Source organism: Pseudobutyrivibrio ruminis HUN009, from assembly GCF_000703005.1.
In the GTDB taxonomy this organism is placed as follows: domain Bacteria; phylum Bacillota; class Clostridia; order Lachnospirales; family Lachnospiraceae; genus Pseudobutyrivibrio; species Pseudobutyrivibrio ruminis_A.
Genome location: NZ_JNLH01000001.1, coordinates 2,102,400 through 2,160,070, shown reverse-complemented (window position 1 = coordinate 2,160,070; position 57,671 = coordinate 2,102,400). Strand labels below are relative to the sequence as shown.

63 protein-coding genes (2 of these 63 cut by a window edge) are annotated in these 57,671 nt (G+C 36.3%); 60 read left to right on the top strand and 3 right to left on the bottom strand.

Translation table 11 applies throughout. The features are described from left to right. The 14 genes from BO15_RS0109775 to recG all read left to right on the top strand — a co-directional run. Positions 1 to 136, top strand: the 3' portion of a protein-coding gene (locus BO15_RS0109775) for a DUF896 domain-containing protein (RefSeq protein ID WP_330372025.1). The gene continues 86 nt to the left of window position 1, outside the view; 136 of the gene's 222 nt are visible here — the last part of the coding sequence; its start codon lies off the left edge, out of view; the stop codon is at positions 134 to 136. After that, positions 117 to 710, top strand: a complete 594-nt coding sequence (locus BO15_RS13290) for a 5-formyltetrahydrofolate cyclo-ligase (RefSeq protein WP_052169879.1) — start codon at positions 117 to 119, stop codon at positions 708 to 710. The genes BO15_RS0109775 and BO15_RS13290 overlap by 20 nt, the downstream gene beginning before the upstream one ends. Further along, on the top strand, positions 707 to 1,951 hold the full coding sequence (locus BO15_RS0109765; protein ID WP_033154148.1) for a glutamate-5-semialdehyde dehydrogenase: 1,245 nt from the start codon (positions 707 to 709) through the stop codon (positions 1,949 to 1,951). Before BO15_RS13290 ends, BO15_RS0109765 begins: the two co-directional genes overlap by 4 nt. A gap of 12 nt (positions 1,952 to 1,963) precedes the next feature. Next, complete coding sequence (gene miaB, locus BO15_RS0109760; protein ID WP_033154147.1) at positions 1,964 to 3,394, top strand: tRNA (N6-isopentenyl adenosine(37)-C2)-methylthiotransferase MiaB; 1,431 nt, start codon at positions 1,964 to 1,966, stop codon at positions 3,392 to 3,394. Then, entirely contained in the window at positions 3,391 to 3,999 is a 609-nt protein-coding gene (gene ruvA, locus BO15_RS0109755) for a Holliday junction branch migration protein RuvA (RefSeq protein WP_033154146.1), read from the top strand. Before miaB ends, ruvA begins: the two co-directional genes overlap by 4 nt. A gap of 12 nt (positions 4,000 to 4,011) precedes the next feature. Continuing rightward, the gene (ruvB, locus tag BO15_RS0109750) at positions 4,012 to 5,025 is read left to right on the top strand and encodes a Holliday junction branch migration DNA helicase RuvB (RefSeq protein ID WP_033154145.1); all 1,014 of its coding nucleotides are present in this window, start codon (positions 4,012 to 4,014) and stop codon (positions 5,023 to 5,025) included. Between the two features lie 67 nt (positions 5,026 to 5,092). Beyond that, positions 5,093 to 5,518 (top strand): cell division protein ZapA, encoded by a 426-nt coding sequence (locus tag BO15_RS0109745; RefSeq protein ID WP_033154144.1) that lies wholly within the window; start codon positions 5,093 to 5,095, stop codon positions 5,516 to 5,518. A gap of 43 nt (positions 5,519 to 5,561) precedes the next feature. Then, positions 5,562 to 7,670 carry a peptidase U32 family protein gene (locus BO15_RS0109740; protein WP_033154143.1) on the top strand — a complete coding sequence of 703 codons (2,109 nt, stop codon included), beginning with the start codon at positions 5,562 to 5,564 and terminating at the stop codon, positions 7,668 to 7,670. A 53-nt stretch (positions 7,671 to 7,723) separates the two neighbouring features. Beyond that, the gene (locus BO15_RS0109735) at positions 7,724 to 9,001 is read left to right on the top strand and encodes an FtsW/RodA/SpoVE family cell cycle protein (RefSeq protein WP_167541223.1); all 1,278 of its coding nucleotides are present in this window, start codon (positions 7,724 to 7,726) and stop codon (positions 8,999 to 9,001) included. Continuing rightward, positions 8,994 to 10,424, top strand: a complete 1,431-nt coding sequence (locus tag BO15_RS0109730; protein WP_033154142.1) for a peptidoglycan D,D-transpeptidase FtsI family protein — start codon at positions 8,994 to 8,996, stop codon at positions 10,422 to 10,424. The genes BO15_RS0109735 and BO15_RS0109730 overlap by 8 nt, the downstream gene beginning before the upstream one ends. 135 nt (positions 10,425 to 10,559) lie before the next feature. Continuing rightward, the gene (gene rpmB / locus BO15_RS0109725; protein WP_015549663.1) at positions 10,560 to 10,745 is read left to right on the top strand and encodes a 50S ribosomal protein L28; all 186 of its coding nucleotides are present in this window, start codon (positions 10,560 to 10,562) and stop codon (positions 10,743 to 10,745) included. 140 nt (positions 10,746 to 10,885) lie between these two features. Continuing rightward, the gene (locus BO15_RS0109720; protein WP_033154141.1) at positions 10,886 to 11,245 is read left to right on the top strand and encodes an Asp23/Gls24 family envelope stress response protein; all 360 of its coding nucleotides are present in this window, start codon (positions 10,886 to 10,888) and stop codon (positions 11,243 to 11,245) included. A gap of 13 nt (positions 11,246 to 11,258) precedes the next feature. After that, positions 11,259 to 12,794, top strand: a complete 1,536-nt coding sequence (locus tag BO15_RS0109715; protein ID WP_033154140.1) for a DAK2 domain-containing protein — start codon at positions 11,259 to 11,261, stop codon at positions 12,792 to 12,794. 4 nt (positions 12,795 to 12,798) lie between these two features. Next, positions 12,799 to 14,847, top strand: coding sequence for an ATP-dependent DNA helicase RecG (gene recG, locus BO15_RS0109710; protein WP_033154139.1), 2,049 nt, complete (start codon positions 12,799 to 12,801; stop codon positions 14,845 to 14,847). Here the strand turns inward: recG and BO15_RS0109705 are convergent. Continuing rightward, positions 14,815 to 16,566 carry an Rqc2 family fibronectin-binding protein gene (locus tag BO15_RS0109705; RefSeq protein ID WP_033154138.1) on the bottom strand — a complete coding sequence of 584 codons (1,752 nt, stop codon included), beginning with the start codon at positions 16,564 to 16,566 and terminating at the stop codon, positions 14,815 to 14,817. The genes recG and BO15_RS0109705 overlap by 33 nt on opposite strands. 140 nt (positions 16,567 to 16,706) lie before the next feature. On the opposite strand from BO15_RS0109705, the gene BO15_RS0109700 reads away from it, so the two are divergent. The 21 genes from BO15_RS0109700 to BO15_RS13285 all read left to right on the top strand — a co-directional run bounded on the left by BO15_RS0109700 (position 16,707) and on the right by BO15_RS13285 (position 34,753). After that, positions 16,707 to 17,585, top strand: coding sequence for a YicC/YloC family endoribonuclease (locus BO15_RS0109700; protein ID WP_033154137.1), 879 nt, complete (start codon positions 16,707 to 16,709; stop codon positions 17,583 to 17,585). 1 nt (position 17,586) lies between these two features. After that, positions 17,587 to 17,847, top strand: a complete 261-nt coding sequence (locus BO15_RS0109695) for an extracellular matrix/biofilm biosynthesis regulator RemA family protein (RefSeq protein ID WP_033154136.1) — start codon at positions 17,587 to 17,589, stop codon at positions 17,845 to 17,847. Beyond that, positions 17,843 to 18,478, top strand: a complete 636-nt coding sequence (gene gmk, locus BO15_RS0109690; protein WP_033154833.1) for a guanylate kinase — start codon at positions 17,843 to 17,845, stop codon at positions 18,476 to 18,478. The genes BO15_RS0109695 and gmk overlap by 5 nt, the downstream gene beginning before the upstream one ends. Before the next feature lie 2 nt (positions 18,479 to 18,480). Then, entirely contained in the window at positions 18,481 to 18,723 is a 243-nt protein-coding gene (rpoZ, locus tag BO15_RS0109685; protein WP_033154135.1) for a DNA-directed RNA polymerase subunit omega, read from the top strand. Positions 18,724 to 18,726: 3 nt separating this feature from the next. Then, entirely contained in the window at positions 18,727 to 20,055 is a 1,329-nt protein-coding gene (rimO, locus tag BO15_RS0109680; RefSeq protein WP_033154134.1) for a 30S ribosomal protein S12 methylthiotransferase RimO, read from the top strand. Between the two features lie 11 nt (positions 20,056 to 20,066). Continuing rightward, entirely contained in the window at positions 20,067 to 20,609 is a 543-nt protein-coding gene (gene pgsA / locus BO15_RS0109675; RefSeq protein WP_033154832.1) for a CDP-diacylglycerol--glycerol-3-phosphate 3-phosphatidyltransferase, read from the top strand. A gap of 2 nt (positions 20,610 to 20,611) precedes the next feature. Beyond that, entirely contained in the window at positions 20,612 to 21,091 is a 480-nt protein-coding gene (locus BO15_RS0109670) for a CinA family protein (RefSeq protein WP_052169877.1), read from the top strand. Between the two features lie 14 nt (positions 21,092 to 21,105). After that, positions 21,106 to 21,657: a 16S rRNA (guanine(966)-N(2))-methyltransferase RsmD gene (gene rsmD / locus BO15_RS0109665; RefSeq protein ID WP_033154830.1), complete on the top strand. Its 552-nt coding sequence runs from the start codon at positions 21,106 to 21,108 to the stop codon at positions 21,655 to 21,657. A gap of 1 nt (position 21,658) precedes the next feature. Beyond that, entirely contained in the window at positions 21,659 to 22,147 is a 489-nt protein-coding gene (gene coaD, locus BO15_RS0109660; protein ID WP_033154133.1) for a pantetheine-phosphate adenylyltransferase, read from the top strand. Between the two features lie 5 nt (positions 22,148 to 22,152). Beyond that, positions 22,153 to 22,866, top strand: coding sequence for an ATPase (locus BO15_RS0109655; protein ID WP_033154132.1), 714 nt, complete (start codon positions 22,153 to 22,155; stop codon positions 22,864 to 22,866). A gap of 68 nt (positions 22,867 to 22,934) precedes the next feature. Further along, on the top strand, positions 22,935 to 24,881 hold the full coding sequence (locus BO15_RS0109650; protein WP_033154131.1) for a YgiQ family radical SAM protein: 1,947 nt from the start codon (positions 22,935 to 22,937) through the stop codon (positions 24,879 to 24,881). After that, positions 24,850 to 25,785: an RluA family pseudouridine synthase gene (locus BO15_RS0109645; protein ID WP_033154130.1), complete on the top strand. Its 936-nt coding sequence runs from the start codon at positions 24,850 to 24,852 to the stop codon at positions 25,783 to 25,785. The genes BO15_RS0109650 and BO15_RS0109645 overlap by 32 nt, the downstream gene beginning before the upstream one ends. Continuing rightward, complete coding sequence (locus BO15_RS0109640) at positions 25,772 to 26,302, top strand: Holliday junction resolvase RecU (protein ID WP_033154129.1); 531 nt, start codon at positions 25,772 to 25,774, stop codon at positions 26,300 to 26,302. Before BO15_RS0109645 ends, BO15_RS0109640 begins: the two co-directional genes overlap by 14 nt. A 107-nt stretch (positions 26,303 to 26,409) precedes the next feature. After that, entirely contained in the window at positions 26,410 to 27,399 is a 990-nt protein-coding gene (gene hisZ, locus BO15_RS0109635) for an ATP phosphoribosyltransferase regulatory subunit (protein WP_033154128.1), read from the top strand. Further along, positions 27,396 to 28,055 carry an ATP phosphoribosyltransferase gene (gene hisG, locus BO15_RS0109630; RefSeq protein ID WP_033154127.1) on the top strand — a complete coding sequence of 220 codons (660 nt, stop codon included), beginning with the start codon at positions 27,396 to 27,398 and terminating at the stop codon, positions 28,053 to 28,055. The genes hisZ and hisG overlap by 4 nt, the downstream gene beginning before the upstream one ends. Beyond that, positions 28,042 to 29,328: a histidinol dehydrogenase gene (gene hisD, locus BO15_RS0109625; RefSeq protein ID WP_033154126.1), complete on the top strand. Its 1,287-nt coding sequence runs from the start codon at positions 28,042 to 28,044 to the stop codon at positions 29,326 to 29,328. Before hisG ends, hisD begins: the two co-directional genes overlap by 14 nt. Positions 29,329 to 29,403: 75 nt before the next feature. Beyond that, positions 29,404 to 29,997, top strand: coding sequence for an imidazoleglycerol-phosphate dehydratase HisB (gene hisB / locus BO15_RS0109620; protein WP_033154125.1), 594 nt, complete (start codon positions 29,404 to 29,406; stop codon positions 29,995 to 29,997). Positions 29,998 to 30,019: 22 nt separating this feature from the next. Further along, a complete protein-coding gene (hisIE, locus tag BO15_RS0109615; protein ID WP_033154124.1) occupies positions 30,020 to 31,300 on the top strand; it encodes a bifunctional phosphoribosyl-AMP cyclohydrolase/phosphoribosyl-ATP diphosphatase HisIE in 1,281 nt (426 codons plus the stop codon). 7 nt (positions 31,301 to 31,307) lie between these two features. Continuing rightward, complete coding sequence (locus BO15_RS0109610; RefSeq protein WP_033154123.1) at positions 31,308 to 33,173, top strand: TIGR03960 family B12-binding radical SAM protein; 1,866 nt, start codon at positions 31,308 to 31,310, stop codon at positions 33,171 to 33,173. Continuing rightward, on the top strand, positions 33,163 to 33,879 hold the full coding sequence (locus tag BO15_RS0109605) for a TIGR03936 family radical SAM-associated protein (protein WP_033154122.1): 717 nt from the start codon (positions 33,163 to 33,165) through the stop codon (positions 33,877 to 33,879). The genes BO15_RS0109610 and BO15_RS0109605 overlap by 11 nt, the downstream gene beginning before the upstream one ends. After that, positions 33,869 to 34,753, top strand: a complete 885-nt coding sequence (locus tag BO15_RS13285; RefSeq protein WP_052169876.1) for a ribonuclease E/G — start codon at positions 33,869 to 33,871, stop codon at positions 34,751 to 34,753. Before BO15_RS0109605 ends, BO15_RS13285 begins: the two co-directional genes overlap by 11 nt. 14 nt (positions 34,754 to 34,767) lie before the next feature. Here BO15_RS13285 and BO15_RS13280 read toward each other — a convergent pair whose 3' ends face one another. Then, positions 34,768 to 35,847, bottom strand: a complete 1,080-nt coding sequence (locus BO15_RS13280; RefSeq protein WP_052169875.1) for a GGDEF domain-containing protein — start codon at positions 35,845 to 35,847, stop codon at positions 34,768 to 34,770. 232 nt (positions 35,848 to 36,079) lie between these two features. Here BO15_RS13280 and BO15_RS0109590 point away from each other — a divergent pair, with 232 nt between their 5' ends. The 8 genes from BO15_RS0109590 (at position 36,080) to rsfS (ending at position 40,727) form a co-directional block, all read left to right on the top strand. Next, positions 36,080 to 36,448 (top strand): hypothetical protein, encoded by a 369-nt coding sequence (locus BO15_RS0109590; RefSeq protein WP_033154121.1) that lies wholly within the window; start codon positions 36,080 to 36,082, stop codon positions 36,446 to 36,448. A gap of 138 nt (positions 36,449 to 36,586) precedes the next feature. Then, complete coding sequence (gene rplU, locus BO15_RS0109585) at positions 36,587 to 36,895, top strand: 50S ribosomal protein L21 (protein WP_028236391.1); 309 nt, start codon at positions 36,587 to 36,589, stop codon at positions 36,893 to 36,895. Between the two features lie 2 nt (positions 36,896 to 36,897). Continuing rightward, positions 36,898 to 37,224 carry a ribosomal-processing cysteine protease Prp gene (locus tag BO15_RS0109580; protein WP_033154120.1) on the top strand — a complete coding sequence of 109 codons (327 nt, stop codon included), beginning with the start codon at positions 36,898 to 36,900 and terminating at the stop codon, positions 37,222 to 37,224. A 3-nt stretch (positions 37,225 to 37,227) separates the two neighbouring features. Next, positions 37,228 to 37,512: a 50S ribosomal protein L27 gene (gene rpmA, locus BO15_RS0109575; protein ID WP_015549701.1), complete on the top strand. Its 285-nt coding sequence runs from the start codon at positions 37,228 to 37,230 to the stop codon at positions 37,510 to 37,512. 68 nt (positions 37,513 to 37,580) lie between these two features. Further along, complete coding sequence (obgE, locus tag BO15_RS0109570; RefSeq protein ID WP_033154119.1) at positions 37,581 to 38,867, top strand: GTPase ObgE; 1,287 nt, start codon at positions 37,581 to 37,583, stop codon at positions 38,865 to 38,867. A gap of 12 nt (positions 38,868 to 38,879) precedes the next feature. Continuing rightward, the gene (gene yhbY / locus BO15_RS0109565) at positions 38,880 to 39,167 is read left to right on the top strand and encodes a ribosome assembly RNA-binding protein YhbY (protein ID WP_033154118.1); all 288 of its coding nucleotides are present in this window, start codon (positions 38,880 to 38,882) and stop codon (positions 39,165 to 39,167) included. 10 nt (positions 39,168 to 39,177) lie between these two features. Then, positions 39,178 to 40,365 carry a nicotinate-nucleotide adenylyltransferase gene (nadD, locus tag BO15_RS13520; protein ID WP_081828625.1) on the top strand — a complete coding sequence of 396 codons (1,188 nt, stop codon included), beginning with the start codon at positions 39,178 to 39,180 and terminating at the stop codon, positions 40,363 to 40,365. Between the two features lie 14 nt (positions 40,366 to 40,379). Further along, entirely contained in the window at positions 40,380 to 40,727 is a 348-nt protein-coding gene (gene rsfS / locus BO15_RS0109555; RefSeq protein WP_033154117.1) for a ribosome silencing factor, read from the top strand. 50 nt (positions 40,728 to 40,777) lie between these two features. Here the strand turns inward: rsfS and lexA are convergent, their stop codons facing one another. Further along, a complete protein-coding gene (lexA, locus tag BO15_RS0109550) occupies positions 40,778 to 41,392 on the bottom strand; it encodes a transcriptional repressor LexA (protein WP_033154116.1) in 615 nt (204 codons plus the stop codon). 170 nt (positions 41,393 to 41,562) lie between these two features. Between lexA and BO15_RS0109545 the strand changes: the two genes are divergently transcribed. The 17 genes from BO15_RS0109545 to BO15_RS0109470 all read left to right on the top strand — a co-directional run. Next, positions 41,563 to 41,892 carry a LysM peptidoglycan-binding domain-containing protein gene (locus BO15_RS0109545; protein WP_052169874.1) on the top strand — a complete coding sequence of 110 codons (330 nt, stop codon included), beginning with the start codon at positions 41,563 to 41,565 and terminating at the stop codon, positions 41,890 to 41,892. Between the two features lie 67 nt (positions 41,893 to 41,959). Next, positions 41,960 to 42,706 carry a lysophospholipid acyltransferase family protein gene (locus tag BO15_RS0109540; protein WP_052169873.1) on the top strand — a complete coding sequence of 249 codons (747 nt, stop codon included), beginning with the start codon at positions 41,960 to 41,962 and terminating at the stop codon, positions 42,704 to 42,706. Positions 42,707 to 42,826: 120 nt separating this feature from the next. Beyond that, positions 42,827 to 43,927 carry a GGDEF domain-containing protein gene (locus BO15_RS0109535; RefSeq protein WP_033154115.1) on the top strand — a complete coding sequence of 367 codons (1,101 nt, stop codon included), beginning with the start codon at positions 42,827 to 42,829 and terminating at the stop codon, positions 43,925 to 43,927. Between the two features lie 29 nt (positions 43,928 to 43,956). Then, positions 43,957 to 44,694 carry an alpha/beta hydrolase gene (locus BO15_RS0109530; RefSeq protein WP_033154114.1) on the top strand — a complete coding sequence of 246 codons (738 nt, stop codon included), beginning with the start codon at positions 43,957 to 43,959 and terminating at the stop codon, positions 44,692 to 44,694. A gap of 101 nt (positions 44,695 to 44,795) precedes the next feature. Next, a complete protein-coding gene (locus tag BO15_RS13275; protein WP_052169872.1) occupies positions 44,796 to 45,806 on the top strand; it encodes a LytS/YhcK type 5TM receptor domain-containing protein in 1,011 nt (336 codons plus the stop codon). Positions 45,807 to 45,926: 120 nt separating this feature from the next. Beyond that, the gene (locus BO15_RS0109520; protein ID WP_033154113.1) at positions 45,927 to 47,387 is read left to right on the top strand and encodes a carbon starvation protein A; all 1,461 of its coding nucleotides are present in this window, start codon (positions 45,927 to 45,929) and stop codon (positions 47,385 to 47,387) included. A 326-nt stretch (positions 47,388 to 47,713) separates the two neighbouring features. Next, entirely contained in the window at positions 47,714 to 48,238 is a 525-nt protein-coding gene (locus BO15_RS0109515; protein ID WP_033154112.1) for a 2'-5' RNA ligase family protein, read from the top strand. Positions 48,239 to 48,308: 70 nt separating this feature from the next. Continuing rightward, a complete protein-coding gene (locus BO15_RS0109510; RefSeq protein ID WP_033154111.1) occupies positions 48,309 to 49,661 on the top strand; it encodes a zinc ribbon domain-containing protein in 1,353 nt (450 codons plus the stop codon). 351 nt (positions 49,662 to 50,012) lie between these two features. Next, the gene (locus tag BO15_RS13645) at positions 50,013 to 50,165 is read left to right on the top strand and encodes a hypothetical protein (RefSeq protein ID WP_157752338.1); all 153 of its coding nucleotides are present in this window, start codon (positions 50,013 to 50,015) and stop codon (positions 50,163 to 50,165) included. Positions 50,166 to 50,365: 200 nt separating this feature from the next. Further along, positions 50,366 to 50,581 (top strand): hypothetical protein, encoded by a 216-nt coding sequence (locus BO15_RS0109505; protein ID WP_033154823.1) that lies wholly within the window; start codon positions 50,366 to 50,368, stop codon positions 50,579 to 50,581. Positions 50,582 to 50,595: 14 nt separating this feature from the next. Next, a complete protein-coding gene (locus BO15_RS0109500) occupies positions 50,596 to 50,964 on the top strand; it encodes a zinc ribbon domain-containing protein (RefSeq protein ID WP_033154110.1) in 369 nt (122 codons plus the stop codon). Between the two features lie 257 nt (positions 50,965 to 51,221). Continuing rightward, positions 51,222 to 52,580 carry a sugar ABC transporter substrate-binding protein gene (locus BO15_RS0109495; protein WP_033154109.1) on the top strand — a complete coding sequence of 453 codons (1,359 nt, stop codon included), beginning with the start codon at positions 51,222 to 51,224 and terminating at the stop codon, positions 52,578 to 52,580. A 113-nt stretch (positions 52,581 to 52,693) separates the two neighbouring features. After that, positions 52,694 to 53,590: a carbohydrate ABC transporter permease gene (locus BO15_RS0109490; protein ID WP_033154108.1), complete on the top strand. Its 897-nt coding sequence runs from the start codon at positions 52,694 to 52,696 to the stop codon at positions 53,588 to 53,590. A 12-nt stretch (positions 53,591 to 53,602) separates the two neighbouring features. Next, entirely contained in the window at positions 53,603 to 54,448 is an 846-nt protein-coding gene (locus tag BO15_RS0109485) for a carbohydrate ABC transporter permease (RefSeq protein ID WP_033154107.1), read from the top strand. Positions 54,449 to 54,542: 94 nt separating this feature from the next. Further along, on the top strand, positions 54,543 to 55,529 hold the full coding sequence (locus BO15_RS0109480; protein ID WP_033154106.1) for a LacI family DNA-binding transcriptional regulator: 987 nt from the start codon (positions 54,543 to 54,545) through the stop codon (positions 55,527 to 55,529). Positions 55,530 to 55,570: 41 nt separating this feature from the next. Then, on the top strand, positions 55,571 to 57,043 hold the full coding sequence (locus BO15_RS0109475) for a glycoside hydrolase family 32 protein (protein WP_033154105.1): 1,473 nt from the start codon (positions 55,571 to 55,573) through the stop codon (positions 57,041 to 57,043). A 263-nt stretch (positions 57,044 to 57,306) separates the two neighbouring features. Continuing rightward, positions 57,307 to 57,671, top strand: partial view of a helix-turn-helix transcriptional regulator gene (locus tag BO15_RS0109470; protein WP_033154104.1) — the beginning only. The gene runs 619 nt beyond the window's last position; 365 of the gene's 984 nt are visible here — the first part of the coding sequence; its start codon is at positions 57,307 to 57,309; its stop codon lies beyond the right edge, outside the window.

The following is a 57,671-nucleotide window of genomic DNA, read 5'->3' as shown; positions in this document are numbered from 1 at the left end:
GCAGGCTAAGCTTAGAAGAGCATATATTGATGCAATCAGAGGCAACATCAGAACCCAGCTTAACAATATTGATATAGTAGATGAAAATGGTAAGGTAGAAAACCTTGGCGAAAAATATGGAAGTAAGTCAAACTAATAATGATATTAGATTAACTTATAAATGCATTAGAGATGGTATTTCAATTTCAGAAAGAAATCGACTGTCATCCCTTATTAGTAAAAATGTTTTGGCTCTTTTAGAATCTGATTTTAAAGGAGCTAATATTTTTTTATGCTATTATCCATTTGGAAGCGAAGTTGATTTAAAACAGTTATATTCCATTTTATTACAGCAGGGAAAGCATCTATATTTCCCAAAATGTGATAAAAAGAATCATCAGTTGTATTTCTATGAAATAGTCGATTTAGAAATGGATTTTTCTATTGGTTCATACAATATTATGGAACCGAAATCTGACATAAATTTACTTACTGATTTCAATCAGTCAATTATTTCTATAACCCCAGGGTTGATATTCGATAAAAAGCTTAATAGAATTGGTTATGGAGGCGGCTTTTATGATAGATTTTTCGAAAAGCATCCAGAAATAACAAGCATTGCGCCTTGCTTTTCAAAGCAGCTGGCGGAGACTATTCAAATCGAATCCCATGATATACCGATGGATTATATTGTTACTGAAAACTTGGTTTTGAAAGGAAGTAGATCATGACATTAATTGAGCAGGCAACAAAAGCAAAGGCAGCAAAGTATAAAGTAGCTTTATTATCTACCGAGGCAAAAAACAAAGGGATATTAGCGGTTGCTGATGCCCTTGTTAATAATAGTGCAGATATTATTAGTGCTAATCAAATCGATATGGCTAACGGTGAGAAAAAGGGATTATCTCAGGGATTATTAGATCGATTAAAGTTAGATGAATCTCGAATTAGTGGAATGGCAGAGGGATTGCGTCAGGTTGTAGAGCTTGAGGATCCAATCGGAAAAATCACCGAAGAATGGGATAGACCTAACGGGCTTCATATAGCAAAAAGACTTGTTCCAATTGGTGTTGTTGGTGTCATTTACGAGGCACGACCAAATGTTACTGCAGACGTATTTGGTCTTTGTTTTAAAACTGGCAATGCAACTATATTAAAAGGCGGCTCTGATGCTCTTGAATCAAACAAGGCTATCGTAAAGATTATCAGGGACACTCTTGAGAAGGAAAATCTTCCAGTTGATGCTATTACATTAATCGAAGATACTACAAGAGAGTCTACCAACCAGCTTATGCGCATGAATGGATATGTAGATGTTCTTATTCCTCGTGGCGGAGCAGGCTTAATTAAATCAGTTGTAGAAAATGCTTCTGTTCCTGTAATTGAAACAGGCTCTGGAAACTGTCATATCTACGTTGATTATGATGCCGATATCGACATGGCTATATCTGTTATTGAAAATGCCAAAACACAGAGAATAGGCGTATGTAACGCCTGTGAATCTCTTGTTATACATAAAGATATAGCAGCCAAGCTACTTACTGCATTAAATGAAAAGCTTAAAGAACATGGTGTGAAAATTTTTGCTGATGCAGCCTCAAAGCAGTATCTTGAGGGCTCACTTGATGCAACAGAAGAAGATTTTGGTAAAGAATATTTAGATTATATTATTTCTGTCAAGACTGTTTCCTCTGTTGAAGAAGCTATTGAACACATTAATAAATACAACACAGGACATTCTGAATCGATTATTACCAATGACGAAGCAAATGCTAACGCATTTTTAGATGGCATTGATGCATCCTGTGTATATGTTAATGCTTCTACTAGATTTACAGATGGATTTGAATTTGGATTTGGAGCAGAAATAGGAATTAGCACTCAAAAACTTCATGCGAGAGGCCCTATGGGACTTTTAGCATTAACAAGTTATAAATATACAATCCGTGGTAACGGACAAATTAGAAAATAGTTAGGAATTAAAATGAGTATTACAGATTTATTAAACAATGCTCCAACAGAGGAGCCAGAACGTCAATATTATTTCATTAAGGAAGCTGCAAAAATTGTAGCTGAAAGAGAAGCAGAGCTAGGAAGAAAGCTTACTTGCTGCGTAGTTACATTTGGTTGCCAGATGAACGCGAGAGATTCTGAGAAGCTTCTTGGTGTTCTTAAAGAAATTGGTTATGAAGAAACAACAGATGAGAATGCTGATTTTGTAATTTACAATACATGTACTGTTAGAGAAAATGCAAATAACAAGGTGTATGGTCATCTTGGCATTCTTCACGGTTACAAGAAAAAGAATAAAAATATGATGATTGGTCTCTGTGGTTGTATGATGCAGGAGCCTACTGTTATCGAGCATTTACAAAACAACTACAAATTTGTAGATTTAATTTTCGGAACACACAACCTTTACAAGTTTGCGGAGTTATTTACAACAGCGTTACTTAATAAAAAAGGTATGATTATTGATATCTGGAAGGACACAGATAAAATCGTAGAGAACCTTCCAATTTCTAGAAAATACCCATTCAAATCTGGTGTAAATATCAGCTTCGGATGTAATAATTTCTGTACATATTGTATCGTGCCTTATGTTAGAGGAAGAGAGCGTTCAAGAAAGCCAGAGGATATCGTAAACGAAATTAAGGCATTAGTTGCTGATGGCGTTGTTGAAATTATGCTTCTTGGCCAGAATGTTAACTCATACGGAGTAGGTCTTGAAGAAAAGGTGACATTTGCAGAGCTTCTTAAGATGGTAAATGATATCGAAGGTCTTGAGAGAATTCGTTTCATGACTCCTCATCCAAAGGATCTTTCAGACGACCTTATTGAGGCAATGGCTACACTTCCAAAGGTATGTAAGCACATGCATTTGCCTCTTCAGTCAGGAAGCAGTGAAATTCTTAAGAAAATGAACAGACGCTATACAAAGGAGCATTATCTTGGCTTAGTAGAAAAGCTTAGAGCTCGCATTCCTGATGTAGCTATTACTACGGATATTATTGTTGGCTTCCCTGGCGAGACAGAAGAAGATTTCCTTGAGACAATGGACGTAGTAGATAAAGTTCATTATGATAGTGCATTTACATTTATCTATTCAAAGCGTACTGGAACTCCAGCCGCTACAATGGATAATCAGGTTCCAGAAGACGTAATCAAGGACAGATTCGATAGATTGCTTGCTTTAGTACAAAAACATGGACACGAAAAAGTAAAATCACTTGAAGGAACAGTTCAAAAAGTACTTGTTGAAGAAGTAAATGAGCAGGATTCTTCATTGGTATCAGGCAAGCTTGAAAACAATACAACAGTACATTTCCCAGGAGATGCATCTTTGATTGGAAAAATCGTTGAGGTTAAGTTAAACTGTTGTAAAGGATTTTATTTTATTGGGGAGAAAATATGATAGCATTCATTCGAGGCACACTTACTGATATTGATGGTAACGTCATTATCGTTGACAATAATGGAATAGGTTATGGTGTTAATTCTTCAATGAATACCATTGGCAGTCTTCCTGCCATTGGTTCAGAAATTAAGCTTAACACCAAGCTGATTCCAAAAGAGGATTCTCTTACTTTATATGGATTCTATGACAAGGAGGAGCTTAAGATGTTTGAGCTTCTTCTTTCTGTCAGCGGAATTGGGCCTAAGGGGGCACTAGCGATCCTTAGTTCCATGACCGTTTCAGACATTCGTTTTGCTGTGGCAGGTGGCGATTCAAAGGCCTTTGCTAAAGTTCCTGGAGTAGGAAAGAAAACAGCAGAACGAGCAATAATCGATTTAAAAGATAAAGTTGATATTGTTGATGCGTTCGAAGGTAAGCTTTCGGCTGGCCAGACTAATATTGCCACTACTTCAACCGTAAAAGAAGAAGTATTAGAAGCACTTGTAGCACTTGGCTATTCACCAAGCAACGCTGCTAGAGCTTTAGATAAGATGACAATAACAGACTCTACAACCACAGAGCAATTACTTTCAGATACATTGAAACAAATGTCATTTATTTAAGGGTGAGAATATATGCTTTCAAACAAACAAATAACATCTACAATTGCATCTCACGAAGATTTAGTTACAGACAATGCTCTTAGACCAAAGAGCTTTGATGGCTACATTGGTCAGAATAAAGTCAAAGAGAACATGCAAATATATATCGAGGCTGCAAAAAAGCGTGGTGAGGCACTGGATCATGTACTTTTATATGGACCTCCTGGCCTTGGAAAAACCACTCTTGCAGGGATTGTAGCTTCAGAGATGAATTCAAATATCAAGGTTACATCCGGCCCGGCAATTACTATACCGGGTGAGATAGTAGCAGTTCTTATGACTTTAAAAGATGGCGATGTATTATTTATCGATGAAATTCATCGTCTTTCAAAGCCAGTAGAAGAGACTTTATATTCCGCAATGGAAGATTTTGCTGTAGATATTGTTATGGGCAAGGATACTACAGCCCGTTCAATTCATACAAAATTACCACGTTTCACTTTAATAGGAGCCACAACAAGACCTGGTCTTTTGTCCGCTCCACTTCGTGATAGATTCGGAATAATCGGCCATATGGATTATTACACTCCTGAGGAATTGTCTACAATCGTTACAGCTTCTGCAGGAAAGCTTGATGCTCCTATTGATTATGAGGGTGCATACCAAATTGCTCTTAGATCAAGAGGAACCCCACGTTTGGCCAACAGATACTTGAAACGAGTGAGGGATTACGCTGAGGTAAAATTTGATGGTGTTATCACAAAGGATGTAGCTGCCGCCACACTAGATTCTTTAGAGGTTGACACTTTAGGATTGGATAATAACGATAGAAACATTTTGCTTGCCATTATTGAGCGTTTTAATGGAGGACCAGTAGGTCTTGATAATCTTGCTGCTACAGTAGGAGAGGATTCAGGCACAATCGAGGATGTTTACGAGCCATATTTGCTTCAAAATGGCCTAATTATTCGTACTCCAAAGGGACGAGTTGCAACAAAAGAAGCATACGAACATTTTCACATGCCAATTCCAGAAAATGTAATGTGAAAATCTTGTTTTTATGCAAAATAATATATATAATTATAGGTGATTTTCTAGAGGGAGGATGCGGTATATGGTTTCCGAGAAGAGCGCAAAAGTGCTTATAGGCGGAAAAGTTTATACGTTGAGCGGTTACGAAGAGGAGGAATATCTTCAGAAGGTTGCCAACTACATAAATTCAAAGCTTGACGAGTTTAATTCAATAGACGATTACAAGCGTATTTCTGCTGATTTAAAGGCTACTTTGCTTGAGCTAAATATTGCTGACGATTACTTCAAGGCGAAGACCCAGGTTGAATCCCTTGAATCTGATTTAGATATTCGTGATAAAGAAATTTACAATCTCAAACACGATTTAATATCAGCACAGCTTAAGACAGAGACTTTAGAAGAAACAATTACAAAGCTTGAAAGGGAGAACAAGGAGCTTCTTCTTCACAAGACAAAGCTTGAGGCTTCCCTAGAGGATGCCCTTCTAGGTTCTATTTCAGATGAATAATAATTGGGTCCCTTGATGGGGCCCTTATTTTTTGAGGATATCTATGAATAAATTAGAATTACTTTCGCCAGCAGGCGATTTACAAATATTTAAGGCTGCTATCAATTCAGGAGCTGATGCAGTTTATTTTGGTGGTGATTTATTTGGCGCTAGAGCTTATGCTAAGAACTTCTCAATCGAAGACGCCAAAGAGGCTATTAAATATGCTCATTTGCACGGAGCGAAGGCTTATCTTACTGTAAATACATTACTTAAAAATCTTGAAATCGAAGGAAAGCTTTACGAATACCTAAAAGCATACGTGGAAAATGGAGTCGATGCATTTATCGTTCAGGATTTTGGTGTATTTAATTTCATAAGAACATATTTCCCGGATACGCATATTCATATGAGCACTCAGGCCAGCCTTTGCACAGAATATGGCGCCAGGTTTTTCGAGGATTTAGGAGCGTCACGTATTGTTACAGCTCGTGAGATATCTATCAATGAAATTAGCAGGATTCATAGCGCTTGCCCTGATTTGGAAATCGAGTCTTTTGTTCATGGTGCTCTTTGCGTTTGCTATTCCGGACAGTGCTTGATGTCATCAATTTTAGGCGGAAGATCTGGTAACAGAGGAAGATGTGCTCAGCCTTGTAGACTTCCATATGAAGCTTTTGATGATAAAAATAAAAAGCTTAACAAAAAAGGAAATTACATCCTTAGCCCTAAGGATTTTTGTACTATAAAGTATCTTCCGGAAATGATTGAAGCAGGTGTAATGTCTTTCAAAATCGAAGGAAGAATGAAGCAGATAGACTATGCAACTGGAGTTTTATCTGTATATAGACATTATATAGATCAGTATTTGTACAAGGGTGCTGCTAATTATTCTGTATCAGATGAGGACATAACACGTCTTTTAAATTCGGGAAACAGAAGCGGATTTACAGATTTATATTTGCATTCCCACAACGGCCCTGAAATGATTACTTTCGAAGCTCCTTCTCATACAAAAGCGGAACCAACTAATGCAGAAATTACAGAAAGAAAAATAAAAGTTAACTGCAAGGTTAGTGCAAATCTAGGAAAAGAGCTTCAGGTAATATTTACCGATGAAAACGGAAACGAGGGAAAGTTTGTCGGAAATATTATTGAACAGGCTCAAAATAGAGCTACAAGTAGAGAAGATATCGTAAAAGCGATATCTGGTCTGGGAAATACATCATTTGAAATTGATAAATTAAACATTGATTATGATGACGATATTTTCTTGCCTGTTTCAGCTTTGAAGAATGCCAGAAGAGAAGCCATTGCAAAGCTTACTGCTGTATTATCTACTGAGAAGAATAAAATAGTAGTTCCATTTGAGGAATTAAAGGTCCCTAACAATATTCAGGCTTCACCAAAGGCTTTCATCACATTGCTAAAAGAAGAGCAGATTAAAGCATTGAAAAACTTTGATTTTATTGATGCTATTGCGGTTCCATCCCATTTATTTGAGACTGCAAAACAATATTTTTCTGGCAAAGTATATATTTACCTGCCAGCAGTATTTAGAAGCAGCAAAATCAACTCTTTAGATATAGACGATAGAGCAGACGGTGTAATAGCAGCAAGCTACGATGAGCTAGGTTATTTATCTAGTATTGATTACCCTCAGAAAAAAGTAATACTGGACCACAGGTTATATACATTCAACAACCGAAGTGTTAAAGCATTTGAAAATCTTGGATTCAATTATAGCTGTATCCCTTATGAGCTTTCATTAAAAGAATTAAAGCACAGAGATAATCATAATTCTCAGATGATTATTTACAGCCGTATTCCTATGATGATTACAGCTAATTGTACTGTTAAGAACACTATCGGATGTAAAAAGGCTAACAGCCAGATTACACTAGTAGACAGAAAGAATGAAAACTTGATTGTTGCTTGTGATTGCACCAACTGCTATAACACAATCTACAACAGCAAGAAATATATGGCTTTTGATTTAAAGGATGAATTGCTGACACTTGGCGTAAAAGAATTCAGATTGGATTTTACTGTTGAATCTGAATCAGAAACCGAAGAAATACTTAATCTTTATAAAGATGTATTTATCAAGAATCAACCTTTTAAATTCAAAGAAGACTTTACTAAAGGACATTTAAAAAGAGGAGTAGAATAACGTTGGTTAGCGTTCTGATAACTTTTTCCAGAATAACAATTTTAATATTTATAATGGTGTTTACACTATTAGATGTTATACAGATATTTGAGGCAAAAATCGGCGAAGATTTATCGGGGATTTTATCTACTATTCAAGCTATCATGGTAGTCTGTTTTTTGATAAATGGCTCCGTCATTTTATACTATGTAAAAGAAGACCCTAGAATTATTCTTTTGGCTATCTTTCAGCTGGCTTTATTTGTTGCAATAAGCATATCAATGACCAAACTAAACTATGGCAAATCTGGAGCTCTTTTAAATAATATGTTGATGCTTCTAAGCTTTAGTTTTATTGCACTAGAAAGACTTGATATGAGTAGGGCAACCAGACAGTTTGTTTTTGCCATTGCATCTGCAGGATTTGCTATATTAGCCATGCTGGTACTTAAAAATATCAAGCATATCAATCGAAAGCTATTTATTTTTGCCCTTGTTGGCATAGCGCTTCTTTTAATAGTGCATTTCACAGGAAAGGTGGAGTATGGCGCAAAACTATCCCTTTCCTTTGGAAGCATAAGTATACAGCCTAGTGAATTTGTAAAGCTTACTTATCTATTCTTTATCAGCGGTTGTATAGTGACATATAAGGATATACGCGGCTTTTTATTCTCTTCAATTGGAGCAGGATTGCATGTTATAGTTCTTGTATTATCAAGAGATTTAGGAACTGCAATGATTTTTCTTGTTGCTTATGTGTTCATGATATTCATAGCTTATAAGAACTATATAGTTTTATCTTTAGAGTTTATTGTTGCTGTTGTTGGTGGAATATATGCATACAATAAATTTCCTCATATTCAATCCAGATTTATTGCGTGGTCGGACCCTTTATCTGTCATTGATGATAAGGGATATCAGATAACACAATCGTTATTTGCAATTGGCTCAGGAGGTTGGTTTGGATCTGGTCTTACAAACGGTCAGCCAAATAAGATTCCGGTTGTTACTAAGGACTTTATCTTTGCAGCTATCTCAGAAGAATTAGGGGCAGTTGTAGCTATATGCTTAATAATTATTGTGATGTGCACCAGCATTATGCTTTTTAATAGAGCTTTTGCATGTTCTAACAGCTTTTATATGTTGGTTATCAATGGAATCGCAATTATTTTTTCGATTCAAGCTATATTAAATATTGGCGGCGTAATCAAATTTATACCATCCACAGGTGTCACCTTACCTTTTATCAGCTATGGTGGCAGCTCGCTACTTTCAATGTTTATTTGTTTTTACATCGCACAGTGTTCTGATGAATTAATATATATAAACAAAGGCAGAAGACGTTATGACTAAAAAGAAGACTACTAAGAAAGCAATCAGAAAAGAAATATATGTTATAGCAATCATGTTTGCCATGGTCTTTATTGCTATGATTGTCTATCTTTCCTACTACGTAAAAGAAGGAGCAAAGGATTTTATTTATAACTCTTATAACTCAAGATTTTCTGCTTTTTCAGATGATGTAACAAGAGGTAGCATATATACCGCTGATGGGCATATTATAGCCAAGACAGGTTATGATGATACAAAGCAGGAAATACGTGTATATCCAGATGAAAGGCTGTTTAGCCACGCTGTAGGCTATGTCGACAAAGGGATGGCAGGCTTAGAGGCTTATTACTCATTTGACCTATTGAAAAGCCACATTTCACTTAAGGATCAGATTAATAATAATCTCAGTGGCAAAAAAAGTCCTGGTGATGATTTATACACGACATTTGATTATGAAACTCAGCTTGCTGCTTACGAAGGCATGGGAATGTATGACGGGGCAGTAATAGCAATCGAGCCTTCTACAGGAAAAGTAATTGCGATGGTATCAAAACCTGATTACGATCCAAACACAATTGCAACATATTGGGATGACATAAATAGTGAATCAAACAATAAATCAGTGCTTTTAAATAGAGCTACACAAGGAGCATATCCTCCTGGTTCAACATTTAAAATTGTTACCACTATAGCCTATTTAAGAGCTAATAATGGTAACTCAGATTTTAGCTACAATTGCAATGGTTCTCTTAAAGTAGGGGATTTTACAATTCATTGTAGTAGTAATAAATCTCATGGTTCCGAAAATCTGTTAAAAGCATTTTCAAATTCCTGCAACAGCGCATATGCATATATGGGAATAAATCTAGATAAAGAAGAGTTCTCTGAAACTGCAGAGGAATTATTATTTAATGATACTTTGCCTACACAGATTGAAACCACCAAAGCATCCAACTTTTCTCTTGAAAACAGTGATGAAAAGCTTGTAGGCCAAACAGCTATAGGCCAGGGTAATACTACAGTTTCTCCTCTTCATATGTGCATGCTCGTATCTGCAATTGCCAATGACGGCGAATTAATGGAGCCATATTATGCTGATAGGTTAGTTAGCGCCGAAGGAGATATTGTTAGTCAAACAGATGAAAAAAGCTACGGTAAGATAATGTCTGATTCCGAAGTAGCTCTATTAAATGAATACATGGAAGCTGTTGTAATGGATGGAACCGCTGATAGCGTAGATTTCGGCAATTTAAAAGTTTATGGTAAAACTGGAACAGCAGAGTATACTACCAATAAAAGCATCACTCATTCCTGGTTTGTAGGATATGCAATAGATAATACTGGAAAAGAACTGGCTATTGCTGTTATAATGGAGGGAGCAGGATATGGAAGTAAGCATGCAGCTCCATTGGCAGCAAAGGTTTTTGATGCATATTTCCAGTAATACATTATCTTAGAAAAATAAAATCAAGATATAGTGAAAAAATCATTGCAATTTACAATTTGCTTTGCTATAATTCGATTGTTGCGTTTAGTCAATGCAATTTGTTTTTGAAATAAATTACAAGGAGGTGCAATCATGGCAAAATGTGCAGTTTGTGGAAAAGGCGCTCATTTCGGTAACAATGTGAGCCATTCTCATAGAAGATCCAATCATATGTGGAAGTCTAATGTGAAGTCCGTTAAGTGTAATGTGAATGGAACACCTAAGAAGTTATATGTATGTACTTCTTGTTTACGTTCTGGCAAGGTTGAGCGTGCTTAATCTTACACACGATATTGAAAGTCACTCGGAAGGGTGGCTTTTATTTTTTGTTTTAGGCATTAATCCTTACTTTCATTTTTAGTAAACATAGTATATAATGTTCTCATCATGAGTAAATATGCGAATTTGGAGGTAATTTTATGCAAGGTCAAATGGAAACAGAGCTTGGTAAGATTGTTATAGACACAGATGTTATTGCTACTTATGCCGGTTCAGTTGCAGTAGAGTGCTTCGGCATTGTAGGCATGGCTGCTGTCAATATGAAAGATGGCTTGGTTAAGCTTCTCAAGAAAGATTATTTAAATCACGGAATTAGTGTCAATATCAATGAGGACAACACAATTTCGTTAGATTTTCATGTTATTGTTTCATATGGTGTTAGCGTTGCTGCAGTAGCAGAGAACCTCATCGAAACAGTAAAATATAAAGTTTCGTCTTTTACTGGTTTAACTGTTGATACAATCAATATCTACGTTGAAGGCGTAAGAGTTATTGACTAAGGAGGATTTATACGTGGAGATTCAAACTATCGATGCGTCTTTATTATCAAAGATGTTCCTTTCGGGCGCAAAAAATCTTGAATCTAAAAAGGAATGGATTAACGAATTAAACGTTTTCCCAGTTCCTGATGGTGATACAGGTACAAACATGACTATGACTATCATGTCTGCAGCAAATGCTGTAATGGAACTTCAGGATCCAGACATGAAGACATTGTCTAAGGCTATTTCATCTGGCTCACTTAGAGGCGCTAGAGGTAATTCTGGTGTTATTTTGTCTCAGCTTTTCCGTGGTTTCACAAAGGTTATTTCAAGCCACGACGAAGTTGATATTCCACTTTTAAATGAGGCCTTTGAAAAGGCTGTTCAGACTGCTTACAAGGCAGTTATGCAACCAAAAGAAGGTACAATTCTTACAGTTGCCCGCGCTGCTGCTGACAAGGCTGCAGAGATGGCTACAAAGACAGACAATATTGTAGAATTTGCTGAGGCTGTTATAGCAGAAGCAGAGGATACACTTGCAAGAACTCCAGATATGCTTCCAGTTTTGAAGCAGGCTGGTGTTGTAGATTCAGGCGGACAGGGTCTTGTTCAGGTTCTCAAGGGTGCTTACGATGCCCTTATCGGTAAGGAAGTTGATTACACATCAGAGGCTGTAGAAGCTCCAAAAGCTAAGCCAGCTATCTCTAAGTATGCTGTAGAGTTCGTTATCGAATCTGAGAAGCCACTTGCTTCATACCAGATTAAAGAATTAAAAGCTAAGTTAGAGAAGTTAGCTTCTGGAAAGGTTTCTGAGCTTACTATCACAGAGGCAAATTCTGATGAAGTAGTATTTTCTAGCGAAAAAGAAGATGTTAAGGAAGAGGCTCCTAAGTTTACAGAGCCAGCAAAGGAAATGGGATTTGTTTCAATTGCTACAGGTGAAGGTCTTACATCTATCTTTACAGAGCTTGGCTGTGACTACATGATTCCAGGTGGTCAGACAATGAATCCTTCTACAGACGATATTCTTTCAGCTGTAGAAAAGGTTAATGCAAAGACAGTATTTGTTTTACCAAACAATAAAAATATCATTCTCGCAGCAAATCAGGCAGCTGCTATTTGTGAGGATAAAAAGATTATCGTTATCCCTACAAAGACAATTCCTCAGGGAATTACAGCTCTTATTTCATTCGCTGCAGACGCTAGCGTTGAAGATAACCAGGCTGCCATGACAGAGGAAATCTCTAATGTTAAGACTGGTCAGGTTACATACGCTGTTCGTGATACTGTTATTGATGATAAAGAAATCAGAAAAGATGACTGGATGGGTATGGGCGATTCAGGCCTCCTTTCAGTAAATGCTGATATTTCAACTGCATTCCTTGAGATGATCGACGAGATGGTTTCTGATGATTCCGCTGTAGTTTCTATCTACTGGGGTGAAGGTTCAAATCAGGATGATGCTCAGGCTCTTGGAGACAAGGTTCTTGAGAAGTATTCAGATCTTGAAGTTGAAATTTCAGAAGGCGGACAGGCTGTTTACGCATACATCGTTTCAGTGGAGTAATATTATGGAGTTGTTATCACCGATTGACACTATTAAGGGCGTTGGAGAGAAGACAACTAAATTATTAAACAAGTTAGGAGTATATACCATAGAGGATATACTCCTTTTTTTTCCGCGTACCTATTTAATTTATCCGGAAGTATCGATGCCAAACAAAGATAACGTCAATTCACTTGTTAGCATAGCTGGGCGTATCAAGACAAGCCCAAAGATATTTCGAACACGAAACAAACTGGATGTATTATCAGCAACAGCTTATGTGGATGATGTGGCAGTTGATTTAGCTTGGTTTAATTCGAATTATATTAAATCCAGCCTGGAGCCAGGCAAAATATATGTTTTCTACGGAAGGCTATTATTTGACAAGGGTCGATACAAGATTACACAGCCTTTAATACTTGAAAGAGATAAATACGAGGAAATCCGTAAGCAAATACAGCCTATTTATCATTTAACTAAAGGCCTAAGCAACAATCTTGTATTAAAATCAGTTAAAAGTGGATTTGAGCACTGTAACATTCCAGAAAACAGGTTGCCTGAGGATATAGAATCAAAAAACGATTTTATGTCATATAAGGATGCGATTTACGCATATCATTTTCCTAAGGATTTCGATGAGCTGGTAAAAGCACGCCGTCGCCTTGCTTATGAAGAAATGTTTTTCTTTATACTTAATTCCCGTTTGCAGGAAGAAAAAGGCGTTTCATATCCTAATATATTCAACATCACACATCATCAGGAAACAGACGATTTTAGAAACTCATTACCATTCGCTTTAACTAATGATCAATTAAAGGTCATTGATGACATTTCTAGTGATTTGACAGGAGAATACATTACTCAGAGGTTAATTCAAGGTGATGTAGGAAGTGGTAAAACCATCGTTGCCTTTTTGGCTATGTTGGATGTTGCATTATCTGGATATCAAGCAGCAATCATGGCGCCTACAGAAGTGCTTGCAAAGCAGCACTACGAAAGTTTCAAAAACTGGGTTGATGATGCTGGATTAGATATTCCTGTAGCTTTATTTACTGGTTCTATGAAAGTTTCTGAAAAGAAAGCTATGCAAAAGCTGGTGGATGAAAATGAGCGATGCTTAATCATTGGCACCCATGCATTGATATCAGAAGGCAGATCTTTCGGAGAATTGGCATTAGTAATCACTGATGAACAGCATAGATTTGGCGTACAGCAACGAGATAAACTTTCCTCAAAAGGAAATCATCCGCATATTGTTGTTATGTCAGCGACCCCCATTCCTAGAACCCTGGCTATGATTCTCTATGGAAATATGCATGTTTCTGCAATCAAGGAACTTCCAGCTAATCGATTACCTATAAAAACATGTGTAATCAAAGAAAGCATGAGAGCAACCGCTTACAAATTTGTTTCCGATGAGATTGCAAAAGGGCATCAGGTATATATAATTTGCCCACTTGTCGAGGCATCAGAAACAACCGAAACGCAAAATGTTACGGATTACAGTAAAAAGCTAAAAGAACACTTTAAAGACAAATATCAGATTGGTGTTTTGCATGGAAAAATGAAGCCTTCTGAAAAGAATCAGGTAATGGATGATTTTGCTAATCATAAAACTGATATATTGGTTTCTACAACTGTTGTAGAGGTTGGTGTCAATGTTCCAAATGCAACAGTTATGATGATTGAAAATGCCAATAGATTTGGTCTTGCAGCCCTGCATCAATTAAGAGGCAGAGTTGGTAGAGGTGACGCCCAAAGTTACTGTATTTTAATGAATTCAAGCTCAGATAACCAAGAATCAGAGCGCTTGAATATTATGCTTAAGTCAAATGACGGCTTCTATATCGCCAGAGAAGATTTAAAATTACGAGGCCCTGGAGATATGTTTGGAGTTCGACAAAGTGGCGAGTTTAGCTTTAAGGTTGCCGATATTTATCAAGACGCCGACGAGCTTGAAATGGCATCCTCTGACGTAGACGACATATTAAAAAAAGACCCAGAACTGGAAAATCATCCAGCTCTAAGGTCTACATTAAACTCATTCTTGGCTAATCAATTTTACGTGCTCTAATGTAGGAGTGGCCATGAGAGAGTAATTAGTGTAATAAACTACAAAGCCTGCTACAGCGCTAGCGGGCTTTTTTACATTCTTTTTTTGCAAGTAATCTATCTCAACCTTTTGAGAATCGCGACCAGAAGAATAGTAAGCGGCCAACTCTGCAGCATATTCATATGTACTGTCTGGTAATTCCTTACCATTTGTTTTAACAATTACATGGCTGCCATGTATCTTTTTTGTATGGAACCACCAATCATTTCCAGTAGCAAATTTAAAAGTAAGCTCGTCATTTTGGTAGTTGTTTTTGCCAACATAAATATCGAATCCATTATCATCAACAAAATGCAAAGGCTTACTTTTCTTGATTTTTTCTTTTTTATTACCAGAATGCTTCTTAATGAATCCATGATCAGATAATTCACGTCGAATTTCAGCTAAATCTGTTTCATTTTCAGCGATATTTAAAGCAGCTTCGATAGATTTAAGAAGCTCTAGTTCCTGCTTAGACTGTTCAATATAAATATTGAGAGCTTCGGCTGTTCTTTTTAACTTTGCAAATTTGTCAAAGTATTTCTTTGCATTTTCTGTGGCTGATAAATCTGGGTCGAGAGGAATAGTCAGTTCTTTATTGTCGTAATAATTTATAACAGTTATTGATTTGTCATTTGGCTTTGCCTCGTAGCCGTAAGTATGAAGCATTTCACCATAAATCTTGTATTTATCGCGTTTTTCTGTGTCTTTTTGCTGCTTTAATTGTAAATCCAATTTTTTAGAAGCACGCTCAATATGGTTGTTTATGATTTTACGCAAATCTGAAGACTTCTGACGAATGTTTGTATATTGATTACGCTTAGCATAAAACTCTATCAGAACCTCAGACATTGTATCAAATGATTTCGACTCCATGTCTTGATACATTGTAAGTGTAACAGGAGCATATTCTAGCGGCTTTCCATTTGCAGCATCTACAATGATATTATATGTGTAATTGTTGTTTCTGATATCATCCATTAAACCTGAGAAACTAGCCCAAAGCTTTTCTTTATGTTCATCAAAAAGAGAAGCGCAGCTTGCATCAGAATCTATCCCTGCTCTGAAACAGATTTCGTTTGCAATTGTTGGGCTGATGCCAATATATGATGACATTAATGCTTTGAACACCGACTCACTTCTTTTGAGAACTACACTTTTAAATGCATTCTCAGAAGAATCCAAAGGATTAGTTTTTCCTTCCTGAGCAGGAATGAAATAATCACGTCCTGGTAAAACTTCGCGTACAGAACTTACAGATGAAGGAATATGCTTGATAGAATCAAGAATCATATTGTCTTCGTTGCAAAAGATTATGTTAGAGTGTTTACCCATAATCTCAATATAAAGATATTTGTATGTAATATCACCCATTTCGTTTAAATGCTGGATTTTAAAACGAACCGCACGTTCCATTCCCATTTGTGAGATTTCAATGATTCTTCCTGCGCCTATGTGCTTTCTAAGAAGCATGCAAAATCCTGGAGCTTGTGCTGGTGCAGTTTTATTCTCATCTGTGATATACATAAATGGAAGAGAAGCGTTTGCTGATACTAACAATCGTTTGTTTCCATTTTGAGTATTTATAGTAATCAATAATTCCTCTTTTTCAGGCTGAGATATTTTATTGATTTTTCCATTCAAAAATGTCTCGTTAAATTCATGTACTAATGCATGAATAGAAATACCATCTAATGCCATTTTCTTGTCCTTTCAAAGTAGTAGTACTTCATCCTTTATTGTTGACTATCATGATACATTTAATTATAATTAATTACAACTGTGTACACTTCAGAGTAATGTAATTTTTATTATAAAATTCTAAGGAGAGACATCTTCAAATGGTTCGTAGTATGACTGGATACGGCAAAGGCTTTGCTGAAAATTCTGATGCCCGTGTCACAATAGAAATGAAGTCTGTTAATCACAGATATCTTGATTTAAATATCAAACTCCCAAAGAAACTTAATTTTTTAGAGAGTGTAGTTCGCAACAAAATCGGCGAAAGTATTTTTAGAGGAAAGGTAGATGTTTACATCACTTTACTCGAGCATTCTGATGCCTGCTATCAGGTATCTGTAAATGATGCTATGGCAGCAAAGTACTATGAATCTATTTCTGCTATGGCTGAAAAGCTTGGTGTAGACAACGATATGAAGGCAAGCAGCATTGTTCGTCTTCCAGATGTCATTGAGCTTACAGAAAATGATGCTGATGAAGATAGCCTTAAGGAATTAGTCCTTTCAGCTCTTTCAGATTGCATTGATCAATTCATCGAATCAAGAATTGCTGAGGGTCAGCGTTTGGAGTCTGATTTAGTTTCTAAGATGGATGAGATGCTTATTCTTGTAGACAAGCTCGAAAAACGCAGTCCTCAGATTATCGAAGAATACAAAGCTCGTCTTACTTCAAAGATTCAGGAGCTTCTCGATGACACCAAAATCGATGAGGGACGTATCGCTCAGGAAGTTACAATGTACGCAGACAAGATTTGTATCGATGAAGAAATGGTTCGTTTGAAGAGTCATGTAGCTGAGACCAGATCAGTATTTGATTTAGATAAAGAGGTTGGCCGAAAGCTTGATTTCCTTGCTCAGGAGCTCAATCGCGAAGCAAACACCATTCTTTCAAAATCTACAGATGTAGAAATTGCAGATATCGGTATCACTCTTAAAACACTTATAGAAAAGGTTAGGGAGCAGATCCAGAATATAGAATAATATGGCTTTTATAAATATAGGTTTTGGAAACATTATTAATAGCAATAAAATTGTATCGATGATCACCTCCGATTCGGCACCTTCAAAGCGTATAGTTGCTAATGCAAAAGAAAAGGGCAATATAATTGACGCGACACAGGGGCGTCGCACTAGATGTGTGATAATATGCGATGAGTATGTGGTTTTATCTGCACTTATGCCAGATACAATAGCAAATCGAATTAGCGATAATTCATTTAAGGAGGAGACAGACAATGATTAGTGATAAGGGTCTTGTAATTGTTCTTTCTGGCTTTTCAGGAGCCGGCAAAGGAACAATCATGAAGCATTTGCTTGAGGCACATCCTAATGATTACAATCTTTCTATTTCCGCTACAACACGTGATATTCGTGCAGGAGAGAAAGATGGAAGAGAATACTTCTTCAAAACAAGAGAAGAATTCGACAAAATGATAGAAAACAACGAGTTACTTGAGTATGCAACATTTAATGGCAACTCATATGGAACACCTCGTGCTTATGTAGAGCAGTTGATTGAGCGTAAAAAAGACGTTATCCTTGAAATAGAAATTCAGGGTGCTCTTCAGGTTAAGAAAATGTTTCCTGATGCACTTTTACTTTTCACAATGCCACCATCTGCTAAGGAGCTTGAGAACAGACTTGTTGGCAGAGGCACAGAAACTGAACAAGTAATCAAAGAGAGACTTGCTATTTCATGCAAGGAATCTCAAAATATGGACAAGTATGATTACCTGATTGTAAACGATTCATTGGAAAAAGCTGTAGATCAGGTTCATAATATAATTCAGGCTGAGCATTACAGAGTTGAAAGAAATCGCTCAGCAATCAAAGAAATGCAAGAAGAATTAAAGATATTTGAAAGGAGTAATTAATTATGATACATCCATCTTATGTTGAACTTATGGAAAAGGTAAATGAAAATGTTGAGGTTGGAGAGGAGCCAGTTGTAAACAGCCGTTACACAATCGTTGCTGCTACAGCAAAGCGTGCTCGTCAGATTATCGACGGAGCTGAACCACTCATCAACTACCAGAAGGGTGAAAAGCCACTTTCAATCGCTGTTAATGAGCTTAACGAAGGCGCTATTAAAATTATTAATGAGGATGCAAACAACTAACCTATGAATGTATTATTTGTTTCATTAGGCTGTGATAAAAACCTTGTTGATTCAGAGCATATGCTGGGTGATCTTATTGATCATGGTTTCACTATATGTGACAACGAGGAAGACGCAGATATTATTGTTGTAAATACATGTTCATTTATCGCTGATGCAATGGAAGAAAGCATCCAGACCATCATCGATTTAGGAGCATATAAAGAGTCAGGCAAACTTAAGGGACTTATTGTTTCTGGGTGTCTGGCTCAGCGTTTTACTGAGGATATTCTTAAAGAGCTTCCAGAGGTTGACGCTATCATTGGAACTAATTCATATGATGAATTAATAAATGCAATCAATATTGTTTTAGAAAAGAATGGTGAAAAGCCTGTTTTCAAGAAAGAATTAAAAGGACTTCCTAAGGATGGCCGAAGAATTCTTACAACAGGTGGTCACTATGCGTACCTTAAGATTGCTGAAGGCTGCAACAAACGCTGCACCTACTGTATAATTCCATTCTTACGTGGCGATTATCGCTCTGTACCTATGGAAAAGCTTTTAGCAGAAGCAAAGCAGTTGGCTGCAGATGGAGTAAAGGAACTCATTCTTGTTGCTCAGGAAACAACAGTCTACGGCATGGACATTTATGGCAAGAAATCTCTTACAGATCTTCTGCACAAGCTATGCGCAATTAATGGAATAGAGTGGATTCGTATTCTCTATGCATATCCAGAGGAAATCACTGATGAACTCATTGAATGCATGGCATCAGAGCCAAAGATTTGCCACTATATTGATATGCCTATTCAACATTGTAATGATCAGCTTCTTCATAATATGGCAAGAAAGACTAATAAAGCCGACATTATGAATATTGCAGACAGATTGCGCAAGTCAATGCCAGATATTTCTCTTAGAACTACATTAATTTGCGGTTTCCCTGGTGAGACACAGGAAATGCACGAGGAATTATTACAGTTTATCAAGGATATGTCATTTGATAGACTTGGCGCATTTGCTTACTCAAAAGAAGAAGGAACTGTGGCAGCTACTTGGGACAATCAAGTGGATGAAGATTTAAAGAAAAAATGGCTAGATGAAGTGATGCTTTGCCAAAAAGACATTTCTCTTGCAAATAATAAAAACTACATCGGCAGAAGACTTAAGGTTTTCATCGAAGGAAAACTTCCAGAAGATGGTGTCTTTATCGGTAGAACATACCGCGATACACCTTCAGTAGACGGATTCATTTTTGTAAATAGCGATACTGAGCTTACTAGTGGACAATTTGTAGATGTAGAAGTTACAGGTTTTGACGAATATGATTTAATAGGAGATGTAAAGTTATGAATTTAAAGGAAATGAATTTACCTAACAAACTTACATTATTCAGAGTTGTACTTATTCCATTTTTTGTATTATTTTTACTTATCAACCCTGAAAATCAGGCACTTCGTATTATTGCTGATTTAATCTTTATTGTTGCATCATTAACAGATATGTTAGATGGAAAGATTGCACGTAAATACAATCTTGTTACAAATTTTGGAAAGTTTATGGATCCTTTAGCAGATAAGCTTTTAGTATGTTCAGCAATGATTTGTCTTATTTCTACAGGCCAGTTATATGCTTGGATTGTTATCATTATCGTAGCAAGAGAGTTCATTATTTCAGGCTTCAGACTTATAGCTGCTGAGAATGGCGTTGTTATTGCAGCAAACATTTTCGGAAAGCTTAAGACTGTTTCACAGATGATTATGATTATTATCCTTGTTGCAAATCTTCCATTTGGTTGGTTACAGGTACTAGGACAGATATTCATTTGGGTATCACTTGTTCTTACAGTCCTTTCACTTGTAATTTACATTTACCAGAATAGCGAAGTTCTCAAGGAGCAGAACTAATTATGGATATTTCCAATATTCTTGAAAGATTGATAGCAGCAAAACTTACTGTTTCAACTGCAGAGTCTTGCACTGGCGGCATGATAGCAAGCTCCATTGTAGATTTTCCTGGAGCTTCAAATTGTTTCAATGAAGGATATGTTACATATTCCAACGAAGCCAAAATAAAAAATTTAGGCGTAAAAGATGAAACACTTATGGCTTACGGTGCTGTCAGCGAACAGACTGCAAAAGAAATGGCTATCGGAGTCAAGAAAAAAGCAAAAGCTGATTTCGGTTTATCTTCGACAGGAATTGCTGGTCCAGGAGGAGGTTCTCCAACTAAGCCAGTGGGTCTTGTTTATATTGGATGCTCTTATGGTGAATCCAAAGTAAAGGTTAAAGAATTGCATTTATCTGGAAATAGAACAGAAGTTAGAACTCAAGCGACTAATTTAGTGTTTCAGCTTCTAGACGAATGCATGAAAGAACTCAGCATTTAATTGAGGTAATAAATTTGAGAATAATTTCCGGAAGTAAACGCGGGATGAATTTACAGACTCCTGAAGGCCTCGGCACCAGACCTACTTCTGATAGAATCAAAGAAACATTATTTAATATGATTTCTTTTGATATTCCTGATTGCAGATTTTTAGATTTGTTTTCAGGCAGTGGTCAAATGGGAATCGAAGCCCTTAGTAGAGGAGCAAGTGAAGCTGTTTTTGTAGAAAAAGACAAATCAGCCATCTCATGTATTGTAAACAACTTATCCAAGGCTAAGTTCACTGATGAAGCTACTCTTTACAAAGAAGATGTTTTTTCAGCATTGAACAAGCTTAACGGAAGTGAAGAGTTTGATTTTGTTTTTATGGATCCTCCATATAACAAACTTATTGAAAAGCAGGTTTTGGAATCATTAGCAAACAAAAGCTATATTTCAAGTGAAACCACCATTATAGTGGAAGCAAGTCTTGAAACTGATATAGACTATGTTTCAGAATTAGGCTATACCATTACTAAAGAAAAACTATACAAGACTAATAAGCATATATTTTTGAAGAAGGCGTAAAATGAGACGAGCAATTTATCCAGGAAGCTTTGACCCAATAACTTATGGGCATCTTGATATTATTAAAAGGGCTAGCAAGCTTTGTGATGAACTTGTTGTTGGCGTTTTAAATAACAAGCAAAAAAATCCGTTGTTTTCCATTGATGAACGTGTTAACATGATAAGAGAATTGACTGAAAATTTAGACAATGTAAAGGTCGATTCTTTTGAAGGACTTACAGTAGACTTTGCAAAGGCAAAGGATGCACAGGTAATAATTAGAGGGCTTAGAGCTGTTACTGATTTTGAAATCGAAATTCAAATAGCTCAATCAAATAAAGTTCAATATCCAGATTTAGAGACTTTATTTATGCCTACATCTTTAAAATATTCTTATTTGAGTTCTACAGTCGCAAAGGAATTTGCGTCTTATGGAGGAGATATCAGCCTATTTGTTCCACCTCAGGTTATACCTCTCATAGAAGCCAAAATTAAAGACAAGGAGAAGTAATTACCATGGCAAGTACAAGCAAAATTGAAGATATCATTGACGAAATCGAAGCTTATATTGATGATTGTAAGCCATCTGCTTTTTCTACAAACAAAATCGTAGTTAACAAGGACGAGCTTGAATCACTTTTACAGGAGCTTAGAACAAAGACTCCTGATGAAATCAGAAAGTATCAGCGAATGATTGCAAACAGAGAACAGATTCTCGCAGATGCAAAGGCAAAGGCTGACGAAATAATTAGTCAGGCACAGGTTCAGACAAACGAACTTGTATCTGAACATCAAATTATGCAACAGGCATATGCTCAGGCTAATGAGGTTATTTTAATAGCACAGAAAAACGCTCAAGAAAAGATTGATAGAGCAACAGAAGATGCTAATAACATCAGAATGGGTGCTATCGCTTATACTGACGAGCTCTTAGCAAATATCCAAACTATCCTTGCAAATGCAATTGATACTACAAAAGCTCGTGACGAGGCATTCCTTGGCACAATGCAGGTATATTTAGATACAGTTAATGGAAACAGAGCAGCGCTTGTTCCTGATTCATTAAATGACGGAGATTCTGATCCAGCTCAAAGTTTAGATTCTACAGGTGATGCAGCTGTGAATGAGCCAGCTCCACAACAGCAGGCAAATGTCACTTCAAACGCTAATGATGCTGATGAGGATTTACCAGCACTTGATATTCCTGAGCAGTTCTTTAATAAGGAATAATCATAAGATAAGTTTTTACAGCCAACTTGTATTACATACAGTTGGCTTATTTTATTTAAGAGGTTTATATGGCACAGTTTTTACCAATTAGTAAGCAAGATATGAAAGATAGAGGTATCGAACAGCTAGATTTTGTCTACGTCTGTGGCGATGCTTATGTAGACCATCCATCATTTGGTGCTGCAATTATCTGCCGTATACTTGAATTACATGGATATACAGTGGGCATTATAGCTCAACCAGACTGGAAGGATGATAATTCTATCAATATACTTGGCGAACCAAGATTGGGATTTTTTGTTAGTGCAGGAAACATGGATTCAATGGTAAATCATTACAGTGTTTCCAAGCACCGCAGAGATTACGACAACTATTCTCCAGGAGGCAAAATCGGTCTAAGACCAGACTATGCAACAGTAGTGTACTGTAATTTGATTAGACATACCTACAAAAAGAAGCCAATTATCATCGGTGGAATAGAAGCATCTCTCAGAAGACTTGCTCATTATGACTATTGGTCAAATAAGGTTCGTCGTTCTATACTTTTAGATTCTGGTGCGGACCTGATTTCTTATGGAATGGGAGAGCGTTCTGTTGTAGAAATAGCTGATTGTCTTGCATCTGGAATGGATGTAAAAGATATTACATATATTGATGGTACTGTATTCAAAACTCGTGACAAAGCCTTTACTGAAGATGCAATTATGTTACCTTCCTACGAGGATATTAAAGCAGATAAAGCAACATACGCTAAGAGTTTCTATACTCAGTACGTAAATACGGATGCTTTCACAGCCAAAAAGCTAGTTGAAACATATGATGGTGCTATGTATGTAGTCCAAAATCCACCTCAGAAGCCTTTAACAAGGCAGGAGATGGATGATGTATACGCCATTGAATATATGCGCACATATCACCCAATATATGAAAAAGACGGTGGTATTCCAGCTATCAAGGAGGTTAAGTTCTCTTTGATTAGTAATCGCGGTTGCTTCGGAGGATGCAATTTCTGTGCGTTAACTTTCCATCAGGGTCGAATAATCCAGTCCCGCAGTCATGAATCTATTATAAATGAGGCAAAGCTTATAACTCAGGACCCAGAATTCAAGGGTTATATACACGATGTTGGAGGACCAACTGCCAACTTCAGAAATCCCTCTTGTAAGAAGCAATTAGAAAAGGGCGTATGTATGCATAGACAGTGTCTATTCCCTACAAAGTGTCCAAATCTAGAAGTAGATCACAAAGATTATGTAAGCCTTCTTACAAAGCTTCGCAAGCTTCCAAAGGTGAAAAAGGTCTTTGTTCGTTCCGGCGTAAGATTCGATTATGTAATGTATGATAAAGACGATACATTCCTTCGCGATTTATGTAAATATCACGTAAGCGGTCAGCTCAAGGTGGCTCCTGAGCATATTTCAAATAATGTACTTAGTTACTTAGGAAAGCCTGATATTTCTGTTTATAATAGTTTTTGTGATAAATATGCCAAGATTAACAAAGAGCTTGGTCTAAAACAGTATTTGGTTCCTTATCTTATGAGCTCTCATCCTGGTTCAACTCTCGATGATGCTATAGCGCTTGCTGAATATTTAAGAGACCATCATTTATCGCCTGAACAGGTACAGGATTTCTATCCAACACCTAGTACAATCTCAACAACCATGTACTATACAGAAATTGATCCTAGGGATATGAAGCCTGTTTATATATGCAAAAATCCTCATGAGAAAGCAATGCAAAGAGCTCTCATACAGTACAAGAGACCGGAAAACTATGATCTTGTAAAGGAAGCCCTTATAAAAGCAGGCAGAGAGGATTTGATTGGATTTGGCGAGGAATGCTTGATTCCACCTAGAAAAATTAAAGGTAAGGAATTCAAAAAGAGTGATTCAAAGAAAAATAACGATTCAAGAAAATCAAGTTCAGTAAAAAATAATAAAAATACTAGAAAACAGCCTTCTGGAAAACAAAATAAGACAAATGAAAGAACTAAAAATAGACGTAAACGATAGTAATCAGCGTTTTGACAAATATTTAAAACGTATTCTTAGTGAAGCAAGTACTAGCTTTATATACAAAATGCTTCGTAAGAAAAACATTACACTGAACGACAAAAAAGCTGATGGCACAGAAAAACTTAATACTGGTGATATTGTAAAGATTTGGTTTTCTGATGAAACATATGCCAAAATGACAGGAGCCCGTGAGAGGGACGAATTATATCATACTCTAAAAGAAGTAGACCATAATATTAATGTGATTTACGAAGATGACGAAATGATTATCATCAACAAACCAGCTGGAATCAAATCACAAAAGGATTCGCCATCAGATATCTCTATTAATGAAATGGCCATTTCATATTTGATAAACGAAAAAGGCCTTACAGAAGAAAGCTTTAAGCATTTTCATCCTAGCATTTGCAACAGACTGGATAGGAATACTTCTGGCATAGTTTTATTTGCAAAAACATTAAAAGCTGCCCAGGAGCTTGGCGAAGCATTAAAGGAGAGAAGCTGTAAGAAATTATATCGTGCAGTGGTGCTTGGCAATATTGATGAAGAGCAGCAGATAGATGGCTTTTTATCAAAGGATGAAGCAACCAATAAGGTTTCTATAACTAAAACTGAAACAAAGGATTCTAAGCCTATTAAAACGGCTTATAGGCCTATATCACATGTTGGTAAGGATTTTACCCTGCTAGAGATTCACTTAATTACTGGAAGAACACATCAGATAAGGGCACACCTTGCCTCAATTGGTCATCCTATATTAGGCGACAATAAATACGGTAATACATCAATTAATAAAAAAGAAAATGTTAGGGGACAGCTTTTGCATGCATACTCAATAGAGTTTGCTGATGGAAGAAAGTTTGTCTGTGATTTACCAGGGGAGTTTAATGGCTACATATAAATCACGTGGACTTCGTGGTTCCACATTCGAAGAATTTATTAATAAGACAAATGAGGTATATGCTGAAAACGGTTTGGCCCTCATCCAAAAGATTCCAACACCAATCACACCAATCGATATGGATAACAAAGGTCATATAACCCTTGCTTATTTTGATCAAAAATCCACCGTCGATTATGTTGGTGCAATCCAGGGAATTCCTGTATGTTTTGACGCCAAGGAATGTAACAAAGACACATTTCCCCTTCAAAACATACATGAGCACCAGGTTAATTTCATGGGAAATTGGGAGTCCCAAGATGGTCTAGCATTTATTCTTATTTTCTTTAGCGAGAGAGATGTATATTATTATCTGACCTTTGAAAAGCTAAAGGAATTTTGGGATAGAATGCAAGAGGGTGGCAGAAAGAGCTTTAGGATAGAAGAGCTTGACGAAAAATACTTCTTTACTACAAAGCCAAATCTGCTAGTGCCTTATCTTGATATGATAAACGTAGATTTAAAAAATAGAAAATAGTAACAATGCAATTGCCTCATGGTCTATTTGACTGTGGGGCAATTATATTGTATAATCACTTTATTACATTAGCAGACTAAAGTATAGTTTTGTACAAGAGGTGCGAAATGAAAAATCTTACATTACACACTCCAGAAGGAGTAAGAGACATTTATAACAGTGAATATGAGCAGCGTTTAGATGCACTTTATAATCTTAGAAAATGCTTTAGAGATGCTGGATATTCTCCAATATCTACACCTACATTCGAATATTTTGATACATTTTCAAAAGAAGTAGGGAGCTGCAAATCTAATGAGATGTTTAAATTCTTTGACCGAGATGGTAATACACTTGTACTTAGACCAGATATTACACCATCAGTTGCCAGAGCTGCTGCAATGTATTTTTCCGATACAGATGAAGCGGTAAAGCTTTCTTATGAAGGAAATGTTTTTATCAATTACCACAGCCTTCAAGGCCGATTAAAGGAAAGCACTCAAGCAGGTTGCGAATTTATTGGCGATAGCTCTGTTGATGCAGATGCAGAAATCCTTACTATTACCGTAAATGCGTTAAAGAAGCTTGGATTAAAGGAATTTGAAATTGGTGTTGGTCATATCGATGTCGTAAGAGGATTAATTGAGGCAGCAAACCTTTCTGACGACCAGGAAGAAAAGCTAATCAATCTTATTTCAAATAAAAACTTCTTTGGTGCAAAAGAGCTTTTACAGCAAGCAGAAGTAAGCAACGGATTAATTGATTTGTTTGACATCACAGGCAAAATAATGAATTCGCCTAAGGAATGGGCTCCTTATTTGGAAAAAGCAAAGAAATATAAAAAAGTATATGATGCTTTAGAATACCTAACAAAGCTATATGAGCTTTTAAACAAAAACAAGGTAATGGATTACATCACATTTGAGCTGGGAATGATTTCTGAATACAAATACTATACAGGCATTATATTTACAGGATATTCCTACGGCGTAGGTGAGCCTCTTGTAAAGGGAGGAAGATACGACTCCCTTCTAAGCCACTTTGGTAAAGAAGCTCCAGCTATTGGTTTTGCAATTACAGTTGATCAGTTAATGTTAGCACTTAGGAGACAGTCATGAGTGAAGATAGATATTTAACATTTGCCCTTGGAAAAGGGCGTTTAGCAAAAAAGACATTAGAGCTCTTTGAAACTATTGGAATTACTTGTGAAGAAATGAAGGATCCTGATACTAGAAAGCTTATCTTTGTTAATGAAGATTTAAAGCTTAAGTTTTTCTTGGCAAAAGGTCCTGATGTGCCAACATATGTAGAGTATGGCGCAGCAGATATTGGTGTTGTTGGCGAGGATACTATTCTAGAGGAAAATAGAAATATTTATGAAGTATTGGATCTTGGTTTTGGAAAGTGTCGCATGTGCGTATGCGGACCAGCCGAAGCTGCAGAGCTTCTTAAACATCACGAACTTATTCGTGTAGCAAGTAAATATCCTAGAATCGCAAAGGACTATTTTTACAATATCAAAAATCAAACAGTAGAAATCATTAAGCTAAATGGTTCTATCGAATTAGCACCTATCGTAGGCCTATCTGAGGTGATTGTAGATATTGTAGAAACAGGATCAACACTTAGAGAAAATGGTCTTGTAGTTTTAGAAGAGGTTTGTCCATTATCAGCTAGAATGGTTGTAAATCAGGTTTCAATGAAAATGGAAAATGAACGAATTACAGATTTAATTGAAAAGCTGAAGGGAGCGTTAGAAAATGAGAAAGCTTAAGCTCAACAAAGACACGATAAACAACATACTAGAATCACTACTTAAGCGTAGCCCAAGTCAATACACTGAATATGAAAGCACTGTAAATGATATCGTAAATACGGTACGTGAAAAGGGAGACGAAGCAGTATTCGCATATACGAAGCAGTTCGATGGAGCAGATATTAACGCTTCTAATATTGTTGTAACAAAAGAAGAAATAGAAGAGGCTTACAGTCTTGTGCCAGAAGAGCTTGTTGAAGTAATTAGAAAAGCTCTTGTAAACATCGAAAGCTATCACGCAAAACAAAAGCAGAATAGCTGGTTTACATCCGAGGAAGGTATTATCCTTGGCCAGAAAGTATCTCCTCTTGCAAGAGTTGGTGTTTACGTACCTGGAGGAAAGGCTGTATATCCATCTTCGGTTCTAATGAATGTTATGCCAGCAAAGGTTGCTGGAGTTCCTGAAATATACATGACAACACCATGTAACAAAGAAGGAAAGGTCAACCCAAGTACACTAGTAGCCGCTAATGAAGCCGGTGTTGATGTTATATATAAGTGTGGAGGCGCACAGGCTATAGCAGCACTTGCATTTGGAACAGAATCTATCGCAAAGGTAGATAAGATTGTAGGCCCAGGCAATATATTTGTAGCTCTTGCTAAAAAGGCTGTATTTGGATATGTTTCAATCGATTCTATTGCTGGTCCTTCTGAGATATTGGTACTCGCAGACGAAACAGCTAATCCAACTTACGTTGCTGCAGACCTTCTTTCGCAGGCTGAACATGATGAATTAGCTTCAGCAATCCTAGTAACAACTTCAGCAGAGCTTGCTGATAAAGTAGAAAGCGAGATAGAGCGTTTTGTAAAAATTCTATCAAGAAAAGATATCATTCAAAAGTCACTTGATAATTTTGGCTATCTATTAATTGCAGAAAACAAAAAAGATGCTATTGATTGCGTAAATGCAATTGCATCAGAACACTTGGAAATTGTAACATCAAATCCATTTGAGGATATGACTTACGTTAAAAATGCAGGAGCAATTTTCCTTGGACAGTATTCATCGGAACCATTAGGCGATTATTTTGCTGGACCAAATCACGTCCTTCCAACTAATGGAACAGCAAGATTTTTCTCACCACTTTCCGTAGACGATTTCATCAAGAAATCAAGCATTATTTCTTACTCAAAGGAAGCTTTGGAAAAGGTATATCCAGATATTGTTAAGTTTGCAAACAACGAGCAACTGACAGCACATGCGAACTCAATTAAAGTGCGTTTTGAGTAATATAGTTACTTTAATATTTTGTAATATTTGGGTATAATAAAAAAGGTTGTAAAAATAATTATTTGGGGCGGTGTTATGTCGGAAGAACGTAGAGCACGTGTTGCTAGAAAAACAAAAGAAACAGACATTACCATCGATTTTAAAATAGATGGTTCAGGTAACTGTCAGGTTAATTCAGGCATAGGATTTTTTGATCATATGCTTGATGCATTTACAAGACATGGCTTATTTGATATGACTGCAGAAATCAAAGGAGATTTGCAGGTCGATTGTCATCATACCATAGAAGATACTGGTATTGTACTTGGCAATGCAATCAAAAAAGCGTGCGGCAGTAAAAAAAGCATGAAGCGATACGGTAGTTGCATTCTTCCTATGGATGAGACTTTAGTTCTTGTTGCAGTGGATTTATGTAATCGCCCATATTTATCCTTTGAAGCAGATTTTCCTACAGAAAAAATAGGATATATGGACACAGAAATGGTAAAAGAATTTTTCTATGCCATTTCATATTCTGCAGCTATGAACCTTCACATCAAAGTTTTAACACCAGGCAATTCTCATCATATGTGTGAAGCGATTTTTAAAGCATTTGCAAAAGCCTTAGACGAGGCAACCACAATTGATCCTAGAATTGCAGATACTATGACAACAAAGGGTTCAATCTAGTATTAAAGGAGCGGTATTTACAATGGAGCACAAAAATATAGTTGCCACCATCTACATCAAAGATGGAATGGCAGTTAAAAGTCCAACAGAGCTTGAAAATAAAAAGGACGTATTAGAGCTTGCATCTGTTTATGATGATAGCGGAATCGATAAAATCATATGCTATGATTTATCATCTACAGATGAAGAGCACGAGAAAAACATTTTAGCTATAAGAGAAATTAATCGTAACGTTCAGGTTAAGACAGCAGGCGGCGGAAATATTAAGCGTCTTGAGGACGTTAAAAAGCTTTTATACGCTGGTTGTATCGAAGTTATTTTAAACGGCTCAAAGCCAGAGACTATCGACCTAATAAAAGAGGCATCTGCAAGATTTGGTGCTAACAAAATGCTTGTTTCACTTTCAACAGTAGATTTTCTTTTCAAAACAAAGGATTTTCTTCAGGATAATGTTCACGAGCTTTTAATCATGAACACCACTCTTTTGGAGGGGCTTGAAAACATCACAAGCATTCCATACATTGTCCAGGTTGATAACAATGATTTTGCATATGTAGAGAAATTACTTAAATCAGATCAAATCAGAGGAATCTCTGGTGCATTTATAAATGATACTGATACAGATATCATGCAGTTAAAGAGTGAGCTTTCTGATTCTGGCATCAAAATGGACAATTTCGAGCCAAAGCTTAGCTGGTCAGATTTAAAACCAAACTCAGATGGTCTTGTACCAGTTGTAGTCCAGGATTTCCAGACAGGGGAAGTTCTTATGCTTGCCTACATGAACGAAGAGTCATTAAACGCTACTATACGTACAGGTAAAATGACTTATTATTCTCGTTCAAGAAAAGCTCTTTGGGTTAAAGGAGAAACAAGTGGCCATACACAGTACGTCAAGTCATTGACTGCTGATTGTGATTTTGATACTATTTTGGCGAAAGTTTCTCAAGTTGGAGTAGCATGTCATACTGGCGCACCAAGCTGCTTCTTCAACGAAATAGTTAAAAAGGAGTATGTTGAGCGAAATCCACTTAAGGTTTTCGAAGATGTTTATGCCATTATTTTGGATAGAAAAAAGAATCCAAAGGAAGGCTCATACACTAATTATTTATTTGATAAAGGACTTGATAAAATCCTTAAAAAGGTGGGAGAGGAAGCTACAGAAATCGTTATTGCAGCTAAAAATCCTGACCCAGAGGAGACCAAATACGAAATATCTGATTTCCTTTATCACATGATGGTTCTCATGGCTGAAAAGGGTGTTACATGGGAAGACATCACATCGGAGTTAGCTCAAAGATAATTTATTTATGAAGAAATTAGCATTACCAGACGATATTTTGATGCAGATTGATAAGCCTGCACGTTATATCGGCAATGAATTTAATAGCGTAATCAAAAATCCTGCTGACGTAGACATCAGATTTGCCATGTGCTTTCCTGATGTCTATGAAGTTGGTATGTCACATTTAGGAATTGCCATCCTTTACGATATGCTTAACAAACGTCAGGATACATATTGTGAAAGGGTATATTCGCCATGGCCAGATTTGCATAATCTGATGAAGGAGCGTAATATACCTCTTTTTGCGTTAGAATCACAGGACCCAATCAAAGGTTTTGATTTTATTGGAATGACACTTCAATACGAAATGTGTTATACAAATATTTTGCAGATTCTTGATTTAGCAGGCGTTGCATTATTAAGCAGGGATAGAGAAAATGACGATCCTATCGTTATTGTTGGTGGACCTTGTGCCACAAACCCAGAGCCAATCGCTGATTTTGTAGATTTGGTTTACGTAGGTGAGGGTGAAACAAGCTATCCAACACTTCTCGAACTTTACAAAGCACACAAGAAAAAGGGCTTCGATAGAAAGTCTTTCCTTAGAGAAGCCAGTCATATTCCAGGCATATATGTACCATCACTTTATGAAGTATCCTACAAGGAAGATGGAACAATAGCAGATTTCAAACCAATCTATGAAGATGTTCCTGCAACAGTCGAAAGACAGGTTGTAAAGGATATGGATTCATCTAGTTACCCAACAAAGATGCTCATCCCATTTGTTCGTGCCATCCAGGACAGAGTTGTTCTTGAAATTCAGCGCGGATGTATTCGTGGATGTCGTTTCTGCCAGGCCGGTATGATTTATCGTCCAAATCGTGAAAAATCCGTTGAAGTATTAAAGGCACAGGCCAAGGAATTATTAGCATCTACCGGTCACGAAGAAATCAGCCTTAGTTCCCTTTCATCAAGTGATTACCATGCGCTTGGGGAGCTTATGGATTTTCTTATTGATGATTGCTTATCAGAGGGTGTTAATGTGTCATTACCATCTTTACGTATTGATGCATTTTCTTTGGATGTAATGAGCAAGGTTCAGGATGTTCGCAAATCAAGTATTACTTTTGCACCAGAAGCTGGCTCTCAAAGAATGCGTAATGTCATTAATAAAGGACTTACAGTAGAAGACATTATCGGTGGTGCAACACTTGCATTTAAGGGTGGCTGGAACAAGGTTAAATTCTACTTCATGTTAGGTTTACCTGGTGAAACAGACGAAGATATGAAAGCAATCCCACAGCTTGCAAATGAAGTTGCTGCTGCATACTATGATACAGTTCCTAAGGAACAGCGACAGGGTAGATGTCAGATTACTATATCTACATCTTTCTTTGTTCCAAAGCCATTTACTCCATTCCAGTGGGCTCCTATGTACGAAGCAGGAGAATATCTCCGCCGTGCTAAGGTTGTAAATGACGAAATGAAAGCACAGCTTAATCAAAAATCACTTAAATACAACTGGCATCATTCTGATGTTACTGTTCTTGAAGGTGTATTTGCCCGAGGAGACAGACGTCTTTGTCCAGCAATTCTTGATGCATACAATAGCGGATGCTTCTTCGATGCTTGGGGTGAATATTTCGATTTTGATAAGTGGCTTGCTGCATTTGAGAAAAACAATATTTCAATCGATTTTTATGCTTACAGACAGCGTGATTTAGACGAAATTTTCCCATGGGATTTCATTGATTGTCATGTAACAAAGGATTTCTTAAAGAGAGAATGGAATAACGCCATGGCTGGCAAGGTTACTCCAAATTGTAAGATGAGCTGCAGCGGATGCGGCGCAAAATCTATAGGTTCGGGGGTATGTCACAATGCGCGTTAGAGTTAAATTTGAAAAAACAGGAATAATGAGATATGTTGGCCATTTGGATTTAATGAGATTTTTCCAGAAGGCCGTAAAAAGAGCAAATCTTCCAATTAGATATTCAGAGGGATTCAACCCACATCAGATTATGTCATTTGCAGCACCTCTTGGTGTAGGCCTTACATCTGTGGGCGAATATATGGATATCGATTTAAAGGAAGAAGTATCATCAAAAGAAGGTCTTAAAAGCCTTAATCGCAACATGGTCGAGGGCCTTGCAATTACAGGTTTCAAATATCTTCCAGATAACGCTGAAAAATGTATGAGTGCAGTTACAGCTGCCAGCTATATCGTTACATACAAAGATCCTAAGGATGATGCATGCTATATCGAAAATATCATAGATTTAAAAGAAAAGTTCTTTGATGAAGCTGCTTCTATAAATATTATTAAGAAAACTAAAAAAGGCGAAAGAGAGCTAGATTTAAAACCATTAATCTATCGCTTTAACCTTGAAATAAAAGATAATGTGCCTGTATATGATTTGCTTCTTTCAAGCGGTAGCACAGATAATATTAAACCAGAGCTTGTTATTAAGGCATTTCACGAGTATTTAGGTTTGCCTGAATTCGATGAGCTTTCACTTGATATTCAGCGTGTAGATATGTACACAGGAGAACCAGACAGCTTTGTTTCTCTAGGAGAAATAGGAGATGAACATTAAAAAAGTTGTAATTACAAAAGGAATATATTTCGATAAGGAGCTTCGGCTCCTTGTTTCTTTTGATGAATTTGATAAGCCTGTAGATTTAATCAATCTGGATGTTACCAAAATCGGCGAGGTATATCTTGCTACAGTAGAAAAAGTACTTAACGATGTAGACGGTTGTATCCTTAAGCTTGATTCGACCATAAAAGGATATATCGAGAATAAAAAGCTTATTCCAGATTCCTTTATCACAAGACATTCCGATAAAAAGAAAGTCTGTCAGGAAGATCAATTCTATGTCCAAATATACCAGGATAGAAAAGGTATTAAGCCATATTCTTGTAACTTTGTAAAGCAGGAAGACTATACCGAGAATCCTACATTCATAAACTATTATTTAGAAAAATATTGTAATTCTGACTCCGAAGTTATTACCGATATGCCTGACATCCATGAAGCTAATCCATCATTTAGATATTACATCGATGATTCATTATCATTATGGAATCTTTATGGCATAACAAAGCTATTAGACAATATTTGCTCTAGGATATGTCATTTGAAATCTGGTGGAAACATCGTAATCGAACCTACCGAAGCCCTCACTGTAATAGATGTAAATTCTGGTAAGAACTACGGAAAACAAAATCCATTTGAGGTGAATGTAGAAGCATTAGAAGAAGCGTTTAGAGAAATCAGATTACGTTCTATATCAGGAATCATTCTTATTGATTTGCTCAAAGTGTCAAAGTCAGAAGAAGAGAAATTGATTGAATTTGCCAATAGTCTGACTGACTCTGATATTTCGAGAGTTACAATCCACGGTTTTTCAAACCTTGGCCTTCTTGAAATTACCCGTAGCAAAATCTTTTCAACATTTACAATATAAAAAAGAAATAGAGCCTAAAAAACGACTCTATTTCTACCTGCTTGTTTTCCAAAATATAATTTTTTATCAGCTGCTTCAATAGTTGACTCAGTACCAATTGTCCTTGAATATTCTTCCAAGCCAAAGGTCATTGTCACATTGAAACTTTGATCTTTATACTTAAAATCTATATTTCTAACTTTATTTCTTAGGTCTTCCAGACGATTAAGAGCTTCATCGCCATTTTTATTTACAAATACAAATAAAAATTCTTCTCCGCCCCAACGTGCCACAAAATTTGGAAGAGTCATGGAGGACTTGAAAAGCTCAGCCAGCTCCGAAAGAACATAATCACCGCAATCATGGCCATAGGTATCATTAATGCTTTTGAAGAAATCTATATCACCGATTGCGATAGAGATAAAAGATATATCCTTAGCTTTCTCTATATCTTGCAACTCGTTCTGTGCGAACCGTCGATTCATAAGACCTGTCAGTGTATCTGTTTCAGACATCAACTTAAGCTGCTTATTATTAATACGAAGTGTTCTTTCAACATCTACATATAAGGTGCAGTAGAAGTAAGCAGTAAGTGAAAGACAAATAGAAAATTCTATTATATTTGCCCAGACTAAAAGCCTAAATTCCAATGATTCATGATCTAAGATTGTACCTCCAAAAGGAGTTAAAGTTGATAGTGAAAGAAATATAGCTGTTATTATCAGGCTCAGACTTATCTTTACCTTTAATGAACTCATGGCGTCATACCAAAGAACTAAAAAAGCAATATATATCATATTCTGAAAAGAACATCGCCATCCAAAACCATATGTCAGGATATAAGTAGATGCTATTGTTGTTAGAATTACTATAAATGCACAAGTACGAACTCTAATTATATAGGAAAGATTTAAAGCAATTGCATATATCACCACAGCTATTACTAGAACTGCCGAATAAAAATAGTAGCCTCCTATAATTGTATAAATCAAAACTGCAAAATAATAAGGAATCCATGCAAAAAGAAGGTATCTAACAAGAGATATCATGCTGCTGGAATCCTCACTATGGGCTGGTGCTTTTTTTATCCATTGATTAAGCTTTTTAATTGGCATCTTTTATACTCCGCTGTTGTATAAATTATATAAACAATTATAATTTTAGCCGTATGTAATGTAAATAACGTTAGTGCCGACTTTTTCAACAATAAACAGCTTTTGAAATTAGGAATAATTACAAATTCAGCTCTATAACAGATTAAACATAATATAATGATATAATTCTAATGATTTGGTGCAAACATTGATTCAGAAAGGAATAATCCTTATCATAGGATAGGAATCTATTATGGAACTAAACGAAATAATTCCTGTAGTAGAGAAAAAGGCTGAACAGATTGCAGAGCAGGAGATTGTAAAGTATAACAAAGATTTTCCTGAGATAAACTTAACAGACGATGCAAGAATTGCCGTTAAGCAGCGTGCAATATCACAACTGACACTGCAACTTAGTAAATTCAGATTCAAATCAGATACGGACTTGGAAGAACAATTCGACAAATGGTTTGAAACTACTGAGCAGGATGATTTGCACAGAGCTTGCAGGCATTGTTTAGAAGAAGAGGCTAGAAAAATACGAGAGAGCAATGGACATAATCTTTCATCTCTTGATCAATATCTCAAGAAACATCTTGGAGATGTACATACAGTTGAGTAATATTCAATTAAATTATTGACGATAGCCAATCGCTGTGCTATTATACTTGAGTATGCCGCTCAGTGTGGTTTTTTGAAGTGTGTTTCATTCCGAAGCACCACCGAAACTGGCGAGTAATGATAAAAAGGAGGAGCAACCATGTACGCAATTATTGCAACAGGTGGTAAGCAGTACAAAGTTTCTGAAGGCGATATCATTACCATTGAAAAGCTTGGCGTTGAAGCTGGTGAGAAGGTTACTTTTGATCAGGTTCTTGCTGTTAGCGACAAGGATCTCAAGGTTGGTGACCCTACAGTTAAGGGCGCAACAGTAGAGGCTTCTGTTGTTAAAGAAGGCAGAGGTAAGAAGGTAATCGTTTACAAGTACAAGAGAAAAACAGGTTACCACAAGAAGAATGGCCACAGACAGGCTTTCACACAGGTTAAGATTGAAAAGATTAACGGTTAATTATGGTTTCCGTGATTATTTCCAAGCAAGCAGCAGATATTAAACAGATTTCTTTGGACGGTCATGCCGGTTCCGAAGAAGCAGGACAAAACATTGTTTGTGCTGCAGTTTCAGTATTAGCTATTAACACATTTAACAGCATTGAGCGTTTTACTGATGATGCTTTTAGTGTTGAGGCAGCTGAAGATGGAGGACATTTAGTTATGTCTTTTTCAGAAAAGCTATCTGATAGAGCTCAGCTTTTGATTGACTCTATGTTGCTTGGTTTGGGCGAGATTCAAAAACAATACGGTGATGAGTATATTTCACTAGAAATTAAGGAGGTGTAAGACATGCTACAGATGAACCTTCAGTTCTTCGCTCATAAAAAGGGTGTAGGCTCTACAAAGAACGGTAGAGATTCTGAGTCTAAGAGATTAGGTGCTAAAAGAGCAGATGGTCAGTTCGTTAAGGCTGGCAACATTCTTTATAGACAGCGCGGTACAAAGATTCTTCCAGGCAATAATGTAGGTCTCGGTGGAGACGATACACTTTTTGCTTTAGTTGATGGAGTACTTCGTTTCGAGAGAAAGGGAAGAGACAAGAAGCAGGCTTCTGTCTATCCTGTAGAGCAGTAATTATTTGACCCGACTATACGTGTTACGTAAAGTCGGGTCGTTTTTCATTTCAATATAAGGAGATTTTTATGGCATTTGCTGATAGAGCAAAGATTATTATAAAATCAGGTAAGGGTGGCGATGGTCACGTTAGTTTCCGTCGCGAAAAATATGTACCAAACGGTGGTCCAAATGGTGGCGACGGTGGTAAAGGTGGAGATGTAATTTTCGAAGTAGATCCAGGCCTTAACACACTTACAGATTATAGACATCGTAGAAAATTTGCTGCAGCTCCAGGTCAGGAGGGTGGCAAAGACAATTGTCATGGCAAAAATGGAGAGGATTTAATCCTAAAGGTTCCTGAAGGAACAGTTATCAAAGATGCCGAATCAGGAAAGGTTATTGCAGATATGTCCGGTGATAACAAACGTCAAATCGTTCTTCCTGGTGGTAAAGGCGGACTTGGAAATCAGCATTTTGCAACTTCTACAATGCAGGCACCTAAGTATGCAAAGCCAGGTGTAGATGCAATTGAATTAGAGGTTATCCTTGAGCTCAAGGTTATAGCTGATGTAGGTCTTGTAGGTTATCCAAACGTTGGTAAATCAACATTTTTATCACGTGTAACAAATGCAGACCCTAAAATTGGAAATTATCATTTTACAACACTTAGCCCAAATCTTGGTGTTGTAGATGTTGATGATATAAATGGTTTCGTTATTGCTGATATTCCAGGCCTTATCGAAGGTGCATCTGAAGGAATCGGACTAGGTCACGAATTCCTTCGTCACATCGAGCGAACAAAGGTTATCATTCATATGGTTGATGGCGCTTCTGTAGAAGGTCGTAATCCTGTCGAGGATATTAAAACTATCTCTGCTGAGCTTGAAGCATATGATTCAGCTCTTCTTAAAAAGCCACAGGTTATCGCAGCCAACAAAATGGATGTAATCGGAGAGGAATCTAATCAGGTTCTTGAAGAATTAAAAGCAGAATTTGAGCCTAAGGGTATCAAAGTATTTGCTATTTCTGCAGTTAGCGGTCAGGGTATTAAAGAGCTTTTATACGAGGTTGTACGACTTCTTGATACATGTGACGATGCTCCAATCGTTTATGAGCAGGAGTTCGATCCTACTATCAGAGCATTCAATGACGAGCCTTACACAGTAGAAATTAACGATGAAGGCGATTACGTTGTTGAAGGACCACGTATTGAAAAAATGCTTGGATACACTAATCTTGAGTCTGAGAAGGGATTCTTATTCTTCCAGAACTTCCTCAAAGAGCAAGGTATCTTGAAGGAGCTTGAGGAAAAGGGTATCCAGGAAGGCGATACAGTTCGTATGTATGGTCTAGTATTTGATTACTACAAATAAAGAGGTATAGAAATGACAAATAAACAGAGAGCTTATTTATCATCTTTAGCAGCCGATATGAGCCCTATTTTACAAATCGGCAAGGCTTCACTCACACCAGAATATACAAATGCTGTTGATGAAGCTTTAGAGGCTAGAGAGCTTATAAAGATAAATGTATTAAAGAATTGTTTTGATGATCCTAAGGAAATCGCTCAAGTATTAGCTGAGCGTACACGTGCTGAAGTTGTTCGTGTTATCGGTCGCAAGATCGTGCTTTACAGAGCTGCTAAAAAGCCTGTTATTAAGCTTCCACAGTAAAGGAGACATCATGAGAATTGGCATTTATGGTGGTACATTTAATCCGATTCATAACACTCATATAGAAATAGCGCAGGCTGCTAAAAAGCAGTTTGACTTGGATATTGTCTATTTCCTTATTTCAGGCACACCGCCTCACAAGGATACTAGTGAAACTGTTGCTGATTTATGTAGATACGATATGGTGCGACTTGCAATCGAAGGCATCGACGGGCTAGAAATAGACGACAGAGAAATATATAGAGCTGGAAAGAGTTATTCTTATATTACATTTACAGAATTACATCAAGAGCACCCGGATGATGAATTATTCTTTATTATGGGTAGCGACAGCCTTATCAATTTCAAAAATTGGGTTAAGCCTGAAATCATTTCCCAGTATTGCAATGTGCTTGCAGCGCCTAGAGCCGGGGATGATATGGATAAAATAGAGCAATCTATCCATGAATGCAAAAATATCTTTGATGGTGATTTTTTCTTAATTGATTATATTGCAAACGATATTGCATCCTCATCAATAAGAAACAAAATCAGAATAAATCCAGATATTAAAAATCAGATGCCTGAAGCAGTCTTTAATTACATAATTGAGCATAATCTTTATGCCCCTGATTCATACACCATGGAAGACGTTATGCGTCTTGATGATGAAATGAAAAAGGAGTTAAAAGTAAGTAGATATGTTCACACCATAGGAGTAGCTCAAACAGCATATAGCTTAGCAATAAGATGGAATTATCCAGCTATAAATGCTATGGTAGCTGGTATGCTTCACGACTGCGCAAAATGCATCTCAGATGAAAAACGTATTAGTGTTTGCGAGAAAAACAATATTCCTATCACTGATATCGAATATAAATATCCACACTTGCTCCATGGCAAAGTTGGAGCATATTACGCTAAAGAAAAGTATGACGTAAAGGACAAGCAAATCGCTCATGCAATTGAAGTTCATACTACTGGATGTCCAAATATGAGTTTATTGGATAAAATCATTTTTGTGGCAGATTATATTGAACCAGGCCGTGACAAGCAGCCAAGGTTAGATATAATTCGTTCGGTAGCTTATAGTGATTTAGATTTGTGCGTATATATGATTCTTGAGGATTCAGTAAACTATCTTAATAGCAATCCTGATATGGTAGATCCAACAACAATAGATACGTTTAATTATTATCGTAAATTACTTAATAAATAGAAGAGAGGTACAATATGGATTCAAGAGAAATGGCAAAACTTGTTTGCAAAGCACTTGACGATAAGAAAGCTATCGATGTTAAAGCTATTGATATTTCAAATGTAAGTATCATGGCTGATTATTTCATCGTTGCTTCTGCATCAAACCAAAGTCAGATGAATGCAATGCAAGATGAAGTAGATAGAATTCTTTACGAAAACGGAATTCACGCTAAATCTATCGAGGGTAACAGACAAAGCACATGGGTACTTATGGACTACGAAGATGTAATTGTTCACTTATTCTCTGAAGAAGATAGATTATTCTACGATTTGGAAAGAATTTGGAAAGATGGCATCCTTATTGATGCTGCAGACTTATAGAATTAATAAAAGCCAATCCGAAAAGATTGGCTTTTTAAGTATAAATAACACTAGAAGAAACGGAAAACACCGAATACTTTACCAAGGATTTGACAGTCTGGAACAATGATAGGATCCATAGTGTCATTTTCAGGCTGTAAACGAATGTGTCCATCCTCTTTATAGAATGTCTTAACAGTAGCGCTGTCATCTACGAGAGCAACTACCATATCACCATTTTTAGCTGTATCTTGCTGCATAACAATAATAGTATCTCCATCAAGAATACCAGCATTAATCATTGACTCACCCTTGACGCGAAGCATGAACGACTGCTGATTAGGCATATGCTCAGCTGGAATAGGGAAGTATTCATCGATGTTCTGAACTGCAAGAAGTGGCTGACCAGCAGCAACATTTCCGACTACAGGAACATTGACTACCTCACGACGAACAATATTAAAATTATCATCAACAATTTCAATAGCACGTGGCTTTGATGGGTCACGCTTGATATATCCATTCTTTTCAAGAGTCTCCAAATGAGAGTGAACAGATGATGTAGATTTAAGATTACATGCATCACAAAGCTCTCTAACAGTAGGAGGATAACCTTTATTTAAAATTTCTTTTTTAATAACTTCAAGGATTTCGCGCTGTTTTGCAGAAATTTTTCCGTATGCCATAAGAAAGGCTCCTTTCTTTTTTATTAATTTTACAATATCACAAAGAACATACTTTTGCAAACACATTTTCCGAAATTTTGTTCGAAAAAAGTATTGACAAAACGAACGTTCGGATTTATATTGATACCAGAACAAAGGTTCCGAACATTTATTTTGGAGGGTTTGATATTATGAAGGTATATAACAAGTCAGAACGTATCGTTAGAAATAGAAAAATCATGTTATTAGCAGGCATTATCGCTACTTTATTATTCAGCTTCATTCTCTTTTCTAATAGAGCAGCAGCCGAAACAAATCGTCAGGTTTACACCTATTACACTAGCTATGAAATCCAGCCAGGTGACACTTTGTGGTCCATAGCAGATCAGTTCATGGGCCCAGATTACACAGACAAACAGGATTTCATCGACAATATCAAATCAATGAATCATCTTCTGGACGATGATATTACAGCTGGTAATTATCTTGTTATCGAATACTCTTCATACGATATGTTGTAGTAAGTATTCACAGGGCTCCCCCATTTATGGTACTATCATATATAGAGAATATGGATAGGGAGTTATTATGATTCGTTTTTTAATAGCAATTCTGTTTAACGCAAAACGTGGACCTGAAATTGTTCCTACTATGCGTAAAATGATAAAACATAAAGAAAAATACCCAGAGAATACAAGATACGCATATGCACTCCGACTTATACGTTATCTTAAGAAATCTGCCAGAATCACTACCGAAGTTTATGGCACAGAAAATCTTCCTGAGGAGGGCGGATACATCATGTATCCAAACCATCAGGGCAAATATGACGCTCTTGGAATCATGTATGCACATCATAATCCATGTACATTCGTTATGGACAAGGCCAAATCATACGGTTTCCTTGTTCGCGAAATGGTAGATTTGCTTGGTGCCAAGCGTTTAGCATTGGATGACGTACGTCAAAACGTTCGTATCATGGCTCAGATAGAAGAGGAAGTAAAGGAAGGAAAGCGCTTCATTCTTTTCTCTGAAGGCGGATATGCCAGCAATGGCAATATCGTTCAGCGTTTCAAGCCAGGCAGCTTCAAATGCGCTATGAAGGCTCAAGTGCCTATCATTCCAGTTACACTTATCGATTCTTACCTTGCTTTTAATAGCTTTAAGCCTGGTCCCGTTACCACAAAAGTAATATTTGGCGAGCCAATCTATTACGAAACCTACAAAGATATGAAAACCCATGAGGTTGCAGATATCGTTAGAAATACCATCATTTCTACCATGGAAGAATTTGGAGTATATGTAAATAATCCAGAAAAAGATCCTGAGTACTAATCGTCATTTAAAAATAGGTATATCAAGAAGCAATATCTCAAATACTTTCATAAAATACTGTAAAAATGCTCCGTAATCATTTAAAATGATTTCGGAGTTTTTTATTGGAGAGTTTAATATATGGAAAAATTTAAAAATACTACTAAGAATCTACTGGATTCATTGATAATTCAGGATCCTCACATTACCGTCACCAGTCCTAGTCAGGGATATTATTACTTTTCATTATTTTATGTTTTTGTTCATACCGCATTAGAAGTTTTTTACATAGCTGTCGGCTGCACTCCAATGGCGATTATTAATGTATTTAGCATCGCCTTATATGTATTTACATGTCATTTGTGTAAGATCGGTTCTGAGCTTGTAGCATATAGAATTGGTATGACAGAAATCTATCTACACATCATTTTTGCCACAGTTTTTTTAGGCTATGACTGTGGTTTTAACTTATGGTTCTTTGGGATGATGTTAGGAACCGTTACACCATACTATACCCCTATGAAAACGATAATTGACCGAGCACTTATGTATTTATTCGCGATTCTAATTATGGTCACATTTTATGTTTTAACTATACTTGATTACAATGAAATCATATATACACGCTACTATGTTTCGAAAGACATTGCCAAGGTTTTATTTGCTATAAATTCTTTGTTAATCTTTATTGAAATAATAGTACATGTATATAATTCTTCATTGAGAACAAATCAGTATGGCTATGATGTAAAAATGATAGCCAATACGGACTACCTTACAAAGCTCAATAATCGTCAATACATGCAACGATATACAAAGGATAGAATTACATGCTTCAACGAATCAATTGATAATACAGAAATTTCAATAGCGATAATGGATATTGATTATTTCAAAACTATAAATGATACATATGGACATTTAGCAGGTGATTATATCTTAATAGAATTATCAAAAATTCTCAGCTCTCAGAAACATATAAAAGTATCTCGATGGGGCGGAGAGGAGTTTTTGCTAATATCTTCAAGAGAGACCGATAATCAAACATTCTGCAAAATAATTGAAGGTCTATGCCAAACTATAGCTAATCTGAATTTAAAGTATAACGGTACATCTATAAAGGTCACTGCATCATTTGGAGTTGCAAAATACCAGCCTAATGAAAGCCTAGAAAACTTCATCAAGAGTGCTGATGAAAAATTATACGAAGCAAAACAAAATGGTAGAAACCAGGTTTGCTAAAATAAATAATGTAAAAAAGGGGGACAATAATGTTTATTACTGATGACGGCATTAAGCTAAATGCAAAGCTTGATATGCCTACAAATGGGGCTACTAAATGTCCACTATGTTTAGTATTTCATGGATTTACAGGACACATCGAGGAAGACCACATCCTTGCAGTATCTAAGGGATTAAATGATATAGGAGTTGCCACTTTAAGAGTAGATTTATATGGCCACGGCAATAGCGATGGTGAATTCAAGAATCACAATCTCTATAAATGGCTTAATAACATTCTTACAGTTGTAGATTACGCTAAAACTCTTGATTTCGTTACAGAAATGTATATGTGCGGCCACTCACAGGGAGGTCTTGCAGTTACACTAGCTGCAGCAATGGAAAGAGATGTAATTAAGGCTTTAATTCCACTTTCTCCAGCTTATGTTATAATAGAAGGAGCAAAAAAAGGCGAATTATTGGGACAGCCTTTTGATCCTGAAAACATCCCAGATATGCTTCAGTCATGGGATGGAAGAGAACTTAGTGGCAATTATATAAGAGTTGCTCAATCCATTGATTTAGACGCAGCAATTAAAAAGTATACCGGCCCAGTTCTAATTGTACATGGCGATGCTGATGAAGCAGTTCCTGTAGAATACGGAATTGAAGCATCGAAGAAATTCGCTAACTGCACATTGAAGCTTATACCTGGTGATACTCATTGCTATGATTATCACCTTGATCAGGCTGTTGATGCAGTAAAAGAATTCGTTAAAAGTTTATAATATATTTAAGGGACCTATTCATAGAATAGGTCCCTTTTTTCACACCTATTGCAACTTGTGGTGCTGGGACGTAAAATAAAATATGTAAAAGGAGACGGCTTATGGAATTATGTTATGACATGGTTATAAATATAGGGCTACTGGCTTTAATTGCTCTAGCTTTGACAAAAATTCCATATATTGACCATATTTTATGCCAGGATAGCGGTCACGCCAAACTAGGTCAGTTCATTCTAGGCGGAATTTTTGGTGGTTTCTGCATATTTTCAACCTGCACAGGCGGAATAGTTCAGGGAGCTATCCCAAATACAAGAGTGTTAGGCGTACTAGCAGGTGGACTGCTTTGCGGTCCAATAGTGGGAATCACGGCAGGAACTATTGGAGCTATTCATCGATTTCTATTTGATCCACATGGATTAACCACATTTGCTTGCGCATATTCTACATTTTTAGAAGGAATACTGTCAGCTGTCATATATCAGATTCTTAAAAAGAAGAATTATACATTAAAATGGACCACGCTACTTGTAATTACAGCTGCTGCGGAAGGGTTTCATATGATAAATCTTTTAATTTTCGTGAAACCATTTTCTGTAGCAATAGAAATTGTAAAGACGTTAACAATACCAATGGTAATAATTAATTCCATAGGTATGCTTTTATTCTTTTCAATTTTTAAAGATGTATATATGAGACAAATGCTTCAAGCAGATAATGAAAGGCTTGAAACAATAAACAACGATTTACTTGAAAAGACAAAAGCCAAGCAAAAGATTGGTCCTTTTGGATTACAGGCAGGAGATCACACAGAGCTTGTAGAAGCTGATAATATCTATTACATCGAGGCCATTCATAAAGGAGCAAAAATATATTGTAAAAACCAGACTTATTATAGCAATGAGCCACTTATTGAATGGGAGAAGAAACTAGAATCTGACGACAACTCATTTGTAAGAATTCATAGAAGCTATATTGCAAATCTTACAAAAGGTGATTCCTTACAACCAGATGCCAATAACGGTTATGCACTTTGTATGAAAGATGATAATCATACTATTATTCCAATCAGCAGAAAGATAATCCACGAAATAAAGGACTATTATAGCATGTAAATCAGTACCTGTTTTTAGCATTTCAGTCCGAACCCGTTGTTGTAGGTAAAATTAGATACTATACTCCAGGTTAAGAGATGTCCTTATAGGACAAAATAAATGTAACGGGGGTGTATGTATATGATTAGTTTTATTATTTGTCTGGCAGTACTTATAGGAGGGTACTTCGTCTACGGAAGGGTTATAGAAAAACTCTACGGACCAGATGATAGACAAACACCAGCTGTTCGAATCAACGACGGCGTCGATTTCGTTGTAATGCCAAAATGGAAGCTATTTTTAATCCAGCTTCTAAATATTGCAGGCCTTGGTCCAATTTATGGTGCATTAGCAGGAGCGCAGTGGGGCACATCAGTTTTTCTTTGGATTACACTAGGAACCATTTTAGCTGGTGGTGTTCATGATTTTTCTGTAGGATTTATGAGCATGCGTCACGATGGAGCCAGCATATCAGAGCTTACAGGCATATACCTTGGAAATGTAATGAAGACTATTATGCGCATATTCAGCGTCGTACTCCTTGTAATGGTTGGTACAGTATTTGCAGTTGGTCCTGCTGGTTTGATTTCTTTATTAATTGGAAATCAGGGTGGTTCAGGTCTTCTGACTAACACGTATTTTTGGTTGGCAATAATCTTAATTTATTATTTCATTGCCACATTCATTCCAATTGATAAAATCATCGGAAAGCTTTATCCAGTATTCGGAATATGCCTTATCGTTATGGCTTTTGGTGTAGCCATAGGTATTTTTACACACGGTTATACCATTCCAGAGATTCAGTTAGCCAACTTACATCCAGATAACACACCAATCTGGCCAATGATGTTTGTTTCTGTTGCATGTGGTGCTATTTCTGGTTTCCACGCAACCCAATCACCACTTATGGCTCGTTGCTGTTCTTCAGAAAAAGAAAGCCATATGGTATTTTACGGAGCAATGGTAAGCGAGGGTATTATTGCTCTTATCTGGGCAGCAGCAGGTAGTGCAATTTATGCAACGACAGGAGGTCTTACAACTGGTTTAACAGCAATGCTTGCAAATGGTCAGGCTACTTGTGTATATGATATCTGCACAAAGACAATGGGAGGGTTAGGCATCGTTTTAGCAATGCTTGGAGTTATAGCTTGTCCTATAACATCTGGTGATACAGCTTTCAGATCAGCACGACTTGTAATAGCTGATTGGTTCAAGATTGACCAGAAACCATACCTTAGCCGTCTGTACATTTGCGTTCCACTTCTTGCAGCCGGTGCACTGATTAGTCAGTTAAACTATGGCGTAATCTGGAGATATTTCAGCTGGTCAAATCAGACACTTGCAATGATAGCTCTTTGGACCGCATCAATGTATCTATATAAAAATGCAAAGAATTACTGGTTCACAGCAGTTCCTGCAACATTTATGTCAGCAGTTTCTGTCACATATTTCTTCTGTGCACCAGAGTGCTTACATCTATCTACACAAATAGCTTATCCAATAGGAATAATTGCAGCCGCTGTTTTCCTCGGATTATTTATAAGAGCTACATTAAAACAACATGATACAGTTTCTCATTTCAAGATGATGCATCATGTATGATAAAAAGTGAATAAATAGGAGCCGATAAGGTAATCATATAGTACAAATCAAAACACTTATGGTTGATTAGAAATTTTCAATCATAAGTGTTTTTTTATATACGTCTCTCAAAAACATGGTAATTTACGCTTTAAATTATTCCTAATAACAACTAAAATAAAAACAATTAATGATAAATGAGGTATATGATGACTAAAAATATTCTCAACTACGTAATGGCAAAGAATATACAATAGTGTCAGAGCAGACTTTAGAAGACGAGTAATAGGATAATCTCTAAAGCAAATTGAAAGTCATAAATAAGACAATCTATAGAAGAGGTGTAAATGTATTTAATATCAGCATATTTTGATAAAAATACAACTGAAAAGCTTCAGGAATATATTTGCAAAATAGCAGAGGCATCAGGCAATAGTTTTATGCTAGATAATAACGTGCCTCCCCATATGACGCTAACCGCAATAGAAGCTAGAAGCATAGATGTACTGGTGCCTACTTTTGAAAATCTTAATAACAAATTACATGGCGGTGATATATCAATAATATCTGTAGGCCAGTTTATGCCGAAGGTAATATATGCTGCGCCATATTTAAACCAGTACTTGTTTAATCTTCAGCAGGATATATGCGAAGCTTTTGCTGATATTCCGGAAACAACAATAAGTAACTACTATAAACCGCTTTCATGGTTGCCACACATTACCCTAGCTAAAACATTAAATAAAGATCAAATGGCTAAAGCTATAATGTGCATGAACGATTTTAAGGCGCTAGACGCTCAAATAGTACGTATAGGCTTAGCCAAGGTTAATTCTCACCAAGATGTTAGCGAGATATCCTTGAAAAAATGACTTTTTTTATGTATTAATGTAATATTTACTACAAACAATATATATATTATTAAGGAGGGGTTGTGTTTATATGGCTCTATTAAAATGTCCAGAATGCAATAAAGAATTTTCAGAATATGCAACTGCTTGTCCTAACTGCGGCTGTCCAATTGATATTGTAAAGCAACACTTACAATCTACAACTGATGCCCATACTATTCCAACTGAATTAGTTAAAGAGAGTAATGAAGATTTATTTCAATCTAGTGATATAAAAAGTTCTTTTGACTATACCCATAAGAAGCATACTGTCGATATCAAAGATGTTGAAATTCCTTTAGTAAAGATGGTAAATGGTGAAAGGATATTATATTACATAATTGCTGTTTTCGTTTTTTTAACCTTTTTTATTGCACTCATTAACTTACGAATAATTCCAGCAGTTCTGTTGTTTCTCTCAGGGCTAGCGATATTACCTAAAAAGAAAATCCTTGAATTTTGGGACAATAGAAATCTTTCAAATCCAAAAATAACAAGAATTCTAACATCAATTGGTTTATTTATTGCCGCTGTTGTTATATCAAGAGGAATGACAGCTGTGAAAGAAGGCACTAATGCCGCAGCAACTCAACAATCTGCAGAAAAAATTACTGAAAATAGTGATATAAATACCGTAACAACAGATGAAATTGTTGACGAACCCAATCTTGATTCTAAAATTGCAGATATTGAAAATGCAGGATATTATTACATTACACCAGACGATTTAAACACCTATTGCTCAAATCTGGAAGGCGTTAAAATATATACCGTCATAAATGTTGATGAGTTGGATAATGAAAAGATTCAATCTACATTAGTTGATGGTTATATGATGAGTAATTTTTATACATCAAAAGATGTGACTAATAGTATTTCAGAAGATGATGTTGTTGCGGTATATGGCACAGTCGCAGATTATAATTCGTATGGTAGTATTGGAACTTCTGTAAATATAAACGATTGTGAAATCTTAGCTGTAGGAGATGACGCTTCTTCTTTGAAGCAAGAAGCATCTAGTGAAAACCTTGCAGACTATAGTGTTGTTACACCTGAAGTCGCTAATAATAACAACATTTCTGAAGAAGATTATAAAACCTTATGTGAGACCGTTTCATATAATGATGTGTTAAGAAATCCGGATGATTTCGATGGTAAATATATTAAAGTTAGTGGCACTGTAGATCAAATTATAGAAGGCCTTTTTGATTCTGTTACCATCTATGTAAAAGATAGTAGTGGTAATAAATGGGATTGTTATTATTATTACAATGATGGAGAATCTCATATACTTGAAGGTGATTACATAACAGTTTATGGTAAATGTGATGGAACATCGACAAGCACTACAGTTTTAGGAAAACAGGTCACTCTACCAAATATTACATCAGAATATATAGAATAAATCATTGTCCAATAAAACAGTTGATTTGTGAACGCGAAAACTTGTAAATATACTACAATAGAGCCATGTTAATCAAAATGATGCGTTTTCCAGTAATATCAACGTTTTTTATCTGATTGATATTTTGGGGAGCGCAAAATTATTGGAAAAAGTGTTCACAAAATATAAAAGCCATTTATTGAACAGGTGTGTGCTCAATGATAAAAGAATTTGATGAAAACCGAGTTTATGGATATGCGCGAGCCAGCACGAATGAATCACGCCAGGATATTGATTGACAGAAAAGTGAGCTGAAATCTTTAGCAAATACAAGGGTCACAAATGTGACTATCGTTCAACAAGGAGAAAAAAGTGTCAATTCAAGGATTAAATCAAGCAGACAAAATAATCTCAATGGCTAAAGAAGGGGCTAACTGGAAAAAAATGCCTCAAAAAAAGGCCCTAGAAAGAAAAAATACAAAGGATCTGAAAAATATATATGTAATAAATTTGGAAAAACAATAGTAGTATATAGTGATTACAATCCAGCTGAAATATTCTGGAACCCTTTAAATCTTTTATTTTTGATTCCTTTTATACCAATTATGGTTTTTCTAACTCTTGGGTATTATAAATACTTGAATGATAGCAAAGGCATATTATTTCTCATTTTGGATATTATTATTTTTATTTTATCTCTATGGACAATAGATATTTCGTTGCTAATAAAATATTTTAGATATAAAGATTTCGTTAGATATGATAAAACCACAAAGAAACCTATTATTAAAGCCAGCATATGCACAGGTGAGCAGGTGGCTGGCTTTAGGGATCTTTCCACCGGTGCTTTTGAAGAAGTAATGCTTATAAAGAATCAAGAAGACCTAGCATCATTTAAAAAGATTTACGGCATCACAGAAGAAATTGAAAAGATATATTAAAGGAAGAATACGTTATGTTTTTTATTATGGGAATTACTGATGGTCGCAAAGACTTTGACTTTAGTCAGACTGTCATATGTGATAATTGTGGGAAATATGGAAGATATCAGGTTTTCATGCTCTATACAATTCTATCTCTTTTCTTTATCCCAACTTTTAAATGGAATAAAAGATATTATGTTCAGATGAGCTGCTGTGGCAGTGTATATGAAATTAATCCTGAAATAGGTAATCGAATAGCTTCAGGAGAAGACCTACAAATCAAGCCTCAAGATCTCACTAAAGTAGGCAATGGGAGAGGCTTCTTCAAACACTGCAATAACTGTGGTTACGAGACAGCTGAAGACTTTGATTTTTGCCCTAAATGCGGAATGAGGTTTTAAATGAAAATAATTACACGAGTAGAATATTGGTACTCCCCATTTATGAGAGAATAATGCATAAAATGGGGAGTATTTTTTTGTGTAGTATTTGAGCAAAACCTTAATTGACATACCATAATGGTTGGTGTATTTTATAAGCATAGAAAATATGGAACGGGTTCCATATAATAATATAATGACGCAGGACCGGGCTGCGTTTTTTATTGAGGGGATATGGAACGGGTTCCATATATGTTTTTACACTAGGAGGAGAAAAAATGAAAAGAAAAATTCTTTGCTCAGGTCTTGCCATTATGATGGCTTCATCTCTTATGGCGTGCGGGTCTTCACAATCTACAGGTGGAGATGCAAGCACAGGTACTGAAGGCGCAACACAAGGTGATATGGACGATGCCGTAATTACTATTTGGTCACCAAGTGATAAAGAATCTATTGAGAATTGGTGGGCAGAAAAGATTGACGAATGGAACACAGCTCATCCAGACATGAAGGCAGCTCGTGAGGCGATTGATCGTTCAGATTCATATGCATATGATAATAAAATCGCAACAGCTGTAACATCAAATAGCCTTCCTTCAATATTCTTTGTAGACGGACCACAGGTTTCATACTATGCAGCTAATGGACTTATTGTTCCAATCACTGATTATTTTAGTGATAGTATTGATGATTTTGATCCTGCAACACAGGCTCAATGTACATATGATGGTGAATTATATGCAATATCAGCAACACAGTCTGGTGTAGCATTCTACTACAACAAGGATTTGTTAAAGGAATGTGGTGTTGATACTGATGACTTGGATTCAAGAACTATTGATAATCCAATAACATGGTCAGAAATGGCAGAAATTGCTGAGAAATGTACAACAGATAGTTATGTAGGAACACATATTATTATGGACCACGGCGAGGGTATTCCTTATGCTCTTGAGCCAATGTATATTTCAGAAGGTAAGGACTATATTTCAGATGATGGAACTACAGCAGATGGCTATGTAAATAGTGACGAATCTGTAAAGACAACAGCATTTCTTGCAGACCTAATTGCAAAAGGTTATGCAAATGTAGATCCTATTACAGACGAATTCTTAAATGGCGCATGCGCTACTGAGTTAGGTGGTTCATGGGATGTAGCTACACTTGAGGCTAATGCAACTTTCGATTGGGGCGTAACATATTATCCAGTTGCTGATGATACTCATAAGGCTGTTTCTCCATGTGGAGACTGGTCAGCAGCTATTTCAAAGGATTGCGAGAATGTAGAGGCTACAGGTGAGTTCCTTAAATGGTTAATGAATACAGAAAATGTTGCTTCATATGCAGATGCAATTGCTAAGCCTGCAACTAGAGCATCAGCTTATGATGAGGAATGTATGGCTTCTTATGCAGAAGGACCAAGAGCTTTATTCGTAGAACAGCTTCAGAATTCAGCTGCTCCTCGTCCAAGAACTCCATCATATGCAACTTTCTCAACAGATTATGCAGAAGCAATGTCAAATATTTTCTCAGAGGCTGCTTCGTCAAAAGCTGTTGATGAATCATACATTAAAGAACAGTTAGATTCTGTAGCAGACAGTTTTGCTGAAGATTATAACACTTACTACGCAAATTAATTAGTAAGGCTTGATGATACTATATTAAAAGTCGCATCAATTATGGTGCGACTTTTATATAGCATAGCTAGTAGCTTAGCAGTAAAGGAATTCTAAAAATAGGAGCAATATCGATGGCAAAAACAGAGCAAATGTCTGGAAGAAAACGGGATGAACGAATTGCTGGATATGTTTTTTCATTGCCTGCAGTAGTATTACTGATAGCGTTTTTGGTTGTACCGATTATATATACAGTGTACTATTCAGTGTTCCAGTATCAGGTTATGAGACCAAATGATATAACATTCATTGGTTTTGAAAACTATCACAAATTGATTACTGATTCTGACTTCTGGATTTCATTAAAAAATACTTTTTATTTCACTATTATAGTTGTGCCAGTCCAATGTGCATTAGCATTGGCATTGGCAATGTTAGTTTCAAAAAAATTTAAAGGTGTAGCAATATTTAGAACTATGTATTTCAGTCCACAGTTAACATCTATGGTTGTAATTGCTGTTCTTTGGACTGTTTTATACAACTCTAATCCTAATACTGGATTAATTAATGCGTTATTAGTAAATCTTGGTCTTGAACCAATTAACTTTTTGACCAATGAGAGAACAGCGATGAATTCAATCATCTTTATGTCTGCATGGCAAGGAGCAGGCTATCAGATGATGATCTTTCTTGCAGGATTGCAGGGAATTCCAAGAGATCAATACGAAGCTGCATCAGTTGATGGGGCAACACCTTGGCAACAGTTTTGGTTTGTCACAATACCAAATCTTAAAGGAACAATTAAGTATGTCATTATGATTACTATGATTCAGGCGATGAAGCTATTCACACAGCCATATGTAATGACACAGGGTGGTCCAAGAAATTCCACAAAAACCATGGTGTATTACATCTACACCCAGGGATTTCAAAAAGGAAATTTTGGATATGCCTGTTCAGTTGCAGCTGTATTCTTTGTGATTGTTGTGGCAATGTCATTAATTTTGCAAAAAATAACATCAGAAGAATGAAAGGAGTAGCTTATGAAATCTTTAAAAGCACAGAAGGCACTTCAGAAAATTCTATTCTATGCTGGTAATACAATAATTGGAATTATCTTTGTTTCTCCTTTGATTTGGATGATTTCAGCATCGTTAAAACCAGAAGCAAAAATATTTGCTAACATGAATTCAATACAGACTTTTGTTCCTGAAGATGCAAGCTTTGATAACTATATTGAGGTTTTCAGACGAGTTGATTTGATGAACGTGTTTAAGAACACTATCACATATATTTTGCTTATTTTAGTATTTGATTTATTAATCAATTCAATATGCGGATATGCATTGGCAAAATTTCGTTTCAAAGGAAGAAAGCTAATTCTTAGCTTTGTAGTTGCATTAATGGTAATGCCAATGGAGGCAATTTTACTTCCAATGTACATTGAAATGTCACAGCTAGGTTGGGTAAATTCACTGCCAGCATTGGTAGTTCCATCAATTGCAAAATGCTTTTCAATATATATGTTTTACAACTTTTTCAAGGATATTCCTGATGATTTATTGGAAGCAGCTTCAATTGATGGTAGTTCACCAATCAGAACTTTCTTTAGCATTGTAATGCCTATATCAAAAACGGTATATGCTACAGTATTTATTTTGGATTTTGTGGCTCATTGGAATGATTTCATGTGGCCATTCTTGATAATGACAGGTAAGGAAAGTCGCACTATACAGCTTGCCGTTCAGTCATTTTTTGGAACACAGCCTGTACATTATAGTGCTATCATGGCATCACTGGTATTATCTGCAATTCCTATGATAGTTATGTTCATATTTATGCAGAAATACTACGTTGAAGGTATAGCATCTTCGGGTATAAAAGGATAAAAAATAAATATAATAAAAGCAATAAATTAACTTGAAAATTTGCCCAAAAACAGATATCTTAAACTAAAATATCTACATGAAAGGGTAAGAAATTATGGCGACAATTAGAGATGTTGCGCAAAAAGCTGGAGTAGGTGTAGCAACTGTATCTCGTGTACTTAGTGAAAATGGGTATGTAAAAGAGGAAACAAAGCAAAAGGTTATGGAGGCTATCCGTGAACTTAATTACACCCCAAATGAGATTGCTAGAAATTTATATTATAAAAGAACAGGTATAGTTGCAGTTATCATCCCTCAGATTTCTCATCCTTTTTTTGCAGAATTCGTTGATAAACTGGTAGTAGAGCTGCTCGCACATGATTATAAAGCTATGATTTGCAATACATGGTCAGAGGAAAGCTATGAGCTACAGTACTTTGATATGTTAAAACGCAATATGGTTGATGGTATAATCTGCGGTACTCACTCTGTTACTAATGAAGAATATTTTAATATCAATCGTCCTATTGTTGCTTTAGATCATACATTTGGTCGCGGTATACCATGCGTGTCAGTAGATCATAAGGAAGGTGGACGCCTTGCTGCCATGGAATTAATACAGGCTGGCTGTAAAAATGTACTACAGTTTCGTGGCTCCTCAAACGTGAATTCACCAGCGTCATTAAGACACGACGTATTCGAAAAAATAATCCGTGAACACGGACTTGGTTATCAGGAAATTATTACAGATATAAATGATTTATCTGAAGCAACAGCAGACAGAAATGCATATGAATTCTTCGAAAAATATCCTGATGTAGATGGCATATTTGGAACGGATTTCACGGTGATGTCTGCTATGAAAAGAGCTCATGAGCTGGGAATTGATATTCCAGGAAGGCTAAAAGTAGTAGGTTACGATGGAACAAAAATTAGTAGATTGGCTAGCCCTGGATTGACTACTGTATGTCAGCCTATTGATGATTTGGCCAAGCAATCAGTGAAGATTATGATGGATTTAATTAACGGTAAAACTATTGACAGTAGTGATGTTCATTTATCTGTTAGTTTACATCGTGATCAATCAACAGCTATTAACTAATCTGATTTAGGCAAATTTATAAAAACGATAATGGAGTTTTTATGAATAGTAAATCATTAATTAAGGCGCGAGAGTATGAACTACAGGAAGAGGCTAAAGTCAATGTAAGTGACAGAGCAGCCTTTCACCTTACTCCTAGAGTTGGATGGATGAATGATCCTAATGGATTCTCCTATTATAAGGGAAAATACCATTTATTTTATCAGTATTATCCATATGATACTAGCTGGGGACCAATGCATTGGGGGCATGCTTGCACAGAAGACTTTATTAAATGGGAATATTTGCCAGCCGCATTGGCGCCAGATCAAGAGTATGACGATTTTGGTTGTTGGTCTGGTAGTGCTATAGAGTTAGCTGACGGAACTCATGCATTGATGTACACAGGCGTAGTTGAGGATCCTCAAACAAAAGAATTTACCCAGACACAGTGCTTAGCTGTGGGAGATGGTATTGACTATATAAAGCTTGAAAATAATCCTGTTATAGATGGTACGTTGCTCCCAGAGGGTGGTAGCAGAGCAGATTTTCGAGATCCTAGAATCTGGTACGACAAGGACGATCAATTATATTATTTGGTCGTGGGAAATAGAACAGAGGATGGCAGCGGAGCCATCTTATTATTTCAAAGTCCTGATGTGAAGCAATGGGAATATGTAACAACCTTGGATCGTAGTGATAATAAATATGGAAAAATGTGGGAATGCCCAGATTTCTTTTCGTTGGATGATACACAGGTTTTGTTAGTTTCACCTCAGGAAATGCGAGCTCAGAAATTAGAATTTCATAATGGAAATAATTCTATTTGTCTTTTAGGTAGTTACAATAAAAAGAAACACAAATTTGAACGTGAGAGCGTTCAAAGCGTTGATCAGGGGCTTGATTTTTATGCTCCGCAAACGGTGGAGACACCTGATGGCAGAAGAATTCTTATAGGCTGGATGCAATCTTGGGAATCAAGTAGAAATCAACCCCATGACAATAAGTTCTTTGGAACTATGTCAATACCAAGAGAGCTATCTATTAAAGATGGAAGGCTTTTGCAAAAGCCTGTTAAGGAATTAGAAAAGTATCGTGATAATCGAGTATCTTATCAAGGTGTGACATTCAAGGAGCCTATGCAATTGGACGGTATTAATGGGCGAATTCTTGATATGGATATTTGCTTACAAATGCCAGAGGCAACAACCAATGATGTGGTTACAATTGCCTTTGCAAAAGACCATGAAAATGAGACTATAATACAGTATTTTCCACACAGTGGATTATTTCGATTTGATAGAAATAACTGTGGCTTTAACTGCGACATTCTCAATGTAAGAGATGTTGAAACAACCCCTTATAAATTGAAGCTGCGGATTCTATTAGACCGTTACAGTGCAGAAATTTTCCTAAATGAAGGTGAACGAGTACTTTCAAATACTTTTTATACACCTATTCAAGCAACAGATATTACATTCCAGGCGACATCAGAAGCATATATAGATATTACTAAATGGGATTTGATGCTGTAACCCAAAATATAGTCATTTTCACTCTTCATAATTCTCATATATAAATCAGAGGTGGAGATTCGCTAAAAAGTGAATTTCCACCTCTGTGTTTTTATTTATTGGCAGTGCTAGGTTGTAAACCACAAAAAGCTCAAAATGATAGCGATGATAACTCTGAGAGTGATGCATGATAGAATTTCTTTCAGATTATCTATGTGCCATAAAATGCACATAGATTAGTGTTATTATCCTTGGTAGATACATTTTTATGAGGAGACAAGACTATGTATGGAACAGGGACAAAGAAAATGTTAAATATGCTTATATTGGATATTCTCCGAGAGTATTCAGATAGTGAGCATAGGCTTCTACAACAGGATATTATTGATTTGCTTAAGTACAATTATGGAATGGATTGCGAAAGAAGAGCTGTCAAAAATAACATAGTAAGCCTTCAAGAGATGGGCTATGATATCGTGGCAAAACAGGGATATTATTTGAATACTAGAGATTTTACAGACGCAGAATTGCGTCTTTTGATAGATAGTATTTTTACATCTGGGGCCATTTCTGACAAGGATGCCCATTCACTTGTAAAAAAGCTAGAACGTTATTCTAATAAATACTTTAAAGCGCATGTATCTCATAT

Coding starts and splice junctions, on each gene's coding strand:
- BO15_RS13290 (WP_052169879.1), top strand. CDS start 117: ATGGAAGTAAGTCAAACTAATAATGATATTAGATTAACTTATAAATGC.
- BO15_RS0109765 (WP_033154148.1), top strand. CDS start 707: ATGACATTAATTGAGCAGGCAACAAAAGCAAAGGCAGCAAAGTATAAA.
- miaB (WP_033154147.1), top strand. CDS start 1,964: ATGAGTATTACAGATTTATTAAACAATGCTCCAACAGAGGAGCCAGAA.
- ruvA (WP_033154146.1), top strand. CDS start 3,391: ATGATAGCATTCATTCGAGGCACACTTACTGATATTGATGGTAACGTC.
- ruvB (WP_033154145.1), top strand. CDS start 4,012: ATGCTTTCAAACAAACAAATAACATCTACAATTGCATCTCACGAAGAT.
- BO15_RS0109745 (WP_033154144.1), top strand. CDS start 5,093: ATGGTTTCCGAGAAGAGCGCAAAAGTGCTTATAGGCGGAAAAGTTTAT.
- BO15_RS0109740 (WP_033154143.1), top strand. CDS start 5,562: ATGAATAAATTAGAATTACTTTCGCCAGCAGGCGATTTACAAATATTT.
- BO15_RS0109735 (WP_167541223.1), top strand. CDS start 7,724: ATGGTGTTTACACTATTAGATGTTATACAGATATTTGAGGCAAAAATC.
- BO15_RS0109730 (WP_033154142.1), top strand. CDS start 8,994: ATGACTAAAAAGAAGACTACTAAGAAAGCAATCAGAAAAGAAATATAT.
- rpmB (WP_015549663.1), top strand. CDS start 10,560: ATGGCAAAATGTGCAGTTTGTGGAAAAGGCGCTCATTTCGGTAACAAT.
- BO15_RS0109720 (WP_033154141.1), top strand. CDS start 10,886: ATGCAAGGTCAAATGGAAACAGAGCTTGGTAAGATTGTTATAGACACA.
- recG (WP_033154139.1), top strand. CDS start 12,799: ATGGAGTTGTTATCACCGATTGACACTATTAAGGGCGTTGGAGAGAAG.
- BO15_RS0109705 (WP_033154138.1), bottom strand. CDS start 16,566: ATGGCATTAGATGGTATTTCTATTCATGCATTAGTACATGAATTTAAC.
- BO15_RS0109700 (WP_033154137.1), top strand. CDS start 16,707: ATGGTTCGTAGTATGACTGGATACGGCAAAGGCTTTGCTGAAAATTCT.
- BO15_RS0109695 (WP_033154136.1), top strand. CDS start 17,587: ATGGCTTTTATAAATATAGGTTTTGGAAACATTATTAATAGCAATAAA.
- rpoZ (WP_033154135.1), top strand. CDS start 18,481: ATGATACATCCATCTTATGTTGAACTTATGGAAAAGGTAAATGAAAAT.
- rimO (WP_033154134.1), top strand. CDS start 18,727: ATGAATGTATTATTTGTTTCATTAGGCTGTGATAAAAACCTTGTTGAT.
- pgsA (WP_033154832.1), top strand. CDS start 20,067: ATGAATTTACCTAACAAACTTACATTATTCAGAGTTGTACTTATTCCA.
- BO15_RS0109670 (WP_052169877.1), top strand. CDS start 20,612: ATGGATATTTCCAATATTCTTGAAAGATTGATAGCAGCAAAACTTACT.
- coaD (WP_033154133.1), top strand. CDS start 21,659: ATGAGACGAGCAATTTATCCAGGAAGCTTTGACCCAATAACTTATGGG.
- BO15_RS0109655 (WP_033154132.1), top strand. CDS start 22,153: ATGGCAAGTACAAGCAAAATTGAAGATATCATTGACGAAATCGAAGCT.
- BO15_RS0109650 (WP_033154131.1), top strand. CDS start 22,935: ATGGCACAGTTTTTACCAATTAGTAAGCAAGATATGAAAGATAGAGGT.
- BO15_RS0109645 (WP_033154130.1), top strand. CDS start 24,850: ATGAAAGAACTAAAAATAGACGTAAACGATAGTAATCAGCGTTTTGAC.
- BO15_RS0109640 (WP_033154129.1), top strand. CDS start 25,772: ATGGCTACATATAAATCACGTGGACTTCGTGGTTCCACATTCGAAGAA.
- hisZ (WP_033154128.1), top strand. CDS start 26,410: ATGAAAAATCTTACATTACACACTCCAGAAGGAGTAAGAGACATTTAT.
- hisG (WP_033154127.1), top strand. CDS start 27,396: ATGAGTGAAGATAGATATTTAACATTTGCCCTTGGAAAAGGGCGTTTA.
- hisD (WP_033154126.1), top strand. CDS start 28,042: ATGAGAAAGCTTAAGCTCAACAAAGACACGATAAACAACATACTAGAA.
- hisB (WP_033154125.1), top strand. CDS start 29,404: ATGTCGGAAGAACGTAGAGCACGTGTTGCTAGAAAAACAAAAGAAACA.
- hisIE (WP_033154124.1), top strand. CDS start 30,020: ATGGAGCACAAAAATATAGTTGCCACCATCTACATCAAAGATGGAATG.
- BO15_RS0109610 (WP_033154123.1), top strand. CDS start 31,308: ATGAAGAAATTAGCATTACCAGACGATATTTTGATGCAGATTGATAAG.
- BO15_RS0109605 (WP_033154122.1), top strand. CDS start 33,163: ATGCGCGTTAGAGTTAAATTTGAAAAAACAGGAATAATGAGATATGTT.
- BO15_RS13285 (WP_052169876.1), top strand. CDS start 33,869: ATGAACATTAAAAAAGTTGTAATTACAAAAGGAATATATTTCGATAAG.
- BO15_RS13280 (WP_052169875.1), bottom strand. CDS start 35,847: ATGCCAATTAAAAAGCTTAATCAATGGATAAAAAAAGCACCAGCCCAT.
- BO15_RS0109590 (WP_033154121.1), top strand. CDS start 36,080: ATGGAACTAAACGAAATAATTCCTGTAGTAGAGAAAAAGGCTGAACAG.
- rplU (WP_028236391.1), top strand. CDS start 36,587: ATGTACGCAATTATTGCAACAGGTGGTAAGCAGTACAAAGTTTCTGAA.
- BO15_RS0109580 (WP_033154120.1), top strand. CDS start 36,898: ATGGTTTCCGTGATTATTTCCAAGCAAGCAGCAGATATTAAACAGATT.
- rpmA (WP_015549701.1), top strand. CDS start 37,228: ATGCTACAGATGAACCTTCAGTTCTTCGCTCATAAAAAGGGTGTAGGC.
- obgE (WP_033154119.1), top strand. CDS start 37,581: ATGGCATTTGCTGATAGAGCAAAGATTATTATAAAATCAGGTAAGGGT.
- yhbY (WP_033154118.1), top strand. CDS start 38,880: ATGACAAATAAACAGAGAGCTTATTTATCATCTTTAGCAGCCGATATG.
- nadD (WP_081828625.1), top strand. CDS start 39,178: ATGAGAATTGGCATTTATGGTGGTACATTTAATCCGATTCATAACACT.
- rsfS (WP_033154117.1), top strand. CDS start 40,380: ATGGATTCAAGAGAAATGGCAAAACTTGTTTGCAAAGCACTTGACGAT.
- lexA (WP_033154116.1), bottom strand. CDS start 41,392: ATGGCATACGGAAAAATTTCTGCAAAACAGCGCGAAATCCTTGAAGTT.
- BO15_RS0109545 (WP_052169874.1), top strand. CDS start 41,563: ATGAAGGTATATAACAAGTCAGAACGTATCGTTAGAAATAGAAAAATC.
- BO15_RS0109540 (WP_052169873.1), top strand. CDS start 41,960: ATGATTCGTTTTTTAATAGCAATTCTGTTTAACGCAAAACGTGGACCT.
- BO15_RS0109535 (WP_033154115.1), top strand. CDS start 42,827: ATGGAAAAATTTAAAAATACTACTAAGAATCTACTGGATTCATTGATA.
- BO15_RS0109530 (WP_033154114.1), top strand. CDS start 43,957: ATGTTTATTACTGATGACGGCATTAAGCTAAATGCAAAGCTTGATATG.
- BO15_RS13275 (WP_052169872.1), top strand. CDS start 44,796: ATGGAATTATGTTATGACATGGTTATAAATATAGGGCTACTGGCTTTA.
- BO15_RS0109520 (WP_033154113.1), top strand. CDS start 45,927: ATGATTAGTTTTATTATTTGTCTGGCAGTACTTATAGGAGGGTACTTC.
- BO15_RS0109515 (WP_033154112.1), top strand. CDS start 47,714: ATGTATTTAATATCAGCATATTTTGATAAAAATACAACTGAAAAGCTT.
- BO15_RS0109510 (WP_033154111.1), top strand. CDS start 48,309: ATGGCTCTATTAAAATGTCCAGAATGCAATAAAGAATTTTCAGAATAT.
- BO15_RS0109500 (WP_033154110.1), top strand. CDS start 50,596: ATGTTTTTTATTATGGGAATTACTGATGGTCGCAAAGACTTTGACTTT.
- BO15_RS0109495 (WP_033154109.1), top strand. CDS start 51,222: ATGAAAAGAAAAATTCTTTGCTCAGGTCTTGCCATTATGATGGCTTCA.
- BO15_RS0109490 (WP_033154108.1), top strand. CDS start 52,694: ATGGCAAAAACAGAGCAAATGTCTGGAAGAAAACGGGATGAACGAATT.
- BO15_RS0109485 (WP_033154107.1), top strand. CDS start 53,603: ATGAAATCTTTAAAAGCACAGAAGGCACTTCAGAAAATTCTATTCTAT.
- BO15_RS0109480 (WP_033154106.1), top strand. CDS start 54,543: ATGGCGACAATTAGAGATGTTGCGCAAAAAGCTGGAGTAGGTGTAGCA.
- BO15_RS0109475 (WP_033154105.1), top strand. CDS start 55,571: ATGAATAGTAAATCATTAATTAAGGCGCGAGAGTATGAACTACAGGAA.